The organism is Pseudomonas sp. NFACC05-1 (genome assembly GCF_900100135.1).
Classification (GTDB): Bacteria; Pseudomonadota; Gammaproteobacteria; order Pseudomonadales; family Pseudomonadaceae; genus Aquipseudomonas; species Aquipseudomonas fluorescens_Q.
Map to the genome: position 1 here is coordinate 1 of NZ_FMTR01000015.1, position 56,059 is coordinate 56,059.

Consider the following 56,059-nt stretch of genomic DNA (forward strand, 5'->3'; position numbering starts at 1 on the left):
GTTTCCGAGCGTTATCCCCCACTACCAGGCAGATTCCTAGGCATTACTCACCCGTCCGCCGCTCTCAAGAGAAGCAAGCTTCTCTCTACCGCTCGACTTGCATGTGTTAGGCCTGCCGCCAGCGTTCAATCTGAGCCATGATCAAACTCTTCAGTTCAAACATCTTTGGGTTTTGAGAAAACCCTAAACTTGGCTCAGCAATCGTTGGTTACATCTTTGATTTCTCGCGGAGTAACTTGTGATGCTGATAATCTGTTGACTAGCAGTCTGACTCCACAAGCACCCACACGAATTGCTTGATTCAGTTGTTAAAGAGCGGCTGGCTGAGTCTTTCGTCTCAACCGAGGCGCGCATTCTACAGCGTCCCGTGTATCTGTCAAGCGGTTATTTTAAGAAGTTTTCAAAGTTTCCTTTGCAACTTCAACCACTTGCGCTTCCGATCTCTCGTTAGCGGGAGGCGAATTCTACAGCGTTACTCGCTGCTGTCAACACCTCTTTTTCTCCGCTTTCGACCGAGACGATCGAACCGCTGACAAGGCCAAACAACACCGCCTTATCAACTCCTTCCTGGCTTCGATGAACTGAAGCCCGACACCTTCAAAACAATGGTAACTCATTGAATCTCAAGGAGTTTTCCGTTTCTACTGCGCCGGAAGTGGGGCGAATTATAGACTTCCAGAATCTGCCGTCAACCCTTAATTTCGCTTTTCTATCAATAAGTTGCGCAACACTGGCAAACCCACTGCTTTCGCCCTTATGAATCGTCCTCTATATAGAAGAGAAGACTCATAGAACCCCCGCCTCTCTGAACGCCGTCACCGCGACTTCGTCCAACCCCAACACTCGCTGCAAGACCTCCAGCGTATGCTCCCCTAATAAAGGGGGCGCATTGCGATATTCCACCGGCGTCTCGGAGAGTCGAATCGGACTGGCCACCTGCGGCACGCTCCCAGCCAATACGTGAGGCAATTCCATCGCCAATCCACGCGCCTGCACCTGAGGATCGGCAAACACCTGGGCCAGATCGTTGATTGGCCCACACGGCACACCCGCCTGCTCCAACTGAGCCACCCACTCGGCGGTAGTCTTGAACACCGTCGCCTGGCGAATCAACGGAATCAACACCGCCCGATTCGCCACCCGCAGCTTGTTTGTGGCAAAACGCGGATCGTCGGCCCACTGCGGCTGACCTGCAACCTCAGCGAATTTTCGGAACTGGCCGTCGTTACCCACCGTAAGGATGAAATCGCCATCGGCCGTAGGAAAATCCTGATAAGGCACGATGTTCGGATGAGCATTGCCCAACCGCTTCGGCGCATGACCTGTGGTCAGGTAATTCATCGCCTGATTGGCCAGGCAAGCCACTTGGACATCCAGCAAGGCCATATCGATGTGCTGGCCGCCGCCGGCATGATCCCGATGAGCCAGCGCCGCCAAAATAGCAGCAGTCGAATACAGCCCCGTGAGGATATCCGTCAGCGCGACTCCCACCTTCACCGGCCCCGCCCCCTCATCGCCCTCTGGGCGGCCGGTCAGGCTCATCAAGCCCCCCAACCCCTGAATCATGAAGTCATACCCGGCACGCTTGGCATAAGGGCCCGTCTGGCCAAACCCAGTGATCGAGCAATAGATCAATTGCGGATTGATCGCCTTTAGCGACTCGTAGTCCAGACCATAAGCCGCCAGCCCGCCAACTTTGAAGTTTTCGATCAGGATATCGGACTTAGCCGCCAGCTCTCGCACCAGCCGCTGCCCTTCTGGACGCGTGAAATCGATGGTCACCGACTGTTTGTTGCGATTGGCCGACAGATAATAAGCAGCCTCGGTCGTGTTCTCGCCTCGGGCATCCTTAAGGAAGGGCGGCCCCCAGGCGCGCGTATCGTCACCATTGCCGGGACGCTCGACCTTGATGACATCAGCCCCCAGGTCCGCCAGGATCTGTCCGGCCCACGGCCCGGCCAGGACTCTCGATAAATCCAATACCCGCAGATGTGAAAGCGCGCCCATGACCGTTCTCCTATTAATAGAACGCCTGGATACCGGTTTGCGCACGCCCCAGGATCAGCGCATGAACGTCGTGGGTACCTTCATAGGTGTTTACGACTTCCAGGTTCACGAGATGACGAGCAATGCCGAACTCATCGGAAATACCGTTGCCACCCAGCATGTCCCTCGCCATGCGAGCGATATCCAGGGACTTGCCGCAGGAGTTGCGCTTCATGATCGAGGTGATCTCGACCGCCGCCGTGCCTTCATCTTTCATACGCCCCAGGCGCAAGCATCCCTGCAAGGCCAGGGTGATTTCGGTCTGCATGTCGGCCAGTTTCTTCTGGATCAACTGATTGGCAGCCAGAGGACGCCCAAACTGCTGTCGGTCCAGCGTGTACTGGCGAGCGGTATGCCAGCAGAACTCAGCTGCCCCCAAAGCCCCCCAGGAGATGCCATAACGCGCCGAGTTCAGGCAGGTAAACGGGCCCTTCAGGCCGCGGACATCGGGAAAAATGTTCTCTTCCGGAACGAATACGTTGTCCATGACGATTTCGCCAGTGATGGAGGCGCGCAGGCCGACCTTGCCATGAATAGCCGGTGCACTTAGACCCTTCCAGCCCTTTTCGAGAACGAAGCCGCGGATATCGCCAGCGTCATCCTTACCCCAGACGACAAACACATCGGCGATCGGACTGTTGGTGATCCACATTTTGCTACCCGTCAGGCTGTAGCCGCCTTCCACTTTGCGCGCACGAGTAATCATCGCACCCGGGTCGGAACCATGGTTCGGCTCGGTCAGACCAAAGCAACCGATCCATTCACCAGACGCCAGCTTTGGCAGATACTTCTGTTTTTGCGCTTCGGTACCGAATTCATTGATCGGCACCATGACCAGCGAAGACTGCACGCTCATCATTGAGCGATAACCGGAATCGACGCGCTCGACTTCGCGAGCGATCAGGCCATAGCTGACGTAGTTCAGCCCACTGCCGCCGTACTGTTCAGGAATGGTTGCCCCCAGCAGGCCCACTTCACCCATCTCGCGGAAGATCGCCGGGTCGGTCTTCTCATGGCGGAACGCTTCCAGCACCCGCGGCGCGAGCTTTTGCTGGGCGAACTGCTCGGCAGTGTCGCGGATCATGCGTTCTTCTTCGGTGAGCTGCTGATCCAGCAACAATGGATCGATCCAGTTGAAGCTCGCTTTACCGGCCATGAAAGAGTCCTCGCCAATTAGATGAAAATCGTGGATTGATCCTAGGCGCGCTTTCCTACAAGGGCAAACGAGGATTGCGCACTATCTTGTGCTAATTTCTCACTCCGTAAACGCCATAAACCCCGTTTATGTCGATATTGAGTGAGGCTTGTGTACATGCGCCGTAAAATCCCCAGCACCACCGCCCTGATCAGTTTCGAGGCTGCCGCACGTCATGAGAGCTTCACCAAGGCGGCGCACGAGCTTTCTCTTACCCAAGGCGCTATCTGCCGACAAATCGCCAGCCTGGAAGACTTCCTCAGCGTGGAGCTTTTCCGACGCTCACGTCGAGGCGTCAAACTGACCGAAGCCGGCCTTTCCTACAGCCGTCGAGTTGCCACCCAACTGGATGCCGTCGAGCGCGACGCTCTTTCGGTGATGGGGCATACCGGTGCGAACGTGATCGAACTGGCCGTGGTGCCAACTTTCGGCACTCAATGGCTGCTACCACGCCTCAAGGATTTCCAGCAGCAGCATCCGGAAGTCACCGTCAACCTGACCAACCGCACACGGCCCTTTCTCTTTGCGGACACAGAGTTTGACGCCGCTATCTATTTTGGTGATGCGGACTGGTCCGGCACCGAATCCCACAAGCTGATGGGCGAAAATCCGATGCCGGTATGCAGCCCTACCTTACTGGGAGGCCGGACGAGCCTGACACCAGAGGCCATCGCCGAATTGCCCTTGCTCCAGCAGACGACTCGCCCGTATGCGTGGCGCCAGTGGTTCAACGCCCAGAACCTGAATATTGCGCGAGACCTGACAGGGCCGCGTTATGAACTATTCTCCATGCTCGCCCAAGCGGCTATGCACGACATGGGTATCGCGCTGATTCCGCCCTTTTTGATTCAACGCGAACTGGCAGAGAAACGACTGGTCGTGGCCAACCGTAACGCGCTGTCGAGCATCAAGGCCTATTACCTGATGATTCCGGAGCGAAAGGTTGAATCCGCCTCCCTTCGGGCTTTTCGTGACTGGCTCGTGAAACAAGCCAACGGCTATCTTATTGATTATTAATAAAAAAACGAAAACAGACTTAGGTAGTAAACTAACAGAGGTCGCTACAGATATAAGTTTATGTCGCATTCAGTCAATCTGTTACCGAACCCGTGCAGTAGTCTCCAAAGCGTCTAAATACATGGCCTGGAGCCATATCGCGCAATGCATCAGCGCTTATTCATCTGGCCGATGGGAAAAATTGTCAATTTGGACCTGAATCCTTGGAAAGCACGGCCCACAAGGGCTGCCGTTCGATAATTGCGACATTCGGTCACAGGGTGACTTGTAGTTAATTTTCCGTCACCCGTCATAATCCCTTGAAGGGCTGAATTTTCGCCTGCAAAATGCCGCGCCCCGCCTGGTTTGGCGGGATCGTGCTGATCGGCCGCCCCAGCCGCACCATCCGAAGTGCCTGGGTTTACTCAATAAGATCACGCAGGAGATTTGACGTGCACATTGGTGTTCCCCTCGAAACCCAAACGGGTGAAACACGGGTTGCTGCTACCCCGGAAACCATCAAGAAGTTGATCGGCCAAGGCCATAAAGTCACTGTCCAAAGCGGCGCCGGTATCAAGGCCAGCGTAATTGACAGTGCCTATGAGGCGGCGGGCGCAACCATTGGCAGCGCCAGTGATGCATTCGGGGCCGAACTGATCCTCAAGGTGGTGGCCCCCAGCGACAGCGAACTGACGCTGATCAAGAGCGGCACCGTTCTGGTGGGCATGCTCAATCCGTTCAACAACGAAACCATCGCCAAGCTGGCCGAACGCGGCATTACCGCTTTCGCCCTTGAGGCTGCGCCACGTACCTCCCGTGCCCAAAGCCTGGATGTGCTGTCGTCTCAAGCGAACATTGCCGGCTACAAGGCCGTGCTGCTCGCCGCTCATCACTATCCGCGCTTCATGCCGATGCTGATGACGGCAGCGGGCACCGTGAAAGCGGCGCGCGTGCTGATTCTCGGCGCGGGCGTGGCGGGGTTGCAGGCGATTGCCACCGCCAAGCGCCTGGGCGCAGTGATCGAGGCTTCGGATGTGCGTCCGGCGGTCAAGGAACAAATCGAATCCCTCGGCGCCAAATTCGTCGATGTGCCTTACGAAACCGACGAAGAGCGTGAATGCGCCGTCGGCGTCGGTGGTTACGCCCGGCCCATGCCGGCCAGCTGGATGCAGCGCCAGGCCCAAGCGGTGCACGAGCGCGCCAAGCAGGCGGATATCGTCATCACCACCGCACTGATTCCGGGCCGCAAGGCACCGACGCTGCTGAGTGCCGAAACCGTCGCGCAGATGAAACCTGGCTCGGTGGTCATCGACCTCGCGGCAGCCCAGGGCGGTAACTGCCCGCTGACCGTGGCCGACCAGGTCGTGATCGAGAATGGCGTGACCATTTGCGGCCCGACCAACCTGGCCGGTGAAGTCGCGGCCGACGCTTCGGCGCTGTACGCCCGTAACCTGCTGGACTTCCTGAAGCTGGTCTTCACCAAGGAAGGTCAGTTCGACGTGAACCTGGAAGACGACATTGTTGCCGCGTGCCTGATGTGCCGCGACGGCCAAGTCATCCGTAAAAACGCCTAAGCAGGGATTCAGACAATGGAAGAGCTTATCTCCCCCGGTATCTACAACCTGATCATCTTTGTGCTGGCGATTTATGTCGGTTACCACGTGGTCTGGAACGTGACACCTGCACTGCACACGCCGTTGATGGCGGTGACCAACGCCATTTCGGCGATCGTGATCGTCGGCGCCATGCTCGCTGCCGCACTGACCGTAACGCCTCTGGGCAAGACCATGGGCACCCTCGCCGTGGCCCTGGCCGCGGTGAACGTCTTCGGTGGCTTCCTCGTGACGCGCCGCATGCTCGAGATGTTCAAGAAAAAAGCCCCGAAAGCCGTAAAAGAAGAGGCGCCCAAGTAATGAGCATGAACCTGGTAACGACGCTCTACCTGATCGCGTCAATCTGCTTCATCCAGGCCCTCAAAGGCCTGTCCCACCCCACCACCTCTCGCCGTGGCAACCTGTTCGGCATGCTCGGCATGGCGCTGGCGGTGCTCACCACTGTGGGCCTTATCTATAAGCTCGGTGCTGAGCTGGCGACTGCCGGCATCGGCTACGTCATCGTCGGCCTGCTGATCGGCGGCACCGCGGGCTCGATCATGGCCAAGCGCGTCGAGATGACCAAGATGCCGGAGCTGGTGGCGTTCATGCACAGCATGATCGGCCTGGCGGCGGTGTTCATTGCCATCGCCGCCGTCGTCGAGCCGCAGTCCCTGGGTATCGTCAAGCAGCTGGGTGATTCGATCCCCGCCGGTAACCGTCTGGAGCTGTTCCTCGGCGCAGCCATTGGTGCAATCACCTTCTCCGGTTCGGTGATCGCGTTCGGCAAGCTCTCGGGCAAGTACAAGTTCCGCCTGTTCCAGGGCGCACCGGTACAGTTTGGTGGCCAGCACAAGCTCAACCTGATCCTGGGCCTGGCGACGCTGGGCCTGGGCCTGATGTTCATGTTCACCGGCAACCTCGGCGCGTTCGCCTTGATGCTGGCCCTGGCGTTTGTTCTGGGCGTGCTGATCATCATCCCGATCGGCGGTGCGGACATGCCGGTGGTGGTCTCGATGCTCAACAGTTATTCCGGTTGGGCCGCAGCGGGCATTGGCTTCTCACTGAACAACTCGATGCTGATCATCGCCGGTTCGCTGGTGGGTTCGAGCGGTGCGATCCTGTCGTACATCATGTGCAAGGCGATGAACCGTTCGTTCTTCAACGTGTTGCTCGGCGGTTTCGGCAACACCGCAGATGCTGCCGGCCCGGCAGGCTCCAAAGAAGCCCGTCCGGTGAAATCCGGCTCGGCTGACGACGCAACCTTCCTACTGACCAACGCCGACACGGTGATCATCGTCCCGGGCTACGGCCTGGCAGTGGCCCGGGCGCAGCACGCGTTGAAAGAACTGACCGAGAAGCTGACCCACCACGGCGTAACCGTCAAATACGCGATCCACCCGGTGGCTGGTCGCATGCCCGGGCACATGAACGTCCTGCTAGCCGAGGCCGAAGTGCCTTACGACCAGGTGTTCGAGATGGAAGACATCAACTCCGAGTTCGGCCAGGCCGACGTGGTGCTGGTGCTTGGCGCCAACGATGTGGTCAACCCGGCGGCGAAGAACGATCCGAAGTCGCCGATTGCCGGCATGCCGATCCTCGAAGCCTTCAAGGCCAAGACCATCATCGTCAACAAGCGCTCGATGGCCAGCGGCTATGCGGGCCTGGACAACGAGCTGTTCTATCTCGACAAGACCATGATGGTGTTCGGTGACGCCAAGAAGGTCATCGAAGACATGGTCAAAGCAGTGGAATAACGCTCACGGCTTCGCCATCAACGCCCCGACTCGTCGGGGCGTTTTGATTTGTATCAAGGCCGAACGTTACCGATCCGGTAATAATGTTTTGCCTGAAACGCCCGTAATAGAGGCCTTAAATGCGACCTTTGTAGCGGGTCGGGCACCGCGCGAATTCACTAGACTGCGCATCTTGCTTTCCAGCCCGAGATAACAACCTATGTACCGTGATCGCATCCGCTTGCCTTCGTTATTGAATAAAGTGATGAGTGCTGCCGAAGCAGCCTTGTTGATTCAGGACGGCATGACCGTCGGCATGAGCGGCTTTACCCGCGCCGGAGAAGCGAAAGCAGTGCCCCACGCCCTGGCTGAGCGCGCCAAGGTCACTCCGCTGAAAATCAGCCTGATGACGGGCGCGAGCCTGGGTAACGACCTCGACAAGGAACTCACCGAGGCCGGCGTGCTGGCGCGGCGCATGCCATTCCAGGTCGACAGCACGTTGCGCAAAGCGATCAACGCAGGCGAGGTGATGTTCATCGACCAGCATCTCTCGGAAACCGTTGAACAACTGCGCAACGGCCAGCTCAAGCTGCCCGACATTGCCGTGATCGAAGCGGTGGCCATCACCGAGCAAGGGCATATCGTACCGACCACATCGGTAGGTAATTCGGCCAGTTTCGCCATCTTCGCCCGGCAAGTGATCATCGAGATCAACATGGCCCACAACCCGAACCTGGAAGGGCTGCACGACATCTATATCCCGACTTATCGCCCGACCCGCACCCCCATCCCCCTGGTGAAGGTCGACGATCGCATTGGAAGCCCTGCCATCCCGATCCCGCCGGAAAAAATTGCCGCCATTGTCATCACCAACCAAGGGGACTCGCCTTCCACCGTCGCGTCACCGGACAGCGACACCCAGGCAATCGCCGATCATCTGATCGACTTCTTCAAGCAGGAAGTTGCGGCCGGGCGCATGACCAACAAGCTCGGGCCGTTGCAGGCCGGGATTGGCAACATCGCCAACGCCGTGATGTGCGGGCTGATCGATTCCCCGTTCGAAGACTTGACCATGTATTCCGAGGTCCTGCAGGACTCGACATTTGACTTGATCGACGCTGGCAAGCTGAGCTTCGCCTCCGGCAGCTCTATCACGCTGTCGAGTCGACGCAACGCCGATGTATTCGGAAATCTGGAAAGGTACAAGGACAAACTGGTCCTGCGCCCACAGGAGATCTCCAACCATCCCGAGGTCGTACGCCGCCTGGGCATCATCGGTATCAACACCGCGCTGGAGTTCGACCTGTACGGCAACGTCAACTCCACCCACATCTGCGGCACTCGGATGATGAACGGCATTGGCGGTTCGGGGGATTTCGCCCGCAACGCCCACTTAGCGATTTTCGTGACCAAGTCGATTGCCAAGGGCGGCGCCATTTCCAGTGTCGTGCCGATGGTCAGCCATGTGGACCATACCGAGCACGATGTCGACATCCTGGTGACCGAGATCGGCCTGGCCGACCTGCGTGGCCTGGCGCCAAGGGAGCGGGCACGAGTGGTCATCGACAATTGTGTGCACCCGTCCTACCGCCAAGCGTTGAATGATTATTTCGAAGCAGCGTGCGCCCTGGGTGGGCACACCCCGCATATCCTGCGCGATGCACTGAGTTGGCACGTCAACCTAGAAGAAACCGGGCGCATGTTGGCCGTCTGATACAGCTGGATCACCGCTATCGCAAATACAGTTTTGCTTGAAGGCCCTCACTCGAGCCTGATGCAACAAAAACTGTACTGCTGTACCGGTGTTTTCTTACAGTCTTTTCCCACAAAACATCAAACAATCACCTAAAACGCACCAATAACGTGCAGACAGGTACAGTTGCCTCAATATTGACCAGTACACCGCTCTTTAACAGTTAACTGGTCTCTCACAATACAGGTGAACTGTATCTAGAGAGACTGGCCAAACGAGAGGATCATGGGCACCAGTTAAACCACTACCTAATCCCGCCACAAGCGGAAGGATGTCAACCATGGAACGTACACTCAGTTCCGAGCTGTTTTTCGAAGACAAAGCTGAAAAAAACCAGGCTTCCCTGCCTCTTCGCGTTATCGCTAACCTGATGTTGTGGCAGCGCCGCATCGCCAGCCGCCATCAACTGGCTCGTCTGGATTCGCGCCTGCTGGCTGACGCCGGTATCAGCGAAGCACAACGTTACGAAGAGCTGAGCAAGCCGTTCTGGCGCTAACTCAGCGTCGCTGGCCCTGACCCACCGGGTCCACCGCCAGCACCGAATTGAACAAACAAGACCCGTCGCGGGAAACCGCGACGGGTCTTGTCGTTTCCGGGCCCGTTTTTTTTGGAAGACCTGAGAGACACAACAGTTTTGCACAATCAAAAAACATACCAGTACAGTTAAGCTTGAACCGTAGCGCCCAATGCGGGCATCATCCTGCCGGTGACCGTCGCAAAGGGCTGTCAGCCAACGCTTTCTGTCCTAATATCGATGCGAACGTGGCGAAGCGAGTCGAGCATGCGTCTCCTCTTCCAGCTACACGCACCGGTATCACCTCATCCTTCAAGGAGTTTCCTCATGATCCGTCTCCGCCTGCTCAGCGCAGTTGCCCTGCTGGCCGTAGCCGCCCACTCCAACGCCAGCAGCTTCATCGTCACCACCGACTCCATCGTCGGAGCACTCAAGGCCACCTCCGACGTGACCTCCGATGCAACCTCATCCCTGCGTGACAACAAGATCGTTCAAGCCGCCCGTGACGACGCTGCCAGCTTCGTGGCCAGCGAAGGCGCCATCCGTGGTGTGAAACTGGAAAGTGCCCTGGACTACATCCGCCAGCAGGCACCACAGCTCAACGCCACCGATGCACAGCTGGCCCAGGCGATCCTGGTGATCTGATGCAACATGAAACATCGGGCGCCAAATGGTGTTCCGATGTTTCAACGCTGGCTCTGGCCCGCAGGTTTGCGCTAGCCTTCAGGCTCGCCATCAACCGTCGAGCCCCATGCGTTTTTACTCAGATCTGTTCATCGCGTCTTTCTTCGTAGTTTTTTGCTGGTCTGTTCCGGCCCATGCTTTCGATGTGTCCACCCAGCAAGTGGTGGTCAGCGGCTATGCCACGAGCATGGTGACCTCTGCGCCCTTCGACCATAAACTGATCGTCGCCGCTCACGATGACGCCGCGGCATTCGTCGCCAGCGACGGGCAACTGCGAGGTGCACAACTGGAATCGGCCTTGGATTACCTGCGCCGGACCCAGCCAAAACTTCACGTCAGCGACCTTGAACTGGCACAGGCAATTCTCGTCCAATAGTTATCCTTATTTCTCCGGAGTCGTTCCATGCGTAGCCCGCTGATTGCTGCCGCCCTAGGCCTGCTGGTGTTGGCCGATGTGGCCCAGGCACATACCCTGGTAGCCACCAGTAACATCATCGTTCGCGCTTCCCAGCGCACGATCGATTTCACTTCCGACACCACCACCTCCATCCGTGATTCGAAAATCGTCCGCGAAGCCCACGACGATGCGGCCAGTTTTGTCGCCAGCAATGGTGAAATTCGTGGCGCTCATCTCGAGGCCGCCTTCGACACCTTGCGCACCCGCGTGCCGGAAGCCCGCGACGCCAGTGACCAGGTTCTCGCCGAAGCCATCCTCGCATTGTGAGGCGGTTCGCCGCCTGGCTGGCGGCCGGGGTCTTGCTGCTCACGAGCAGCCTGGCCCAGGCCGGCCTGCAACTGCACCTCAACGTCGAAGGCCTGAGCCCGGCGCAACAGCAGGCCAGCCAGGCGCTGCTCGATGAAGCCATGCAGGCGCTGCCGCCGCGCTTCATCGCGCGACTGGACCGACGCATCGATGTCGGCTGGACCGACCAGATGCCCGCCAACGCCTACGGCCAGGCATCGCTGGTGTCGCAACTGGACCTCAACAGCAACCTGCTCGACAGCCTTGTCGACGGCAGCGCCGCGAGGCAAAAGACCCATCGCCCCCACGGCACCGTGCGCCGGGAAATGCTCGCCACCGTCCTGCACGAACTGACCCACATTTATGACCGCTCGCGTCTATGGCCAGATGCCGAGCGTACGCTGATCCAGCGTTGCACTCGACGCAACAGCAGCGCCGGCTTGATCGGCCTTCCCGATGAATGCCGGGGCCAGAACGACCGCCGCTTCACCCTCAGCGATGATCCTCGCTTGCTGGACCTCGCCGGCTGGCCACAATACGTTGGCCGGCGCGGTGAGCGGGAACAGCACAACCGCCAGGTCGCCCGCAGCCCGGACCTCTATGAAACGAGCAGCCCCAAGGAGTTCGTCGCGGTCAACATGGAGTACTTCCTCCTCGACCCAAGCTACGCCTGCCGACGCCCCGCCCTGTATCGCTATTACCAGGCACACTTCGGCTGGGCACCTGCCGCCAAGGACACCTGCGCCCAATCGTTCGCGTTCCTCAACGCCGGCAATGACTTCGCCAAGACCCCACTGGGCAAAGTTGATCCAGAGCGGGTCTATGCCATCGATTACCTGCTGGCCGAAGCCAACCAGAACTGGGTGAGCCGCTGGGGCCACAGCATGCTCCGGCTGGTGATCTGTGCACCGGGTCGCCCACGTGGCCCGGACTGCCGACTGGATCTGGACCAACACCTGGTGCTGTCGTACCGCGCCTTCGTCGGCGATGTGCAGCTATCGAGTTGGGACGGGCTGGTTGGCAAATACCCGTCGCGCCTGTTCGTATTGCCGTTGGCACAGGTGATCGATGAATACACCAAGACCGAGCTGCGCAGCCTGGCGTCGGTGCCGCTGAACCTGTCGCGCACCGAGATCGAGGAGACGGTCGAGCACGCCGCCGAAATGCATTGGAGCTACGACGGCAACTATTACTTCCTGTCCAATAACTGCGCAGTGGAAAGCTTGAAGCTGCTGCGCAGCGGCAGCAACAACGCGCAGCTCAACGGCCTGGACAGCATCATGCCCAACGGCTTGTTGGAAGTCCTCAAGGGCCGGGGCCTGGCGGATACCAGTGTGCTGGATGATCCCAAGGAAGCCTTGCGCCTGGGCTACCGCTTCGACTCGTTCCGCGAGCGCTACCAGGCGATGTTCGATGTGCTGAAGAGGTATCTGCCGATCAAGCAGCAAACAGTGGAAGACTGGCTGGCCCTGGATGCCGCCGAACGCCGCGTCTGGTTCGAACAGGCCGACCTGCGCACCAGCGCGGCATTGTTACTGCTGGAACAAGCCAGTTATCGCCGGCAATTGTTGTTGGCGCAGGATGAAGTCAAACAGCGCTACCTCGGCGCCCGTGAATTGCAAAACGGCGGCATGGAAAGGGCTAACGCGACGCTGCAGCAGATCCTCGCCAACAGCGGCTTCCTGAGCCGTCCGGCCGAACTGCTGGGCAGCAGCGGCTACGGCTTGCCACAACCCAGCGAGTGGCAACGCCTGGAATCGGAAAGCAGCTTGCGTCAGAAACAGCTTCAAACGCTGACAGGCGACCTGGACAAGGAAGTCCGGGCATTGCTTGAGCCGAGTCGCGCCGCTGAAATTGCTGCCAGCGAGGCCAATGTGAAAGCGATCGGCGAGCATTTGCGCAAACTGCACAAGGCCGGGGGCGGGTTGGAATTGCCCTGACGAGCACTGCTTGAAGCGATAACAAAAAGGGGTTCAGAACCAAGCTCTGAACCCCTTTTTTCGTGCTGCGGGTCGAATCGACAATCAGCTGACACGTGCCTTGCGCACACCATCAGCCAGGGCGGCACACAAACTCAACACGCCATCAATCGCCTGTTCCGCCGTATCGGCATTGGCGATATGGTCGATCAGCGCCGAGCCAACCACCACCCCATCAGCCAATCGTGCGATAGCCGCAGCCTGCTCCGGCGTACGAATACCGAAACCAATGCTGATCGGCAAATCGGTGTGGCGACGCAAGCGCGCCACGGCTTTTTCCACGTGCTCCAACGTCGCGGCACCGGCACCAGTCACACCCGCCACCGACACGTAATATACAAAGCCGGAACTGCCGTTGAGCACCGTCGGCAAACGCACGTCGTCGGTGGTTGGCGTGGTCAGACGGATGAAATCCAAGCCAGCTGCCTGGGCCGGTTCGCACAGTTCGCTGTTGTGCTCGGGCGGCATGTCCACAACGATCAGGCCATCCACGCCGGATTCCAGCGCCTCGCCAATGAAACGCTGCACGCCATAACGGTGGATCGGGTTGAAGTACCCCATCAGCACCAGTGGTGTCTCGCTGTTGTCTTTGCGGAACTCACGAACCATCTGCAGGGTTTTCGCCAGGTTCTGCTGGGCGCCCAAGGCACGAATATTCGCCAACTGGATCGCCGGGCCGTCGGCCATCGGGTCGGTGAACGGCATGCCCAGCTCGATGACATCGGCACCGGCTGCTGGCAGGCCCTTGAGGATTGCCAGCGACGTGTCGTAGTCCGGGTCGCCAGCCGTGACGAACGTCACCAGGGCAGCACGGTTTTGTTCCTTGAGTTCGACAAAACGGGTTTGCAGGCGGCTCATCAGTGTTTCTCCTGCTGGGACTGTTCCATGTGATGCATCACGGTTTGCATGTCTTTGTCGCCACGGCCGGACAGGTTGACCACCATCAGGTGATCCTTCGGCAGGTTGGGTGCGCGCTTGAACACTTCTGCCAGGGCATGGGCGCTTTCCAATGCAGGAATGATCCCTTCCAGTCGGCAGCATTTGTGAAAGGCTTCCAGGGCTTCGGCATCGGTCACCGAGGTGTACTGGACGCGGCCAATGTCGTGCAACCAGGCGTGTTCCGGACCGATACCGGGGTAGTCGAGACCTGCGGAAATCGAATGGGCGTCGATGATCTGACCGTCGTCGTCCTGCAACAGGAAGGTGCGGTTGCCGTGCAGTACACCGGGGACGCCGCCGTTCAGGCTCGCCGCGTGCTTACCGGTCTCGATGCCATAACCGGCGGCTTCAACGCCGATGATCTCGACACTCTTGTCGTCCAGGAACGGGTGGAACAGGCCCATGGCGTTGGAGCCGCCGCCGATGCACGCCACCAGGCTGTCCGGCAGGCGACCTTCCTGGGCTTGCAGTTGATCGCGGGTTTCCTTGCCGATCACGGCCTGGAAGTCACGCACCATCGCCGGATACGGATGCGGGCCTGCCACGGTGCCGATCAGGTAGAACGTGCTGTCAACGTTGGTGACCCAGTCGCGCAGGGCCTCGTTCATGGCGTCTTTGAGGGTACCGGTACCCGCGACCACCGGGATCACTTCGGCGCCCAGCAGCTTCATGCGGAACACGTTGGCCTGCTGGCGCTCGATGTCGGTGGTGCCCATGTAGATCACGCAATCGAGGCCAAAACGCGCGGCCACGGTGGCGGTCGCCACGCCGTGCATGCCGGCGCCGGTCTCGGCGATGATGCGTTTCTTGCCCATGCGCCGCGCCAGCAGGATCTGGCCGATGCAGTTGTTGATCTTGTGCGCGCCGGTGTGGTTCAGCTCTTCACGCTTGAGATAGATCTTGGCGCCGCCGCAGTATTCGGTCAGGCGCTCGGCGAAGTAGAGCGGACTTGGACGACCGACGTAATCGCGCTGGAAGTAGGCCAATTCCTCAATGAAGGCAGGATCTTCCTTCGCCACTTCATATTCGCGGGCCAGATCAAGGATCAGCGGCATCAGGGTTTCGGCCACATAGCGGCCACCGAACGCACCGAACAGGCCGTTGGCATCGGGACCGCTGCGCAGGTTGAAAGAGGTCGTGGACTGGGTCATCGGGCGCTCCAAGCAAATGCGTTGAAAGACAATGAGGTTCACTCTACCCCTGACATCCGCCACTGAAAACCGATAAGATCGCCACAACCTGTCAGAAAAACTCACAGATCACATGAGCCACGACCTTCCCCCGCTCAATGCCTTGCGCGCCTTCGAGGCCACCGCCCGCCTGAACAGCGTAAGCCAGGCGGCCGAACAGCTGCACGTCACCCATGGCGCTGTAAGTCGACAGCTGAAGGTGTTGGAAGAACATTTGGGTGTCAGCCTGTTCATCAAGGATGGACGCGGCTTGAAACTCACAGATGCCGGCATGCGCCTGCGTGATGCCAGCACTGACGCGTTCGAGCGGTTACGCAGCGTGTGCGCGGAACTGACGCAAAGCACCGCCGATGCCCCGTTCGTCCTGGGCTGCTCGGGAAGCTTGCTGGCGCGCTGGTTTATTCCCCGCCTGGGCAGGCTCAATGCCGACCTGCCGGATTTGCGCCTGCACCTGTCCGCCGGCGAGGGCGACCTGGACCCCAGGCGACCGGGACTGGACGCCTTGCTGGTATTCGCCGAACCACCCTGGCCGGCCGACATGCAGGTGTATGAACTGGTGAGCGAGCGGATCGGCCCCGTGATGAGCCCGCACTACGCCGGATTTGCCCGCCTGCAGACCGCACCGGCCAGCGCGCTGCTGGACGAATCGTTGCTGCACACCACCTCCCGCCCACAGGCCTGGCCGACCTGGGCACAGCAAAACCACCTTGATCCCCGGGTATTGAAGTTCGGGCAAGGATTCGAGCATCTGTATTATTTGCTGGAGGCCGCCGTAGCGGGGCTCGGCGTGGCGATCGCGCCCGAGCCGCTGGTGGCTGAGGACGTGCGCGCCGGTCGCCTGGTCGCGCCGTGGGGTTTCGATGAAACGGCGGCGCGACTGGCGTTGTGGCTACCCAAGCGCGCCGCAGATGGACGCGCTCGGCAATTGGCCCAGTGGCTCAGGCATGAGCTGAGCCAACCGACTCAGTCTCCGCGTTTGCACAGCAAGTAAGCAGCCAGCAAACCAAGCGCACCGACCGCGACACCCGCTGTGGTCCATGGGTGTTCCTGCGCGTAGTCGCGTGTGGCGATCCCGGTTTCACGGGTTTTCACCTTGACCTCTTCATATGCGTCGCTGAGCAGATGGCGAGAATGTTTCAGGGCGTTCTCGGCATTGGCCTTGAGCGACTTGAGGGTCTTACGCGACTCGTCCGAAGCATCGTCCTTCAGGCTTTCCAACGACTTGAGCAGACTCTCGATCTCCGCTTCCATGCTTTGCAACGAGGCTTTGCGTAACGAATTGCTGGCCATGGTGGCTCTCTCCTGCAGTGGTTGAGTGGCGTGTGTGAATTGGGACTGCGGTCGTTTCTGAAAGTGCAGTAAATCTGAACTTCAGCGCGCAAACGGCGACACACGTATGACGAAAAATCGCTGCTAGGCTGTTAAAAACAACCAAGGAGAACCTCATGAGTGATCATCACACTTACAAAAAAGTCGAGCTGGTCGGCTCGTCTCCCACCAGCATTGAAGACGCCATCAATAACGCCCTGGCCGAGGCCAGCAAAAGCCTCAAGCACTTGGAGTGGTTCGAAGTCACGGAAACCCGCGGACACATCGAAAACGGCCGGGCCGCGCACTTTCAGGTCACCCTCAAAGTCGGGTTCCGGATTGTGAATAGCTGAGGAACGATGAACTTGCACGCTGGCGGAGTGCCATAGGGAATGGCGATGCGCTATGGTACGCGCATTCTGTTTTTCCCATTACCTGCCCTATTTGATCCGACCAAGGAGTGCGAGCGATGAAAAAATTGATGGTAGCCCTGGGTTTGCTGAGCCTTGCCGGTGGTGCGTTTGCGGCCGGCAAGCCCTGCGAAGCGCTGAAAAGCGAAATCGCGGCGAAGCTGGATGCCAGGGGCGTGTCAGGTTATTCGCTGGAAATCGTCGATAAAGGCGCAACGACCGACGGAAAAGTCGTAGGCACCTGTGAGGGCGGTACGAAAGAAATCGTCTATAAAAAGTGATTCTTTTCGAACGTCAAAGCCGACGCAGTGCGTCGGCTTTTTTATGCGCGTCATTAGCCTTTCATAACCTGCGCCAGCAACTCGTATGAGTGCAAACGATCGGCATGCTCGTACAGGTCGCTGGTGAAAATCAGCTCATCGGCCTGGGTTTGCTCGATCAGCACGTCGAGCTTGGCGCGAATCTTCTGCGGACCGCCGACCATGGCCAGTCCCAAGAAATCGCCAACCGCTTCTTTCTCATGGGGCAACCAGAGGCCGTTCATGGTTTCGACCGGCGGACGCTGCACCAGGCTCTGGCCGCGCATCAGCGCCAGGATCCGCTGATACACCGACGTCGCCAGGTAATCGGCCTGTTCATCCGTATCCGCCGCCACCAGCGGCACGCCGAGCATTACATAAGGCTTGTCGAGCACTGCCGACGGCTTGAAATGGTTGCGGTAGATGCGAATTGCCTCGTGCATGTAGCGCGGTGCGAAATGGGAGGCGAACGCGTAGGGCAAACCGCGTTCACCGGCCAGTTGCGCACTGAACAGGCTCGACCCCAGCAACCATACCGGCACGTTGGTGCCGGTGCCGGGCATGGCGATGATGCGTTGGTCCGGGGTGCGCGGGCCGAGGTAGCGCATCAGTTCGGCCACGTCTTCGGGGAAATCGTCCGCGCTGCCGGAGCGCTCGCGACGCAGCGCCCGAGCAGTCATCTGGTCGGAACCGGGCGCACGCCCCAACCCCAGGTCGATTCGACCCGGGTAGAGGCTTTCCAGCGTGCCAAACTGTTCGGCGATGATCAACGGCGCGTGATTGGGCAACATGACGCCGCCGGAGCCGACACGAATGGTCGAAGTCCCCCCCGCCAGATAACCCAGCAGCACCGCCGTCGCGGAGCTGGCGATACCGTCCATGTTGTGGTGTTCGGCCACCCAGAAGCGGGTATAACCGTATTTTTCCACGTGCTGCGCCAGGTCCAGCGAATTGCGCAAGGACTGGGCAGCATTGCCATCGGCGCGGACAGGCACCAGGTCGAGGGTTGAGAATTTCACGTCGGACAGCTGTTTCATGGGCCGGGATCTCCAACGGCGTTCCGGGCTTTTCCCGAGGGCAAAAGCCTGCCGTTTCTAAAGGTGTGTTCCATGCAATGTGGGCATATACCCGAGTTTCAATAGCTGCGAAGAATTTTCCTACTAAATTCGTCGGCTAATCGACAAGGTGAACTTTTCCGGGCGGTCTATCCTCACAACCCAGACAGCTAAAAAAATACCCAGGCGCGTCTCGCGCGCCGGATCTTCAGGAGGCAGACATGGCTATCATCAAGAAAGCATCGGCTCATTGGGAAGGTGACCTGAAAACCGGTATCGGCTCCATCTCCACGGAAACCGGTGTGCTGCGCGAAGCGCCCTACGGCTTCAAGGCGCGCTTCGAAGGCGGCAAGGGCACCAACCCAGAAGAATTGATCGGCGCGGCCCATGCCGGCTGCTTTTCCATGGCCTTTTCGATGATCCTCGGCGATGCCGGGCTCAAGGCCGACAGCATCGACACCAACGCAGAAGTGACCCTGGACCAGGTCGATGGCGGTTTCGCGATCACTGCAGTCAAGTTGGTGCTCAAGGCGAAAATCCCCGGCGCCAGCCAGGCGCAATTCGACGAACTGAGCAAGAAGGCCAAGGAAGGATGCCCGGTTTCCAAGGTGCTGAACGCCCAGATCACCCTGGATGCGACGCTGGTGAGCTGACGCATGAAAGGATCGCAGCCTTCGCAGGCGCTGCCGAGGGCTGCGATTTCTTGAATACGGTCGAGCTGTTTACCCTGGCGCAATTATGGTCGAATGAAACCTGCAGTTTCAGCGCACAGGCGGTGCGCGCTGCCATGAGGAATTCGAACATGAAACGATCAGCCCTGGTGGTCATCGGTTGCGCATTCGCTGCATCTGCGCTTGCCGAACCGAAATCCTGTGAAGAGCTGAAAGCGGAAATCGAAGCGAAGATCCAAGCCAATAACGTATCGTCCTACACGTTGGAAATCGTCACCAACGACGAAGTCCACGATCAGAACATGGTGGTGGGCACTTGCGAAAACGGCACGAAGAAAATCATCTACCAGAAGAACGACCGCTAGAACACGCTACGGAACGCAATTGATTTGTCGCTCTTCGGCCACGATTTGACGCTTGGCGTCATAGAGCCGGGCGCTGGGCGTGAACGCCAGGTTGCGAGCCTCCAGCCGATAGCGCTGGCCGGCCTCGAAATGGTCATAACGCACGAGCATGTAGCACAGCCGCTCTTGCGGTTCGGCTTGCATGCCCAGCCCACCACCGCTAAACACTTCGAAGTCGAAGCGCACTTTCAGTTCGTGGCTGCCCGGCGAAACCTGAAAGAACCGGCCGTCTCGCAATCGCTGGCCATCCAGGCTTTCAGCCATCAGCATTTTGCCGCCCGGCATGGGGGTAGCGAAATCGATCCACGCCATGTTCGGATCGACCGGGGGCAGTGGGCTCGTTGCACAACCGCTCATGGAGACCAGGACCAGTAACAGCAGAGGTAAGCGCATGGTGAATTTCCTGAAATCAGACCCTGAGCATAGCGCCAATCACGTTTGTTGGCAGCCCGCCGGCGTACCTTGCCCCACCACCTTGCGTTGCTGATCGTAAAGCTTGGCCCATGGCCGGAAACCAATGCTGCCGGCCTGCAGCTGGTAACGTTGGCCGGCGTTGAAGTCCTTGAATTTCACGTTCAACCGGCAATCGCGCCACAGCGGCTCGGCATCCGGGCCGATGTTGCCGGGCTCGACGGCAAATTGATAACGCACCGTCAGTTCATGGCTGCCGGGTTGCACTTCGAAATAGCGCCGGTCGATGGACGTCTTGTCATCGACTTTTAGCGCTTGCAGCGCGGTGTCCTGCTGGCTTCCCAGGTCGATCCACGCTTGGGATGGATCAGGATCAGGCAAACCGGCGCAACCGGTCAGCAGCAACAGGCCGCTCGTCAGCATCAACACGCGCATAGCGAAGCTCCAGGCAAGCGAGATAGTCTTGTGGGCAGACTTCCCAGGGTGATTCCAATTGATCAGGCCGCATTCAAGCCATCGGTTACTCGACCGTGCTTTCCGGATTTTGTTTCCAGGCCTCCTGCTTTTGTTACTGAACGGTTGCTCAAGCGTCGGTTATTACAGCCAGCTCGTCGGTGGGCAATTGCGGTTGTTGCAAGCCCGGGAGCCTATCGACCAGGTCATTGCCGACCCTGCTCGCGATGCTCAACTGAAGGCGCACCTGACCCAGGCGCGTGAGGCACGGACGTTCGCCAGTGATCACCTGCATTTGCCGGACAATAAAAGTTATCGCCTGTATGCAGACATTGGCCGGCCGTTCGTAGTCTGGAATGTCTTCACCACGCCAGAGTTTTCCCTGGCGCCGCAAAATCATTGCTTCCCCATTGCCGGTTGCGTGGCTTATCGCGGTTATTACAGCCAGGGAGCCGCCCGTGGCGAGGCCGCATTGCAGCGTTTGCAGGGCATGGACGTGTCGATCGGTGGTGTGGAGGCCTACTCGACATTGGGTTGGTTCAACGATCCGATCCTGAGTTCGATGATGCATTGGGGCGACGAACGCCTGGCGACGCTGATCTTTCATGAACTGGCGCACCAGCGGTTTTATGTCAAGGACGACACCGAATTCAATGAGTCCTTCGCCACCTTCGTCGAGCAGGAAGGCAGCCGGCAATGGCGCGCCAGTCGTGGGCTGGCGCCGGATAACGGCAAGCACGCGCGCCAGCGCGACCAATTCATCCAATTGATTCTCGACACCCGCCAGCGCCTGGAAGCGCTCTACACCCACCCCCTGCCGACCGAACAGATGCGACAACGCAAGGCACAGGCATTCGAACGCCTGCGCACCGACTATGAGCAGTTGCGGGACACTCAATGGGCCGGTGACAAACGCTACGATGCCTGGGTCTATGCCCCACTGAACAATGCACGGCTGCTGCCGTTCGGGCTGTATGACCAGTGGGTGCCGGCGTTTGCGGCGCTGTTCAGGCGGGAGGGCGGGGACTGGATCAGGTTTTACGCAGCGGTGGCAAAGCTCGGCAAATTGCCGATAGAGGAACGCAAGGCGGCCTTGAAGGCGTTGGCAGCGCCGAAGACTTCTGCAGATTAGGCAGACGTCATCGCGAGCAAGCTCGCACAGGGGCATCCCCAAATCCCGTGGCGAGGGAGCTTGCTCCCGCTCGGCTGCGCAGCAGTCGTCGCTTTATAGGGCCGCTTCGCGACCCAGCGGGAGCAAGCTCCCTCGCCACCCCCCCAGCACAAAAAAGGGCATACCGATTCATCGGTATGCCCTTTTGATTGCCGCTTTCTTCCCCCTGGCTGAGGTACTTGCAGCAATTACGGGTTGACGCTTTCTTTCAGGAACTTGCCTGGTTTAAAGGCAACGGTGTTGCTGGCCTTGATCTTCACCGGCTCACCGGTCTGTGGGTTTTTGCCAGTGCGGGCGCCGCGGTGGCGTTGCAGGAAAGTGCCGAAGCCCACCAGGGTGACGCTATCCTTGCGGTGCAGGGCGCCGGTGATTTCCTCGAGGACGGCGTTGAGGACGCGGTTGGCTTGTTCTTTGGTGAGGTCTGCTTTTTCCGCGATGGCGGCGGCGAGTTCTGGTTTACGCATGAATGAAGCCCCTTTGACGGTTTTTTTGTTGTTATGTCCGTGCCGTTCTCTTTGGAACGGCCCCTAAGGCGCCGCAGGCTCTACTCTGCGGCAGACGGGAGTGAGGATGGCACGGTGCCGAAAACGGCGCCAGTGGCCGGGCGACCTTTGTGGGACCAAAAGTAGGGTTTTTGCGACAGAACGACCAGTATTTACGCCAGCAGGGGTGGAAGTTTCTTGTTCAGTGCCAGTTTCTCCATCACCGCCGTGCCTGTCAGGGCGTACCCCAACAGATTGCCTTGAGCGTCGCGGCATAGCGCCTTGATGTCCGCGCCCTGCCCTTCGACACTCCACACGCCCTCGCTACCTCGCGGTGGTGGCGACACCACCAGTGGGCACACCGGGGTTTTCACGGTAATCGGCATGGCGCCGTAGCTGACGGCCGTCGGGTTGCCGGCCAGGGTCTGGGCCAGGGCCCGGGCGCAGCTCATCAGCGGCATGACATATAGCAGGTTCAAGCCATCGACCTCGGCGCAGTCACCCAGGGCGTAGATGTTGGCGTGAGAGGTTTTCAGGTGGCGGTCGACCACGACACCGCGGTTGACCACCAGGCCGGCGGCCGCCGCCAAGTCGATGCGTGGGCGCAAGCCGATGGCCGAGACCACCAGGTCACAGGCAATCACCTGGCCGTCGGACAAGTGGGCTTCCAACCCATCGGCGACCCGTTGCAGGCGATTGAGTACCGGCCCCAGGTGGAAGCGCGCGCCGAGGCTTTCTAGCCCGGCCTGTACAGCCGCAGCGGCGGCCGGGTGCAGCAGGGTCGGCATGACTTGCTCGCACGGCGCCACCAATTGCACTTCATAGCCACCCAGGATCAGGTCGTTGGCGAACTCGCAGCCAATCAGCCCGGCGCCGAGCAGCAGCACGCGACGTTTGCCAGCCGCCGCTGCGCGAAAGCGTGCGTAGTCTTCCAGGTCGTTGATGGGGAAGATCAGGTCCGCGGCATCGCCCTGCACCGGCACGCGCACGGTTTCGGCGCCCCAGGCCAGGATCAGGTCGCGGTAGCTCACCGCTTCTTCGCCGATCCACAGCCGTTTGTGGCCCGGGTCGATGCCGCTGATGCGGGTATGGGTGCGCACTTCGGCCTTCAGTTGCTCGGCCATGGTCCCGGGCTCGGCCATGCTCAGGCCGTCGGCGTCTTTGTTTTTGCCAAAGCCCGTGGAAAGCATGGGCTTGGAGTACGAGCGACCGTCATCGGCGCTGATCAGCAGCAATGGGGTTTCGCTGTCGAGTTTGCGAAATTCCCGGGCCAGGTTGTAACCGGCCAGCCCCGTACCGACGATGACGACAGGTGCGCTCATGCTGCTCTCCATGTGATGCTTTCCATGCCAGTTGAGAAACGATCAGTTGATTTCGATCATTTCGAAATCCATCTTGCCGACGCCGCAGTCCGGGCACAGCCAGTCTGCCGGTACGTCTTCCCAACGGGTGCCAGGTGCGATGCCATCATCCGGCCAACCGTCGGCTTCGTTGTAGATCAGGCCGCAGACGATACATTGCCACTTTTTCATTCAGGTACTTCCTCAGGTGTCAGGCGTTTGCCGGTATAGGGTCGCTCGAGGCTGTTTTCCGGCTCAGGGCGTTTTGTACTGATCGGTCGTCGCAGATGCAAGCACGATCGGCAGTGCAGCAGGCCGGAGCCGTCAAAATCGGCGACCGTCATGGTAAGCTCGCGGCCTCATTTGTTGCCTATCAAGACCCTCGTGCCGCATACAAATTCGATATTTCCAACACTCCAATGGCTGCCCCAACCCCTGCTGTCGCCCCGGCCCGATGCGGGTGTCCTCGACTGGCTGTTCGACGAAGGCTCCCTGACCCGGCGCCTGACGCGCCTGTCGGACGGCCATTTCAGCGTGACGCCGTTGTTCGAAGGCTGGCAGCCACTGCGCGCCGACGAATGCGCCGCCCTGGACCTGGCCGAGGGTAGCGAAGGCTGGGTACGCGAGGTGTATCTGCGCGGCCATGACCAGCCGTGGGTGTTCGCCCGCAGTGTGGCGGCGCGCAGCGCCTTGCAGGGTGACGGCTTGCAGATGGACGAACTGGGCAGCCGTTCCCTGGGGGAGTTGCTATTTTGTGACCAGGCGTTCCAGCGCCGAGCCATCGAAGTTTGCCATTACCCCGACGCCGGGTTGCCCGAAGAAGTGCGCGCCAGCGGGCTGTGGGGTCGCCGCTCACGTTTCGACCGCGGTGCATTGAGCGTGCTGGTGGCGGAAATTTTCCTGCCGCGCCTGTGGACCGTCGCCCGTGCCTATTCGGAGAATTGCTGATGTACGTGCAACTGCTCAAATCCTTGAACCGCCTGAACCCGCGGGCCTGGGACTTCGTGCAACTGACCCGCATGGACAAGCCCATTGGCATCTACCTGCTGCTGTGGCCGACGTTGTGGGCGCTATGGATTGCCGGTGAAGGCTCACCGTCCATCGTCAACCTGGTGATTTTCGTCCTCGGCGTGGTGCTGACCCGCGCCGGCGGCTGTGTGATCAATGACTGGGCCGACCGCAAGGTGGACGGTCACGTCAAGCGCACCGAGCAGCGCCCGCTGGTGAGCGGCAAGATCAGTTCGAAAGAGGCGCTGGTGTTCTTCGCCGTGCTGATGAGCGTGAGTTTCCTGCTAGTGCTGTGCACCAACGCCCCGACTATCCTGCTCTCCCTCGGTGGCTTGGCGCTGGCGTTCAGTTACCCGTTCATGAAGCGCTATACCTACTACCCGCAAGTGGTGCTGGGCGCGGCGTTCTCCTGGGGCATGCCGATGGCGTTCACCGCCGAAACCGGCCATTTGCCAGCGGCCGCCTGGTTGCTGTACATCGCCAACCTGCTGTGGACGGTGGGCTACGACACCTATTACGCAATGACCGACCGGGACGATGACTTGCGAATCGGGGTGAAGTCCACGGCGATCCTGTTTGGCGATGCCGACCGGGTGATCATCCTGACGTTGCAAGGCCTGGCACTGGGCTGCCTGTTGCTGGCCGGGTCGAAGTTCCAACTGGGCGGCTGGTTCCACCTGGGGCTGGTGGCCGCTGCCGCGTGCTTCGCCTGGGAGTTCTGGTACACCCGTGGCAGGGACCGGATGCGCTGCTTCCAGGCGTTTTTGCACAACCATTGGGCCGGGTTGGCGATTTTCGTGGGGATTGTGCTGGATTATGCGTTGCGCTGAGGCCTATGACCCAGCGGTGAACCTTGGGTCATGAAAGCCTTTGTGGCGAGGGAGCTTGCTCCCGCTCGGTTGCGCAGCAACCGCAAAATCTTGGGGCCGCTACGCAGCCCAGCGGGAGCAAGCTCCCTCGCCACAAGAGCATCCGCTCGGCGCCGTGCCCGTCAGTGGGGCTTGGCGACCTTCCAGGCGCCGTCCATCAAGCCGTCACCGGTCATGTCACCGGCCTTTGTATCCTTCACAAAGGTGTACAGCGGCTTGCCATCGTAGGCCCACTGCTTCTTTCGGTCATCGCGGGTGATCACGGTCCATTTGCCCATGGACTTGTCGCTTTCTTCGGCCATGAGCGGCGGCCAGTTGGCGGCGCACTTGTCGTTGCACATCGACTTGCCGCCCGAGTCTTTGGCAAACGTATACAACGTCATGTTTTGGTGGTCCGTCAGTATGCCCTTCTCTTTATCGACCATCGCCGGCTCAGCCGCGAATGCCCATGTCGGCAGCGCCAGGGCAGCCGTTACCGCCAGTGCCCGGATGGATTGGGTAAGGTAAGTCATGGAAACCTTCTTGTGTGGTTGTCAGGATTCGGACTGAAAAGCGTAGCCCAGGATCCCTTTCACCGCCCGCCCACGAAATAACTGTCACACGACTGCAATAATTCCGTTATCTAATGCGGCGCAAGACAGTTAAATGACAAGAGGATTACCCCATGGTTGGCAGGAGCATTCTGATCGTCGACGACGAGGCGCCCATCCGCGAGATGATCGCCGTTGCGTTGGAGATGGCCGGCTATGACTGCATGGAAGCAGAAAACTCTCAACAGGCCCACGCCATCATCGTCGACCGCAAGCCCGATCTGATTCTGTTGGACTGGATGCTGCCCGGCACTTCGGGCATCGAACTGGCGCGACGCCTCAAGCGCGACGAGCTGACCGGTGATATTCCGATCATCATGCTCACCGCCAAGGGCGAAGAGGACAACAAGATCCAGGGCCTGGAAGTGGGCGCCGACGACTACATCACCAAGCCGTTTTCCCCACGGGAGCTGGTGGCGCGCCTGAAGGCCGTGCTGCGCCGCGCTGGCCCCACCGACGGCGAAGCACCGATCGAAGTCGGCGGCCTGCTGCTGGACCCCATCAGTCACCGCGTGACCATCGACGGCAAGCCCGCCGAGATGGGCCCCACGGAGTACCGCCTGCTGCAATTCTTCATGACCCACCAGGAGCGTGCCTACACCCGTGGCCAACTGCTGGACCAGGTCTGGGGCGGTAACGTCTACGTGGAAGAGCGCACCGTGGATGTGCACATCCGACGCCTGCGCAAGGCCCTCGGCGACGCCTACGAAAATCTGGTACAAACCGTGCGCGGCACCGGTTATCGTTTTTCTACCAAGGCCTGATCCGAGCCCTTACCGCCCGACAAGCTGACAAGGACGCGCGTCACGTGAATCAAAACTGGCATGGCACCCTGATTCGCCACATGTTGTTGCTGGTGACCGGCTGTCTGGTGATCGGCTTGGTCAGCGGCTACTACGGCTGGAGCCTGGCCGCGGGCCTGGGGCTTTACCTGGCCTGGACCCTCAAGCAACTGCTGCGCCTGCATGAATGGCTACGCCTGCACCAACCCGACGAAGCCCCGCCCGACGGCTATGGCCTGTGGGGTGAGGTGTTCGACAGCATTTACCACCTGCAACGGCGCGACCAGCGCGTGCGCGGGCGCCTGCAAGCGGTGATCGACCGTGTCCAGGAGTCCACCGCGGCACTCAAAGACGCCGTGATCATGCTCGACAGCGATGGCAACCTGGAATGGTGGAACCGCGCCGCCGAAACCCTGTTGGGCCTCAAGACGCCACAGGACAGCGGCCAGCCGGTGACCAACCTGGTACGTCATCCGCGCTTCAAGGAATATTTCGAGCAGGCCAATTACGCCGAGCCCCTGGAAATTCCTTCGCCCACCAATGATCGGCTACGTATCCAGCTGTACATCACGCGCTATGGCAACAATGAGCATTTGATGCTGGTACGCGATGTCACGCGCATCCATCAGTTGGAACAGATGCGCAAGGACTTCATCGCCAACGTCTCCCACGAACTGCGCACGCCATTGACGGTGATCTGTGGTTATCTGGAAACCCTGCTCGACAACGTCGAGGAAGTGAACCCGCGCTGGAGCCGGGCCTTGCAGCAGATGCACCAGCAAAGCGGGCGCATGCAGACCCTGCTCAACGACTTGCTGCTGCTGGCGAAGCTGGAAGCCACCGATTACCCGTCGGACAACCAGCCAGTGCCCATCGACGATCTGCTGCAAACCATTGTCGAAGACGCGCAGGAACTGTCCGGCTCCAAGCAGCAGACCATCACCCTGGAAGCCGATGCGGCCGTGCAGCTCAAAGGCAGCGAGGCGGAACTGCGCAGTGCGTTTTCCAACCTGGTGTTCAACGCGGTCAAATACACGCCGGAGCAAGGCCGGATCCATGTGCGCTGGTGGGGCGATGAGCAAGGCGCGCACCTGAGCGTGCGTGATTCGGGCATTGGCATCGACAGCAAACACCTGCCGCGCCTGACCGAACGCTTCTACCGTGTCGACTCCAGCCGCAACTCCAATACCGGCGGCACCGGGCTGGGCCTGGCCATCGTCAAACACGTCCTGCTGCGCCATCGCGCCCGCATGGAAATCAGCAGCGTACCCGGCCATGGCAGCACCTTTACCTGCCATTTCGCTCCGACCCAGGTGGTTCGCGCACGCCTCGCCCGCCCCGCTGATTGAGCACGCCCCCTAGGCAATCACCGAGTCAGCCGCTACATTGACTGACTTGTGCCTGCCTTTTCAGGCGCTCATTTTCAATTCCTACGACTATACGGAACCCGCAAAACTCCATCATGGACCCTTCCCCTGGCTTGTCCCTCGTCACACTCTTCGCCGAATTCGGCATGATTCTTTTTGCTCTGATCCTGGTTTTGCTCAACGGTTTTTTCGTTGCGGCCGAATTCGCCATGGTCAAGCTGCGCTCGACCCGGGTCGAAGCCATTGCCGAGCAGAACGGCTGGCGCGGGCACATCCTGCGCACCGTTCATAGCCAGCTCGACGCTTACCTGTCGGCGTGCCAGTTGGGTATCACCCTGGCCTCCCTGGGCCTGGGCTGGGTCGGTGAGCCGGCGTTCGCCCATATCCTCGAGCCGTTGCTGGGCGCGGTCGGCGTAGAGTCGCCGGAAGTGATCAAGGGCGTGTCGTTCTTCACCGCGTTCTTCATCATTTCGTACCTGCACATCGTGGTCGGTGAACTGGCGCCCAAATCCTGGGCCATTCGCAAACCCGAGCTGCTGTCGCTGTGGACCGCCGTGCCGCTGTACCTGTTCTACTGGGCGATGTACCCGGCGATCTACCTGCTCAACGCCAGCGCCAACGCCATCTTGCGCATCGCCGGCCAAGGCGAACCCGGCCCGCATCACGAGCACCATTACAGCCGCGAAGAACTGAAACTGATCCTGCACTCCAGCCGTGGCCAGGACCCGAGCGACCAGGGCATGCGCGTGCTGGCCTCGGCCGTGGAAATGGGCGAGCTGGAAGTGGTGGACTGGGCCAACTCCCGGGAAGACCTGGTGACGCTGGAATTCAACGCGCCGCTCAAGGAAATCCTGGCGATGTTCCGGCGCCACAAGTTCAGCCGTTATCCGGTGTATGACAGCGAGCGCCAGGAGTTCGTCGGCCTGCTGCACATCAAGGACCTGCTGCTGGAACTGGCGGCCCTGGATCACATTCCCGAGTCGTTCAACCTGGCCGAACTGACCCGGCCGCTGGAGCGGGTGTCGCGGCACATGCCGCTATCGCAATTGCTGGAGCAGTTCCGCAAGGGCGGTTCGCACTTCGCCTTGGTCGAGGAAGCCGACGGCAACATCATCGGTTACCTGACCATGGAAGACGTGCTGGAAGTGTTGGTGGGTGACATCCAGGACGAACACCGCAAAGCCGAACGCGGCATCCTGGCCTACCAGCCGGGCAAGCTGTTGGTACGGGGTGATACGCCGCTGTTCAAGGTCGAGCGCCTGCTGGGGATCGACCTGGACCACATCGAAGCCGAAACCTTGGCTGGGTTGGTCTATGAAACCCTCAAGCGCGTGCCGGAAGAGGAAGAAGTGCTGGAAGTCGAAGGCCTGCGGATCATCATCAAGAAGATGAAAGGACCCAAGATCATCCTGGCGAAGGTGTTGATGCTCGATTGAGTATCGACCGGCCCCCAAGCCTCTAACACGATCCCTGTGGCGAGGGAGCTTGCTCCCGCTGGGCAGCGAAGCGGCCCCAAAAGCGACGACTGCTTCGCAGCCGAGCGGGAGCAAGCTCCCTCGCCACAGGGGATCGGCGTGACCTGGATTATTGCTTGCCCAACGCAAAGTTGGGCAGGTCGCCCACCGGTTGATTGAACTGGTAGGGGATCGACACCAGCCCCAGGCCGGTATTGCGCTGCACCACGAAATGCAGGTGCGGGCCTGAGCTGTTGCCGGTATTGCCCGACAACGCCAACGGCGTGCCCACCCCGACCCGCTGCCCTTCCCGTACGCTCACCGAACCTTTCTGCAAGTGCAGGTAGACGCCCATGGTCCCGTCATCGTGCAGCACCCGCACGAAGTTGCCCGAAGGATCGTCCCCGCGGCCGGTCTGCTCGTTTTCGGTCTTGATGACCACGCCGCCCCGCGCCGCGATGATCGGCGTGCCCACGGGCATGGCAATGTCCATGGCGTAGCGGTTCTTCGGGCCGTAATGGCTGTACTGGCCGTTGGCACCCTGGCTCAGCCGGAACGGCCCGCCACGCCACGGTAACGGGTACTGATAAGCCTGTGCCGCGCCGGCGGGGTCGCCCAGGGAATATTCGAACCTTGGGGTGTAGACCAGCGGCCTCCCGGGCTGAGTGGCCGTGAGCAGCGCCAGGCGCAGGTTGCTGCGCGCCGGCAGCACCCGACGAATCGGCCTGCTCGGTGCCCCGCTGACGTTGCGCAGCCCGGCGAAACTCAACTCGATCTCCACCGGCGCATACAAATCGTTGCGCACGAACACCGCGTCCGCGCCATTCTGCTTCTTGATATCCAGGAACACCTGTCGCTCCAGGCGCTCGACCATGCGGTCGCGGAACACGAACACCTGGGCGCCCTTGCTGGGGCGGTCGCTATAGGACACCACGCCATTGGCATCGGTGGATTTGTAGATCGTCATGGCCACGGCCGAGGTGGAGGCCAGGACAAGACCACAGGCAAACAGCAGGGGAGCGAGCATGGGTAAAGTTCTGTCGAAAAATGAAGGCCTGCACAGCAGCCTAGCAGCTGGGATGGACCAGCGTAGTCGACGGATGTTTCAAAATTGGATCAGCGATCGGTGTTGGTGATCGTTCCTACGCTCTGCGTGGCAATGCAGCCCGGGACGCTCCGCGTCCCCTCAAGCGCCGAACGCAGAGCGTCCGTAGAGGCATCCCACGCGGAGCATGGGAACGATCTGCGGCTGTATCAGGCGCCCGGCACGAAGTGCTTCTGCGCGGTGCCGCGGGCGATCAGGCGGGAGATGTAGTCGAGTTTCTGCGGGTCTTTGTCGACGAAGCGGAACGTCAACTGCAGCCATTCGCTATCGGGCGTCTGTTCATGGGCGACAATGGCGTGCAGGTAGCCGTTGAGACGAGCGGTTTCAGCGTTGTCGCCCTGCTCCATGTCCAGCACCGCACCTTCGAGGACTTGCGGCAGGGAGTCGGAGCGCTTGACCACCAGCAGCGCTTCCTTGAGGCTCAGGGCCTTGATCACGCATTGCTGGGTACCGCTGGACAGGCGCAACTGGCCTTGGCCGCGGTTGGCCGACGAAGCGGTGGCGGCGGCCGGCGCCTTGACCGGCGGGCTGTTTAGCAAGCCACGCGCCGGAGCGGCTGCAGCAGGGGCGGCGGGGGCGGGGGCCGAAGCCACAGCGGCAACCGGAGCCTTGCCGCCCGTCAGGGCGCTTAAGGAGTCATTGCCGAACGCCGAGTTCATCTTGGTCGGGGCACTGTTCATCAGCGTGTCGAGCTTGCCGACCTTATGCAGGGCCTGCTTGACCTTGGTCAGTAGCTGCTCGTTGGTGAACGGCTTGCTGACGTAGCCGGAAACGCCGGCCTGGATGGCTTGGACCACGTTTTCCTTGTCGCCGCGGCTGGTGACCATCACGAACGGCATGCCCTTGAGGTTGTCCTGCTGGCGACACCAGGTCAGCAGTTCCAGCCCGGACATTTCCGGCATTTCCCAATCGCACAACACCAGGTCGAACGCTTCGCGAGCCAGCAGGGCTTGGGCTTTCTTGCCGTTCACCGCGTCTTCGATGCGCACGCCCGGGAAGTAGTTGCGCAGGCACTTCTTCACCAGGTCACGAATGAACGAAGCATCGTCCACGACCAACACACTGACCTTACTCATCCAGATACACCTCTAAAAAATCCCGGCAAGCATACCGCTTTTACTGATGGCACATCGCCAAAAACCTTCAGTCACGCCGGGACCTTTCGTTCGCGGGGTGCTGCTTTCGATAAAAAAAAACCCAAAAAAAAGCCCGACCAGAAGGCCGGGCACTTTTCCTGGCAATCTTACTTATCGTCAGCTCCGTCCGGAACATTAGCAGTTTCGGACGGGGTGCCCTCAACTTCTTCCTTCATGCGCTTGAGCCCCAGATGCCGGACATCGGTGCCGCGCACCAGGTAGATGACAAGTTCCGAGATGTTGCGCGCATGATCGCCGATGCGCTCCAGAGAACGCAGCACCCAGATGATGCTCAATACCCGGGAGATGGAGCGCGGGTCTTCCATCATGTAAGTCGCCAGCTCCCGCAGGGCGGTCTTGTACTCGCGGTCGATGATCTTGTCGTACTGGGCCACCGACAACGCCAGGTCGGCGTCGAAGCGGGCAAAGGCGTCCAGTGCATCGCGGACCATGTTGCGCACCTGGTCGCCAATATGGCGCACCTCGACGTAACCGCGCGGCGCTTCGCCTTCTTCGCACAACTGGATGGCTCGACGGGCAATCTTGGTGGCTTCGTCGCCGATCCGCTCCAGGTCGATCACCGACTTGGAAATGCTGATGATCAAGCGCAGGTCGGAAGCCGCCGGCTGACGACGGGCGAGGATGCGCAGGCACTCCTCGTCGATGTTGCGCTCCATCTGGTTGATCTGGTCGTCGATCTCGCGCACTTGCTGGGCCAGGCCCGAATCGGCCTCGATCAGCGCGGTCACCGCGTCGTTGACCTGCTTTTCCACCAGCCCGCCCATGGCCAGCAGGTGGCTGCGCACCTCCTCCAGCTCGGCGTTGAACTGTGCGGAAATATGGTGAGTAAGGCCTTCCTTCGAAATCATCTTGTTCGCTCCGCGAAAGTTGCAAGCTTCAAGCTGCAAGCTTCAAGCAGTTAAATGTTGAGTCCTGTTATCGCATGCGGCCATGCAGCGACCTCGACTAGCCATAACGACCGGTAATGTAGTCCTCGGTCTGCTTCTTGGCCGGATTGGTGAACAGCGTATCGGTGTCGCCGAACTCCACCAGTTTGCCCATGTACATGAACGCGGTGTAATCGGAAACCCGCGCCGCCTGTTGCATGTTGTGGGTCACGATGACGATGGTGAACTTGGACTTGAGCTCGTAGATCAGTTCTTCGACTTTCAGCGTCGAGATCGGGTCCAGGGCCGAGCAGGGTTCGTCGAGCAGCAGCACTTCCGGCTCCACGGCGATGGTGCGGGCGATCACCAGGCGCTGCTGTTGACCGCCGGACAGGCCCAGGGCCGACTCATGCAGGCGGTCCTTGACCTCATCCCACAACGCCGCGCCCTTGAGGGCCCATTCCACGGCTTCGTCGAGGATGCGCTTCTTGTTGATGCCTTGGATGCGCAAGCCGTAGACCACGTTCTCGTAAATGGTTTTCGGGAACGGGTTGGGCTTCTGGAACACCATGCCCACGCGACGACGCAGCTCGGCCACATCTTCGCCCTTGCGATAGATGTTGTTGCCGTAGAGGTTGATTTCCCCTTCGACGCGGCAGCCGTCCACCAGGTCGTTCATGCGGTTGAAGGTGCGCAGCAAGGTGGACTTGCCGCAGCCCGACGGACCGATGAATGCGGTGACGCGCTGCTTCGGGATATTCAGGCTGACGTCGTACAGTGCCTGCTTCTGGCCGTAGAACAGGTTCAGGCCTGGCACTTCGATGGCGACGGTTTCTTCGGCCAGGTTCAGGCTCTGCTTGTCGCGGCCCAGGGCCGACATGTTGATGCCGTGTGTATGTGCTTCGTGTTGCATGGTCTCACTCCGTTCGTAGCTGCAAGCTTCTAGCTGCAAGCTGCAAGTTTGAGCAAAAGCGGCCTGTAGCTTGCCGCTTGTGGCTAATGACTTTTAGCTATCCAACGCTTTGTATTTCTCGCGCAGGTGGTTACGGATCCACACTGCCGACAGGTTGAGCGTGGCGATCACCAGCACCAGCAGCAGCGCCGTGGCGTACACCAGCGGTCGCGCCGCTTCGACGTTCGGGCTCTGGAAGCCCACGTCATAGATATGGAAGCCCAGGTGCATGATCTTCTGGTCCAGGTGCAGATACGGGTAGTTGCCGTCCAGCGGCAGCGACGGGGCCAGTTTCACCACGCCTACCAGCATCAACGGTGCCACTTCACCGGCAGCACGGGCCACGGCGAGGATCATCCCGGTCATCATCGCCGGGCTCGCCATGGGCAGGACAATTTTCCACAGGGTCTCGGCCTTGGTCGCACCAAGGGCCAGGGAGCCTTCGCGCACGGTACGCGGGATCCGCGCCAGGCCTTCCTCGGTGGCCACGATCACCACCGGCACCGCCAGCAGCGCCAGGGTCAGGGACGCCCAGAGCAGGCCCGGGGTGCCGAAGGTCGGCGCCGGCAAGGCCTCGGGGAAGAACAAGCGGTCGACCGAACCACCCAGCACGTAGACGAAGAAGCCCAGGCCAAACACACCGTAGACGATGGCCGGAACGCCGGCCAGGTTGTTCACCGCGATGCGGATCAGGCGGGTCATCGGGCCTTGACGGGCGTATTCACGCAGGTAGACCGCCGCCAGCACGCCGAACGGCGTCACGATCATCGCCATGATCAGGGTCATCATCACAGTGCCGAAAATCGCCGGGAAAATGCCACCTTCGGTGTTGGCTTCACGCGGGTCGTCGCTGAGGAATTCCCAGACCTTGCTGACGTAGAAACCCATCTTGGTGAACGTGCCCATGCCGTTTGGCTGGTAGGCGTGCACCACTTTGCCGATTTCGATTTCCACTTCCTTGCCGTTGGCATCGCGGGCGGTCAGGCTGTCGCGATTGAACTGTGCATGCAGGTCGGCCAGGCGCGCTTCGATGTCCTTGTAGCGGGCATTGAGCTCGGCGCGCTCGCTTTCCAGGTCCGCCTGGGCAGAAGCGTCGAGCTTGCCGTCCAGCTCCAGTTTGCGACCGTGCAGACGGATGCGTTCCAGGCCGGCGTTGATTGCACCGATGTCGACTTTTTCCAGGGTCTTGAGCTCGGAGGCCAACTGGTTGACGCGCTCTACGCGAGCCTGCAGTTGCGGCCAGGCGGCCTCGCCTTCGGCGATGACCTTGCCGTTTTCCTTGACGTTGACCAGGTAGCCGTAGAAGTTGCCCCACTCACGACGCTCGATGGCCATCAGCTCCGGCGGCGTAGTCTGGTTGGTCAGCCAGTCGCCGACGATCCAGGTGAAGTCGGTGCCGTTCAGATCCCGGTTGCCCACCTTGATCAGTTCGCGGGTCATGAACTCGGGGCCTTCGTCCGGCACCGGCAGGCCAGCGCTTTTCAGGCGCTCACGAGGCACTTCTTCCTTCTGCACGACTTCGCCGACCACCAGGTGCGCAGGCATGCCCGGCACGTTGTAGCTGGCGTGGACCAGGTCCGCCGGCCAGAAGTGGCCCAGGCCGCGCACGGCGATCACCGCCAGCAGGCCAATGGTCATGATGACCGCGATGGACACCGCGCCACCGCTGATCCAGACGCCGGGGGCGCCGCTCTTGAACCATCCTTTCAGGGAGTTCTGTTTCACAGACTTCTACCTTTCTTAAAGCGACGAATATTTCTTGCGCAGACGCTGACGGATCAGCTCGGCGAGGGTGTTCATGACGAAGGTGAACAACAGCAGCACCAGGGCCGACAGGAACAGCACGCGATAATGGCTGCCGCCGACTTCCGACTCAGGCATCTCCACCGCCACGTTGGCCGCCAGGGTGCGCAGGCCTTCGAACAGGTTCATTTCCATGACCGGCGTGTTACCGGTGGCCATCAGCACGATCATGGTCTCGCCCACCGCACGGCCCATGCCGATCATCAGCGCCGAGAAGATGCCGGGGCTGGCGGTGAGGATCACCACGCGGGTCATGGTCTGCCACGGCGTGGCACCGAGGGCCAGGGAGCCCAGGGTCAGGCCACGCGGCACGCTGAACACGGCGTCTTCGGCGATGGAATAGATGTTCGGGATCACCGCGAAGCCCATCGCCAGGCCGACCACCAGGGCGTTGCGCTGGTCGTAGGTGATGCCCAGGTCATGGGAGATCCACATGCGCATGTCGCCGCCGAAGAACCACGCTTCCATGTACGGGCTCATGTACAGCGAGAGCCAGCCCACGAACAGGATCACCGGGATCAGCAGGGCGCTTTCCCAGCCGTCCGGCACTCTCAGGCGAATGGATTCCGGCAGCCGGCTGAAGACGAAACCGGCGACCAGGATGCCAATTGGCAGCAACATCAGCAGGCTGAAAATACCCGGCAGGTGCCCTTCGACGTACGGCGCCAGGAACAGGCCGGCGAAGAACCCGAGGATCACCGTCGGCATCGCTTCCATCAGCTCGATCACCGGCTTGACCTTGCGGCGCATGCCCGGGGCCATGAAGTAAGCGGTGTAGATCGCGGCGGCAATGGCCAGCGGCGCAGCCAGCAACATCGCGTAGAACGCCGCTTTCAGGGTGCCGAAGGTCAGCGGCGAAAGGCTCATCTTGGGTTCGAAGTCGGTGTTGGCGGCAGTCGATTGCCAGACGTACTTGGGTTCGTCGTAGTTTTCGTACCAGACCTTGCTCCACAACGCGCTCCACGACACTTCCGGGTGCGGATTGTCCAGCGTCAACGGTTGCAGCTTGCCGCCCTGTTCAACGATCAGGCGGTTGGCCCGTGGCGACATGCCGAACAGGCCCTGGCCGTCGACCACCTGGTCCACCAGCAGAGTACGGTGGGCGGTGCTGTGGAACACGCCAAGCTTGCCGGCGGCGTCGAGCGCAACAAAGCCTTTGCGACGTTCTTCGGCGCTGATCTCGACGATGGGCGTGCTGCCCATCTGGAAGGTACGAATCTGTTTGAAGCGCAACTCGCCGTCCGGATCACGGGCCATGAACCACTGGGCCAGGCCGCCCTTGGAGTCGCCGATGATCAGCGAGATCCCGCCCACCAGCTGGGTGGCGGCGGTGACTTGGGCGTCGGCGTTCTCGAGCAGCTTGTAGCGGCCATTGAGGCTCTTGTCCCGCAGGCTGAACACGTCGGCCTGGGCACGTCCGTTGACCACATACAGCCATTGCTGACGCGGGTCGACGAAGATGTTCTTCACCGGCTCGGTCATCTGCGGCAGGTCGATGCGGGTCTGCTCGCTGGTGACCTCACCGGTCATCATGTTTTCTTCGCTGGTGAGCGACAGCACTTGCAGTTGGGCACCGCTGGAACCGGCCAGCAGCAGGGTCGAGTCGGTGGCGTTGAGGCTGACATGTTCCAGGGCCGCGCCCTGTTCGTTCAATGCAATCGGCGTCTCGCCGTAAGGGTATTCGACGGCAGGCGAGATGGTTTTCTTGCCGTCCGGGTAGCTGACCTTATAGGTGTGACGAAATACCAGGGCTTGGCCGTTGGACAGACCGATTGCCACCAGCGGGCTGCCGGGCTGGTCTTCGCCAATGGCGGTCACGCTGGCGCCGGCCGGAATCGGCAGGTCGAAGCGGCGCAGTTCGGCGCCACTGCTGATGTCGAAGAACAGCGCCTGGCCCTTGTCGGAAACCCGCATGGCGACTTGGTTCTGTTCTTCGATGGAGATCATCAAGGGTTTGCCGGCGTCTTGCATCCAGGCCGGGGTGATCGTGTCCTTGGCGGTCAGGTCCGCGCCCTGGAACAGGGGCAGCACCACATAGGCCAGGAAAAAGAAGATCAACGTAATGGCAGCAAGGACAGCGAGGCCACCGACCAGCACGTACCAGCGGGTCAGGCGATCCTTGAGCGCGCGAATACGGCGCTTGCGTTGCAGCTCAGGCGTATTGAAGTCAATGCGCTTGGGAGGGGAAGTCGTAGTCATTGTGGAGTTGGCCAGATCATTCATGCGCACACCCTAGCGATCCTGTATGACAGAAAGATGACAATGCAGTGACGCAACAAATCCGCCGCCGGCAGAAAGCGGCAGCGGACAGGAATTTGGGTTGTGGGAGCAACCTTCACTCCCACAGGAGTCCGGGCGTTGGCCCGGGCTCAGGTATTACTTCTTGGCGACGCTGCCGCCTTCCGACAGACCCAGGTCAGCCAGTGCCTTGGCGGCCACTTTGGCTGGCAACGGGATGTAGCCGTCCTTGACCACGACTTCCTGGCCTTGCTTGGACAGGATCAGCTTCACGAACTCGGCTTCCAGCGGGGCCAGAGGCTTGTTCGGTGCCTTGTTGACGTAAACGTAGAGGAAGCGCGACAGCGGGTACTTGCCGTTCAGGGCGTTTTCCTCGGTGTCTTCGATGAACTCGCCGCCTTCTTTCTTGGCCAGGGCAACAGTTTTCACGCTGGCGGTCTTGTAGCCGATACCCGAGTAGCCAACGCCGTTGAGCGAGCTGCTGATCGACTGTACAACCGAGGCCGAGCCAGGCTGTTCATTGACGTTGGACTTGTAGTCACCTTTGCACAGGGCTTCTTCTTTGAAGTAGCCGTAGGTGCCGGATACCGAGTTACGACCGAACAACTGGACTGGCTTGTTGGCCAGGTCACCGGTCACGCCCAGGTCGCCCCAGGTCTTGACGTCGGCCTTGGCGCCGCACAGACGAGTAGAGGAGAAAATCGCATCAACCTGAGCCATGGTCAGGCCTTTGATCGGGTTGTCCTTGTGTACGAATACCGCCAAGGCGTCCACGGCAACCGGGATGGCGGTAGGCTTGTAACCGTATTTGGTTTCGAAAGCCTGCAGCTCGTTGTCCTTCATCTTGCGGCTCATCGGGCCCAGGTTGGAGGTGCCTTCGGTGAGCGCGGGTGGCGCGGTGGAAGAACCGGCGGCCTGAATCTGGATGTTTACGTTCGGGTATTCCTTCTTGTAGTTCTCGGCCCACAAGGTCATCAGGTTGGCCAGGGTATCGGAGCCGACGCTGGACAGGTTGCCCGATACACCAGTGGTCTTGGTGTAGCTCGGGATCGCAGGATCAACAGCGGCAACCGCGTTGGCAGTCGCAACGCCAGCAGCGACAAAAGTCATTGCCGCCATCAAACGCTTCAGTTTCATGCCTTACTCCTAGCAGATAGGGTGTGTTAAGTCGGCCAAGTATCGGTAAGCCGTGTGAACACTCTATGGCTGAAATATGACAATTGGATGAAAGGCCAGTATCGAGTTTTACAAGATGTTGTGGCGAGGGGATTTATCCCCGTTGGGGTGCGAAGCGGCCCTCAAGCCAGCGCCTCGGTGCTTCAGGCTGATTGCATCCAGCCATGGGGGCTGCTACGCAGCCCAACGGGGATAAATCCCCTCGCCACAGAAGCCTGTTCAGAGCCATCTAGCGCCCTTTCTTCCAAAGGTAGCCGCCTACCACGATCCCGATCCCACAGATGGCCGCCACGTAATACGCCGGCCCCATCGGGCTCTCTTTCAACAGCAGGGTCACGATCATCGGCGTCAATCCGCCGAAGATTGCATAGGCCAGGTTGTAGGAGAACGACAAGCCGCTGAAACGCACCACGGCCGGGAAAGCATTGACCATGACATAAGGCACCGCGCCGATGGTACCCACCAGCAAGCCACTCAAGGCATACAGCGGGAACAGCCATTCGGGGTGATCGAACAGGCAGTGGTAGAAGGTCCAGAATGTGATCAACAGCAAACCGCTACCGAAGACAAATACCCGACCGGCACCAAAACGATCGGCCAGCACACCCGCACCGATGCAACCGAAACTCAGGCACACGATCGCCAGGCTATTGGCCTGCAACGCGGTGGTCGGACTGAAGTGGTACACCGTCTGCAGCACGGTCGGTGTCATCAGGATCACCACAATGACGCCGGCCGACAATAGCCAGGTCAACAGCATGGAAATGGCGATGGCGCCGCGGTGATCACGCAGCACGGCCCGCAGCGGCACTTCCTCGGCCAGGGCCTTGCGCAGTTGCAGCTCGGCGAACACCGGGGTTTCGTGCAACCAGCGGCGCAGATACACCGAAAACAGCCCGAATACGCCACCCAGCAAGAACGGGATCCGCCAGGCGTAATCGGCCACTTCCACCGGTGTATAAAGGCTGTTGATCGCCGTGGCGACCAGCGAACCCAACAAAATCCCCGCCGTCAGGCCGCAGGTCAGCGTGCCGCAGGCATAGCCGATGTGGCGCACCGGAACGTGTTCGGAAACGAAGACCCAGGCGCCTGGCACTTCCCCGCCGATGGCCGCGCCCTGGATCACCCGCATCAGCAACAGCAGGATGGGCGCCCACATGCCGATCTGTGCATAAGTGGGCAGCAGGCCCATGATCAGGGTCGGCACGGCCATCATGAAAATGCTCAGGGTGAACATCTTCTTGCGCCCCAGCAGATCGCCAAAGTGGGCCATGACGATCCCGCCTAGCGGCCGGGCCAGGTAACCGGCGGCAAAAATGCCGAACGTCTGCATCAAGCGCAGCCACTCAGGCATTTCGGCAGGGAAGAACAATTTGCCGACCACGGTGGCAAAGAACACGAAAATGATGAAATCGTAGAACTCCAGCGCACCACCCAAGGCAGAAAGCGACAGGGTCTTGTAATCGTTGCGGGTCAATGGACGCGCGGGTTGTGCGGGCGTCGCCGTGCTCGAAGGCGCAGTGGTCATGGCAAGGGCTTCTCTTATAGTCGGTTCTGCAACCCTGGCAATACGGGTTGGGGGGCCTGGGCAGGTCCGGCACGATAGCAAATTGTTCGAAAAAGCACATAGAGGTGCGTATTTGATAGTCAAAATCAGAACCGAGTGGTCGTCTCGACGTCTATCGCCCGATATACTCGCAACCTTGCAGTACTCTGTAAGGGGTTGCTGTGCGAAAACGTCGTTGGTGGCGTAGTACCAGAACCAGCCGGTTTCGCAGAGTTTCCCTTTGGCACGCCTTTACGAAAAACGTGACGAACGCAGTATGTTCGGGCTGAATCGTTTTTTACAAAGACGGCTATTCACCTGAAGTACAAGACAGCGTTACGGGTCAGAGGCACCCCCTGCATGATAGAGCTCGAACAAGAAGATCCAATCCCGCAAGGCGACCTGGCCCTGCAAATCACCGCGCTCCCTCGCGAGACCAACGGCTTCGGCGATATTTTCGGCGGCTGGCTGGTGTCCCAGATGGACCTGGCCGGCACCGCCATGGCCAGCAAAGTGGCCGGCGGACGCGTGGCCACCGTGGCGATCGATCGCATGGCGTTCCTCGTGCCGGTGGCAGTGGGCGCGCAGCTTTCCTTTTATACCCAGGCGCTGGAAATCGGCCGCAGCTCGATCCAGATGATGGTCGAGGTCTGGAGCGACGATCCGTTGTCCAGTGAATGGCGCAAGGTGACCGAGGCGGTGTTTGTCTTCGTCGCCATCGACGGTAGTGGTCGGACCCGTTCGGTTCCACCGCGCGCCCGTTAAACACGGCGGCCGTTTTGCGGTCCATTGCAGTTCCTGTTCCCCGAGCGAGATTTGCAACATGCCTACGCCCAACGTCGAAGCCGTCAAACTGGATGAACTGAACGCCTGGCGCATCCGCCACGGTCAGGCCGAGTTGCTGGTGGCCCAACAAGGCGCGCATATCCTCAGCTATCAAGTGGACGGCCAGCCGCCGCTGATCTGGCTCAACGACGAGGCCACGTTCAAGGCCGGCAAGAGCATTCGCGCGGGCGTGCCGGTGTGCTGGCCGTGGTTCGGCAACCTGACGCGCAACCCCGACAGCGTACAGGCCATGCGCGTGACCAACGACCCGGCCACGGCCCACGGCCTGGTACGGGCGATGGATTGGGAATTGAAGGGCATCGAAGCCGAAGGCGAAAGCCTCAAGGTGGAATTCGTGCTGCCCTACCCCGAAAACGGCCTCTCGGGCTGGCCTCACCAGGTGGACCTGACGCTGACCATCGTGATGGACGAGCAACTGCACATCCGCCTCACCAGTCATAACCGTGGCAGCGAAACCGTCAGCCTCAGCCAGGCGCTGCACAGCTACTTCGCCGTGAGCGACGTGCGCAACGTGCAGGTCGAAGGGGTCGATGGCCTGAGCTACATCGAGACCCTGGACGACTGGAAAACCGTCACCCAGGCCGGCAACCTGCACTTTGCTGGCGAGACCGACCGCATCTATCTCGATACCCCACCAAAGCTGAGCATCATCGACCCGCAGTGGGAACGCCGGATCGAGCTGGCCAGCAGCGGTTCGCGCTCGGCGGTGATCTGGAACCCCTGGACCGAACGCGCCAAGGCCTTCAGCGACATGGCCGACGACGGCTGGCAGCACATGCTATGCATCGAGACGGCGAATGTGATGGACGATGTGGTGACGCTGTTGCCCGACGCCAGCCATACCCTTGGCGTGAGCATCTGCGGCAAGCCGCTCTAAACCACACCACAAAAACCAATGTGGGAGCTTGCTCGCTCCCACATTGGATCTTGGGTCGCGCCAACCAGCCGGTTACAAATCCGCCTCCTGCACCACCCTCACCTTCTCCGCATCCAGCGCATACGCCGCGCTGGCCAGGTCGTTGTCGACCTTTTCGATCTTCAGCGTGCCGGTCACCCACAACGGCGTATAGATGTCATCCAGCTTCAGGCCCTTGGGGTAGCGCACCAGCACCAGTTGATTCGGCGGTGGTGGCGGGACGTGAATGCAAGCGCCGGGGTAAGGCACCAGGAAAAACAGCGTGCTACGGCCCTTGGCGTCGGTTTCCAATGGCACGGGGTAACCGCCGATACGAATGTGCTTGTCGTTCATCGACGCCACGGTCTTGGTCGAATACATCACCGCCGGCAAGCCTTTACTTTGCTTCAGGCCACCTTTTTCGGTGAAGGTGCCGCTGGCTTCGGGGGAGTCGTGGTCGATCTCGGGCATGGCCTCGAGGGCTTTCTGGTCCGACTTGGGCATCAGTTCGAGCCAGTCGGTTTCCGGCAGCTCGGCAGCATGGGCCAGGCCACTGCCCAGTAGAAGAAGGGTCAACACTAGACGGCGCATGAAAGGGCTCGGCAATGAGTGGAAAGTGAAACGCCGAGCATTCTAGCCCCCTCTGCGCGCCAGGCAGAGAGGGCTTTATCGCATTTGAATCAGTTTCTTTTGATCAGGCCGTAGATCACCAGCAGCACCACCGCGCCCACCAGGGCACCGATGAAGCCAGCGCCTTGGCCAGCCTGGTAGATGCCCAAGGCCTGGCCGCCGTAAGTGGCTGCCAACGAACCGCCAATACCGAGCAGAATGGTCATGATCCAGCCCATGCTGTCATCGCCCGGTTTCAGGAACCGCGCCAGCAGGCCAACGATCAAGCCGATAAAGATGGTTCCGATGATTCCCATGGCATTGCCCTCTGATTGGATAGCTATGCCAAAGCCCGATCAGGCTTTGGCACTTAGCCATGAGAGAGGTTAGCCGACGAATGGTTCCACCGATGGTGCGGATTATTGCTCGGCGATCAGCGTCTCGACCTTGATGATCTGCTGGGCCAGCGTCGCCCGGTCCGCGCAGCGCAGGTTGGCGTGACCGACCTTGCGCCCGGCCTTGAATGCCTTGCCATAGTGATGCAAATGGCAGTCAGCGATCGACAGGACTTTCTCGCTGTCCGGCACTTTGCCGATGAAGTTGAGCATCGCGCTCTCACCGACCTTGGCGGTCGACCCCAGTGGCAGCCCGGCCACCGCCCGTAGGTGGTTTTCGAACTGACTGCACTCGGCGCCTTCGGTGGTCCAGTGCCCGGAGTTGTGTACCCGAGGGGCGATTTCGTTGGCCTTGAGGCCGCCATCCACTTCAAAGAACTCGAATGCCATCACGCCGACATAATCGAGCTGCTTGAGCACCCGACTGGAATAGTCCTCGGCCAGGGCCTGCAACGGATGGTCGGTGCTGGCGACGGACAGCTTGAGGATGCCGTCCTTGTGAGTGTTGTGCACCAGCGGATAGAAACGGATCTCACCGTCACGGGCACGCACGGCGATCAGCGAGACTTCCCCGGTGAACGGCACGAAGCCTTCCAGCAGGCAGGCCACGCTGCCGAGTTCGGCGAACGTACCGACCACGTCTTCAGGCTTGCGCAGGACTTTCTGACCCTTGCCGTCGTAACCCAGGGTACGGGTCTTGAGCACGGCGGGCAGGCCGATGGCAGCGACGGCGGCGTCCAGGTCGGCCTGGGACTGAATGTCGGCAAAAGCCGGCGTGGGGATGCCCAGGTCCTTGAACATGTTCTTTTCGAACCAGCGGTCACGGGCGATCCGCAAGGCTTCGGCGCTCGGGTAGACCGGGACGAACTGGGACAGGAAGGCCACGGTCTCGGCCGGGACACTTTCGAACTCGAAGGTCACCAGGTCGACTTCATCGGCCAGTTGGCGCAGGTGATCCTGGTCGCCGTAGTCGGCCCGCAGGTGCTCACCCAACGCGCTAGCACAGGCGTCCGGCGCCGGGTCCAGGAAAGCGAAGTTCATTCCCAGCGGCGTACCTGCCAGGGCCAACATGCGACCCAACTGGCCGCCACCGATTACACCGATCTTCATTCGTCAACAACCTCAGGCAATGCGTGGGTCTGGATTGTCCAGGACGCTGTCTGTCTGCTCAGCGCGGAATTTTTTCAGCACGGTATGAAATTGTGGATGCTTGGCGCCCAAAATGCTCGCCGACAGCAGGGCCGCGTTGATCGCACCAGCCTTGCCGATGGCCAGGGTCGCGACCGGGATGCCGGCTGGCATCTGCACGATCGACAGCAACGAATCGACGCCCGAAAGCATCGAAGACTGGACCGGCACGCCCAACACCGGCAGGTGGGTCTTGGCCGCACACATGCCTGGCAAATGGGCGGCGCCACCGGCACCGGCGATGATCACCTCGATGCCACGCGCCTCGGCCTCTTCGGCGTACTGGAACAGCAGGTCCGGGGTACGGTGGGCGGAGACCACTTTCACCTCGTAAGGGATGCCGAGCTTTTCCAGCATATCGGCGGTGTGGCTAAGGGTGGACCAATCGGACTTGGAGCCCATGATCACGCCAACCAGTGCACTCATCGTCGTGCCTCTTCTCTCTGGGCGCCCGCAGGCGCGTCAAAAAACAACAAGCCACGCAGGAAACCGGCGTGGCTTGTTGTACGAATTATGGCCGGGCGAACCGACCGAAGGCCGGGCAGTATACCGAAAATGGTGCGTTAAACGCACTTTCGCCGACCATCTGTCATTTGCGGTGAAGGGGCGGTTTTATTGACTCTCAGGTCAGCAGAGCAACGACGCAAATCCCCTGTGGGAGCGAGCAAGCCCACAGTTTGTTTTGGGTGTTCTCAAGATTTGCATACGCCACAGATCCCTTGTGGCGAGGGAGCTTGCTCCCGCTGGCGTGCGAAGCAGGCCCCGGCGGTCCTTCAGGCCGACCGTATCAGCCGGTTCTGCGACTGCTGCGCAGCCGAGCGGGAGCAAGCTCCCTCGCCACAGGGTAGTTGTCTGGCTTGATTGCGCTGTTGGTTACGGTGGCAAGGGTGGGCCCAAGTGCTGTTGAGTTGAGGTAGCCTCAAGCCCGCACCACAGGGGATCCGCGTTGTCTTCAGGATCCGGCCACACCCTGCGCCACGCCACCTTCGAGCTTGCGCCACAACAACCGCACATTGGCCTTGCGCACCAGGGCGCAGCGGTACAGGCGGATCTCCAGCGGCACGTGCCATTGTGTCCCACCGCAGATCACCAGTTCGCCCCGGGCCAGTTCGGCGCGTACGCTCAGGTGCGGCACCCAGGCGATGCCCAGGCCTTCCAGGGCCATGCTTTTGAGGCTGTCGGCCATGGCCGTCTCGTAGATGGTGGTGAACCGCAACGCCCGCTGGCGCAACAACTGGTTGACCGAGCGCCCGAGGAAGGCCCCGGCGCTGTAGGCCAGCAGCGGCACGCTGGCCTCGCCTTCAAGGTCGAACAGCGGCTTGCCATCGGCACCGGCGGCGCACACCGGCAGCATCTCGGTCTGGCCCAGGTGCAGCGACGGGAAGATTTCCGGGTCCATTTGCATGGCCGAATCCGGATCGTAGAAGGCCAGCATCAGGTCGCAGCCCCCTTCACGCAAGGCATGGACGGCATCGCCGACGTTGGTCGCCACCAGCCGCGTGGCGATGTTCATCCCTTCGTTGCGCAGTTGGGCGATCCAACGCGGGAAGAAGCCCAGCGCCAGGGAGTGGGCGGCGGCCACTTGTATGACTTCGCCCTGCCCGCCCTCCAGGTGATGCAAATGGCGCAACACTTCACCCAGTTGCTCGACCACCGTACGCGCCGTCACCAGGAACAACTGCCCCGCCGCCGTCAGCTCGACGGGCGTGCGCGAACGGTTGACCAGGGTCAGCCCCAGCGCCGCCTCGAGGCTGCGGATTCGCCGGCTGAAGGCCGGTTGCGTCACGAAACGCCGCTCGGCCGCCTGGGAGAAACTGCGGGTGGCGGCCAGGGCACTGAAGTCCTCAAGCCATTTGCTTTCAAGATTCATCACGCCTCCCTTAAACGCACCAAAACAGGTCACACGTTCGTCGCACCGCCGACGTCACACCGACATTATGCCGAATATGCATAGGCCAGTGCTTAACAGCATTGGCCCTATTTTTTTCGAGAGCCTAGGATTCGCAGCGTTCCGGCTCAGACCGGGTCCTTATCGAGATGATTTCCATCATGTCCTCCGCTGCATCATTCCGCACAGAAAAAGACCTGCTTGGCGTACTCGAAGTACCAGCGCAAGCGTATTACGGCATCCAGACCCTGCGAGCGGTAAACAACTTCCGTCTCTCTGGCGTCCCGATCTCGCATTACCCTAAGCTGGTGGTCGGCCTGGCCATGGTCAAACAGGCCGCCGCTGACGCCAACCGCGAACTGGGCCAGCTCAGCGAAGCCAAGCACGCAGCCATCAGTGAAGCCTGTGCACGATTGATCCGCGGCGATTTCCACGAAGAATTCGTGGTGGACATGATCCAGGGCGGCGCCGGCACGTCGACCAACATGAATGCCAACGAAGTCATCGCCAACATCGCACTGGAGGCCATGGGCCACCAGAAAGGCGAGTACCAGTACCTGCACCCCAACAACGACGTGAACATGGCGCAGTCCACCAACGACGCCTACCCGACCGCGATCCGCCTGGGTCTGCTGCTGGGCCACGACGCGTTGCTGGCCAGCCTCGACAGCCTGATCCAGGCGTTCGCGGCCAAAGGTGAAGAATTCAGCCACGTCCTGAAAATGGGCCGCACCCAGCTGCAAGACGCCGTGCCGATGACCCTCGGCCAGGAATTCCGCGCCTTCGCCACCACCCTGAGCGAAGACCTGGCACGCCTGAAAACCCTGGCGCCTGAACTGCTCACCGAAGTGAACCTGGGCGGCACCGCCATCGGCACCGGCATCAACGCCGACCCGCGCTACCAGGCCCTGGCCGTGCAGCGCCTGGCAACCATCAGCGGCCAGCCGCTGGTTCCGGCTGCCGACCTGATCGAAGCAACTTCCGACATGGGCGCCTTCGTGCTGTTCTCCGGCATGCTCAAGCGCACCGCGGTCAAGCTGTCGAAGATCTGCAACGACCTGCGCCTGCTGTCCAGCGGCCCGCGCACCGGCATCAACGAAATCAACCTGCCGGCCCGCCAGCCAGGCAGCTCGATCATGCCCGGCAAGGTCAACCCGGTGATCCCGGAAGCGGTCAACCAGGTGGCATTCCAGATCATCGGCAACGACCTGGCCCTGACCATCGCGGCCGAAGGCGGCCAACTGCAACTGAACGTGATGGAGCCGCTGATCGCCTTCAAGATCTTCGACTCGATCCGCCTGCTGCAACGGGCCATGGACATGCTGCGCGAGCACTGCATCGTCGGCATCACCGCCAACGAAGCGCGCTGCCGTGAACTGGTCGAGCATTCGATCGGCCTGGTCACCGCCCTGAACCCGTACATCGGCTATGAAAACGCCACCCGCATCGCCCGTGTTGCCCTGGAAAGTGGCCGCGGCGTGCTGGAACTGGTGCGCGAAGAAGGCTTGCTCGACGACGCCATGCTCGACGACATCCTGCGCCCGGAAAACATGATTGCTCCGCGTCTGGTCCCGCTCAAAGCGTGATCGACACGACCACCGCTCACCAGGTCGAGGGACTAGACACCTCTCACCTTTTGAGGGCTTGGGGATCTTCCCCAAGCCCTTTTTTTAATTGATAGCAGCAAAGGATGACTGAACCTGTGGGAAGGAACCTACTCGCGATAAACGACGACGCGCTGCCCGTTGTAAACCGCGTCGCCAGCCAACGCGAGCAGGCTCGTTCCCACAAGAACCTGACCGAAAGGCCAGGTGTTTCAAAGGGTTCGTTTCGTCGGACGCACCACAACTGTGCAGACGGGCACCGCACTGATAGGTATAGTGCCGCCCCTCTTCGCATGAGCGGTCGTCTGCAGCGAGATCCTTAAACATGCGAAAACCGAACTAATAACAAACCCGCGAAAATGGACCGGGACGAAACATCGCCTCACCTGTTGTGCCGCGCGCCGACCGATGTAACGCGATATTTCCAAATGGCCAGCATTTGCTTAAACAAAAAACAGCGAGGAATACTCATGCTTGAAGTCATCAACGACTTCCTCTCAGGGAAAGTGCTGATCGTGCTCATTGTCGGGCTCGGAAGCTACTTCACGATCCGCTCGCGTTTCGTCCAGTTCCGTCATTTCTTTCATATGTTCACGGTGTTCCGTGACAGCCTGAAAAGCAGCACTGACCAGCTCAGTTCCTTCCAGGCCCTGATGCTCAGCCTGGCCGGTCGTGTCGGCGCGGGCAACATCGCCGGTGTCGGTATCGCCGTAACCCTCGGCGGTCCTGGTGCGGTGTTCTGGATGTGGGTGACCGCGCTGGTCGGCATGTCCAGCAGCTTCTTCGAATGCTCCCTCGGCCAGCTCTACAAGCGCTGCGACTCCGAAGGCCAGTTCCGCGGCGGCCCGTCCTACTACATCCAGCACGGCCTGCAGAAGCGCTGGTTGGGCATGATCATGGCGTTCCTGCTGCTGGTTACCTTCGGCTTCGCCTTCAACGGCCTGCAAGCCCATGCCGTCACCCATTCGCTGAACAACGCCTTCGGCTTCGACACCACCTACACCGGCCTGGGCCTGGCGGTGCTGCTGGGCCTGGTGTTCATTGGCGGGATCAAGCGTATCGCCAAGGTCGCCGACCTGCTGGTACCGGTCAAGACCCTGGCGTACATCGCCGTGACCATCTACGTGATCGTGCTGCAATTCGACCACGTACCGGCCATGCTGGCGACTATCGTCAAGAGCGCCTTCGGCCTGGACCAGGCCTTTGGCGGCCTGATCGGCAGTGCCATCGTCATGGGCGTCAAGCGTGGCGTGTTCGCCAACGAAGCCGGCCTGGGCAGTGCGCCTAACGTCGCTGCTGTCGCGTCGGTCGAACACCCGGTTGCCCAGGGTGTGGTACAGGCGTTCAGCGTGTTCCTGGACACCTTCGTGATCTGCACCTGCACCGCGCTGCTGATCCTGCTGTCGGGCTTCTACACCCCAGGTTTCGAAGGCGATGGCATTGCCCTGACCCAGAACTCCCTGGCGGCCGTCGTGGGTGACTGGGGCCGGATGTTCATCTCTGTAGCCCTGGCGCTGTTCGTCTTCACCTCGATCCTCTACAACTACTATCTGGGCGAGAACAACCTGCGCTTCATGCTGGGTGAAAACCGCAAGGCCCTGATCGCCTACCGCGCACTGGTCCTGGTCCTGATTTTCTGGGGCGCCATCGAAAACCTCAGCACCGTGTTCGCCTTCGCCGACATCACCATGACCCTGCTGGCGTTCGTGAACCTGATCGCGCTGTTCCTGCTGTTCAAGGTCGGCATGCGCATCCTGCGTGACTACGATGACCAGCGTTCGGCCGGCATCAAGACTCCTGTGTTCGATTCCAGCAAGTTCCCGGACCTGGATCTGGACCGCAAGGCTTGGCCTGCCAGCCCCTCGGCGCCGGTTGCCAAACCTGACGCCGCTGTTGCTGGCGCGACCGCAGCGCAACGCTGATCGGTAAAAGCTGTTTGTAAAAACCGGACGCATCCCCTGCGTCCGGCGTGACACAGCCTAAGGTCGGCGTCATGCTCGACCTTATGTTGTGGCAGCTAACCCACGCTGCCGTTTTCGTCCTCGGAGAACAACCCCATGAATGGCTCGACCTACCCTGCCGCCCAGCACGTCATGGTGCTCTACACCGGCGGCACCATCGGCATGCAAGCCAGCGCCCACGGCCTGGCCCCGGCATCCGGTTTCGAAGCGCGGATGCGCGATTACCTGCACAGCCAACCTGAACTCGTCGTCCCGCAATGGCGCTTCCGGGAAATGTCGCCGCTGATCGATAGCGCCAACATGACACCGGCCTACTGGCAGCAACTGCGCGAAGCGGTGGTCGATGCCGTGGATGTGCAGGGCTGCGACAGCGTACTGATCCTGCATGGCACCGACACCCTGGCCTACAGCGCCGCGGCGATGAGTTTCCAACTGCTGGGCCTGCATGCGCGGGTCTGCTTCACCGGCTCCATGCTGCCTGCCGGCGTGACCGACAGTGACGCCTGGGAAAACCTCAGCGGTGCGCTGGTCGCTCTCGGCCAAGGCCTGGCGCCGGGTGTGCATCTGTACTTCCATGGTGAACTGCTGGCGCCAACCCGTTGCGCGAAAGTGCGCAGCTTTGGTCGTCACCCGTTCAAGCGCCTCGAACGCCAGGGCGGCGGCCTCAAAGCCTCCTCGCTGCCGGCGCAGCTGAATTACAACCAGCCCAAGCAACTGGCGAACATCGCGGCGCTACCGCTGTTTCCCGGCATCAGCGCCGAGATCCTGGACGGCCTGCTGGGCAGCGGCATCCAGGGCCTGGTGCTGGAATGCTACGGCAGCGGCACCGGGCCGAGCGACAACCCGGCCTTCCTCGCCAGCCTCGAGCGGGCGCGGGACAGCGGTGTGGTCATCGTGGCGGTGACCCAATGCCATGAAGGGGGCGTCGAGCTGGACGTTTACGAGGCTGGCAGTCGCTTGCGTGGCGTTGGCGTACTGTCCGGCGGCGGCATGACCCGTGAAGCCGCGTTCGGCAAGTTGCAGGCATTGATTGGCGCCGGTCTGCCCGTGGAAGAGGTGCGACGGTTGGTTGAGCTGGACCTGTGTGGCGAACTCGCCTGACCCAGGCTGCGCATTAACCTGTGGCGAGGGAGCTTGCTCCCGCTGGAGCGCGAATGCTCCCAATGATCAGCGGTCGCTGCGCGCCCGAGCGGGAGCAAGCTACCTCGCCACAACTGCAGTGTCATAGCACAAAGCGTCCGGCACATAACTTGCTCCGTTTCCAGCTTCCCCAGGCTGGAAACGGACATGCTTCATTCCCACCTCACCACCCTCAACGCCGTCTCACTGGTACTGAGCACCTTTAAAAGCGAAGGCTTGCCCAGTGATGCCTTGCTGGCCGGCAGCGGCATCAGCGCGGCGGACCTGAGCCGGGCCGATACGCGCATCACCACCAACCAGGAGATGCAGGTCTGCGCCAACGCCGTGGCCCTCAAGCGCGACATCGGCCTGGAGCTGGGCCTGCGCATGCACGTTTCGTCGTACGGCATGCTCGGCTATGCGCTGCTGACCAGTGCCACCTTAGGTGACGCCTTGCGCCTGGCACTGCGCTATCCGGCGCTATTGGGAACACTCTTCGAACTGAACCTGGACGATGACGGCCAGTACGTCTGGTTCAGCGCCAGCGATTATCGGGAGAATCCGGCCCTGGCGGTGTTCAATGCCGAGTTCTGCATGGTTTCGCTGAGGGTCATCTGTAACGACCTCCTTGGTCATGCACTGCCCTTGCGTGCGGCACGCTTCGAACATCCGGCGCCCGATTACCAGGCGCGCTACGCCGAGCTCTTCATGTGCCCGGTGCGCTTCGACAGCGTCGATAACGCGTTCGCCTTCGAGCGTCACTGGCTCGACCAACCCTTGCCCCTGGCCGACTCCGTCACCCATCACGCCATGGCCGAACGTTGCCGCCGGCAGAACACCGAATTCACCGGACGCCAGGCCTGGCTGGGACGGATCCGCCAGTTGCTCGACGCCCAACTGAACGCCGCCCCCGGGCTGGAAGGCCTGGCCGAACAAATGAACTGCTCGGCACGCACCTTGCGACGCCACCTCAAGGTCCTGGGCTGCAGCTACCAGGAACTGCTGGACGAACTGCGCTTCGAACGGGCCAAGCAGATGCTCTGCGAGGATCAATTGCCGATCTATCGAATCGCCGAACGACTGGGCTTCAGCGAAACCGCCAGCTTCCGCCACGCCTTCGTGCGCTGGAGCGGCGTGGCGCCCAGCCAGTTCAGGCCTTGAACCGTTGCTTTCCAATACTTGGGGGGACCGGGATATGGCTAGTACCTGTGGCGAGGGAGCTTGCTCCCGCTGGACGGCGAAGCCGTCCCAAAGATGGTCAGCGCAGTCCCACAGACAAACCGCATCAGCCGAATTACGACGGCTGTGCCGCCGAGCGGGAGCAAGCTCCCTCGCCACATAGGGTGTGCGCCTTGAGGCCCAGTCAGCCCCGCAAAAACGCCTGATGCAACGCATCCACCGTATCGAAGTGATACGCCGGGCCCTCGGCGCTAAGTTCTGCATGGCTGCCAAACCCATACCCCACCGCCGCTGCATCCAGGCCATTGCTGCGGGCGCCGATCAGGTCGTGTTTGCGGTCGCCGATCATCAGGGTGCTGGCCGGGTCGAGGCCTTCTTCGGCCAGCAGGTGGGCGATCAGCTCGATTTTGTCGGTGCGGGTGCCGTCCAGTTCACTGCCGTAGATCACCTTGAAGTGCCGGGCGAAGTCGAAGTGGCGGGCGATTTCCCGGGCGAAGACCCAGGGTTTGGAGGTGGCGATGTACAACTGGCGCCCTTGGTCGCCCAGGGTTTCCAGCAGTGGCATCACGCCGTCGAAGACGCGATTTTCGTATAGGCCAGTGACCTTGAAGCGCTCGCGATAGAAATTCACCGCCTCCCAGGCCTTCGCTTCGTCGAAGTCGTAAAACTGCATGAAGGCCTGCAACAGCGGTGGGCCGATGAAATGCTCGAGGCGGCTCAGGTCGGGCTCGTCGATGCCCAGCTTGCTCAAGGCGAACTGGATCGAACGGGTGATGCCTTCGCGGGGGTCGGTGAGGGTGCCGTCAAGGTCGAAGAGTACAGTCTGGTAATGCATGTCAGTTCCAGAGTAATGGACGGGCTCGAATGCTTTTGTGGCGAGGGGATTTATCCCCGCTGGGGTGAGAAGCAGCCCCGATCAGGCTGAAAACTATCCAACCTGACACACCTCAGAGGGCTGCTGCGCAGCCCAGCGGGGATAAATCCCCTCGCCACAGGGTCCCGGGCAGGTCGGTCAGGACTGTGGCTGGTCGTAGCCTTCAGCCAGATGCAGGTCCTTGAGCTTCACGTAGTTCGCCGCACTGTAGGTGAAGAACGCGCGCTCCTTGTCCGTCAGCGGCCTGGCCTGCTTCACTGGGCTGCCCACATATAAAAAGCCGCTTTCCAGACGTTTGCCCGGCGGCACCAGGCTGCCAGCACCGATGATCACATCATCTTCGACCACCGCGCCGTCCATGACGATGCTGCCCATGCCGATCAGGATCCGGCTGCCCACGGAGCAGCCATGGAGCATGACTTTGTGGGCGATGGTCACGTCGTCGCCGATCAGCAATGGGAAGCCCTCGGGATTGAACGGCCCGGCATGGGTGATGTGCAGCACGCAGCCGTCCTGGACACTGGTGCGGGCGCCGATGCGGATGCGGTGCATGTCGCCGCGAATGACCGTCAGCGGCCAGACGGAACTGTCTTCGCCGATTTCGACGTCGCCGATCACCACCGCGGTGCTGTCGACAAAAGCGCCACGGGCTAACTGCGGGCTGTGATTCTGGTACGTGCGAAGGGTCACGATAGGCTCTCTCTTTGTTACTGATAGGTGCTGCTAGCTGCGGTGAACGTCGATTGTAATTAAGATGGGCCCATGTTTCTTCCAGCCAAGGTGTCAACCGTGAGCGTGAACAACCCTCTTTTGCAATCCTATGACCTGCCGCCATTCTCGGCGATCCGTGCCGAGCACGTGCAACCGGCCATCGAGCAGATCCTGGCTGACAACCGTGCCGCCATCGCTGAAATTCTCAAGACCCAGGGCAGCCAGCCTACCTGGGCCGGCCTGGTATTGGCGATGGACGAACTCAATGATCGCCTGGGCGCCGCCTGGAGCCCGGTCAGTCATTTGAACGCCGTGCGCAACAGCCCGGAACTGCGCGAAGCCTACGAGGCCTGCCTGCCGGCACTGAGTGCCTACTCCACCGAGCTGGGCCAGAACCGCGAGCTGTTCCAGGCCTTCGAAGCCCTGGCGAGCAGCCCTGAAGCCGCCGGTTTCGACGTAGCGCAGAAAACCATCCTGGAACATTCCCTGCGTGACTTCCGCCTGTCGGGTATCGACCTGCCACCGGAGCAGCAGAAGCGTTACGCCGAGGTGCAGAGCAAACTGTCCGAGCTGGGCAGCCGCTTCTCCAATCAACTGCTGGACGCGACCCAGGCCTGGACCAAGCACGTCACTGACGAAGCCGCCCTCGCTGGCCTGACCGATTCGGCCAAGGCGCAAATGGCCGCCGCTGCCCAGGCCAAGGAGCTGGACGGCTGGCTGATCAACCTGGAATTCCCCAGCTACTACGCAGTGATGACCTACGCCGAAGACCGCGCCCTGCGCGAAGAAGTCTACGCCGCCTATTGCACCCGCGCCTCCGACCAGGGCCCGAACGCCGGCCAGAACGACAACGGCCCGGTGATGGAACAGATCCTCGACCTGCGCCAGGAACTGGCCCAATTGCTCGGTTTCGCCAACTTCGCCGAGTTGAGCCTGGCGACCAAGATGGCCGAGTCCAGCGACCAGGTCCTCAGTTTCCTGCGCGACCTGGCCAAGCGCAGCAAGCCGTTCGCGGCCCTGGACCTGGAACAGCTCAAGGCTTTTGCCGCCGAACAGGGCTGCCCCGACCTGCAAAGCTGGGACAGCGGCTTCTACGGTGAAAAACTGCGCCAGCAGCGTTACAGCGTGGCCCAGGAAGCCCTGCGCGCCTACTTCCCGATCGACAAGGTCCTGAGCGGTCTGTTCGCCATCGTCCAGCGTCTGTACGGCATCGAGATCGCCGAACTGAAAGGCTTCGACAGCTGGCACCCGGACGTGCGCCTGTTCGAAATCAAGGAGAACGGCCAGCACGTCGGCCGCTTCTTCTTCGACCTCTACGCCCGCGCCAACAAGCGTGGCGGTGCCTGGATGGATGGCGCCCGCGACCGTCGCCGTACGATCGATGGCGTCCTGCAAAGCCCGGTCGCCAACCTGGTGTGCAACTTCACCCCGGCCGACAGCGGCAAGCCGGCGCTGTTGACCCACGACGAAGTCACCACCCTGTTCCACGAGTTCGGCCATGGCCTGCACCACTTGCTGACCCGCGTCGAACATGCCGGCGTGTCCGGCATCAACGGCGTGGCCTGGGATGCGGTGGAGCTGCCGAGCCAGTTCATGGAAAACTGGTGCTGGGAACCCGAAGGCCTGGCGCTGATTTCCGGCCACTACGAAACCGGCGAACCGTTGCCCCAGGACCTGCTGGAGAAAATGCTCGCGGCGAAAAACTTCCAGTCCGGCCTGATGATGGTTCGCCAACTGGAGTTCTCGCTGTTCGACTTCGAGCTGCACGCCACTCACGGTGACGGCCGCAGCGTGGCGCAAGTGCTCGAAGGCGTGCGCGACGAGGTGTCGGTCATGCGTCCGCCGGCCTACAACCGTTTCCCCAACAGCTTCGCCCACATCTTCGCTGGCGGTTACGCGGCGGGCTATTACAGCTACAAGTGGGCGGAAGTGCTATCAGCCGACGCGTTCTCCAAGTTCGAAGAGGACGGCGTGCTCAACGCCGACACCGGTCGCGCCTTCCGCGAGGCGATCCTGGCCCGTGGCGGTTCCCAGGAGCCGATGGTGCTGTTCGTCGACTTCCGTGGCCGTGAACCGTCGATTGACGCACTCTTGCGCCACAGCGGCCTGACCGAGGACGCGGCAGCATGAGTGAGGGACCTGTGATTACCAAGCGACGCTTTATCGCCGGGGCGGTCTGCCCGGCCTGCAGCGAGCCGGACAAATTGATGATGTGGAACGAAGACGGCGTACCGCACCGTGAATGTGTGGCCTGCGGTTATTCCGACACACTCAACGAGCAAGGCCTGTCGGTGCCCAAGGAGTTGGGCACCCGCGTGAACACGTCGGCGCTTAAAGCGCCGGACGCCAAGGTCCAGGCGGTGCAGTTTTTCCCCAACCCCAAGTTGAAGAAAAAAACCGACTGACATCTGCGGCATCACCTTCCGGGCCGCCCGGCCCGGAAGCGGTACATATATACCGCAGGGCTAACGGCCTTCCTGCCCAGACTTGTTCATCAAGTCCACTGA

General features: G+C 60.8%; 57 protein-coding genes and 1 rRNA gene. 29 read left to right on the top strand and 29 right to left on the bottom strand.

Going from position 1 to position 56,059, the window contains the following annotated elements; translation table 11 throughout:
• The 3 genes from BLO97_RS20335 to BLO97_RS20350 form a co-directional block, all read right to left on the bottom strand.
• Positions 1-157 (bottom strand): 16S ribosomal RNA (locus BLO97_RS20335); the annotation flags it as partial.
• A 629-nt stretch (positions 158-786) separates the two neighbouring features.
• A complete protein-coding gene (locus BLO97_RS20345) occupies positions 787-2,007 on the bottom strand; it encodes a CaiB/BaiF CoA transferase family protein (RefSeq protein ID WP_092150697.1) in 1,221 nt (406 codons plus the stop codon).
• Positions 2,008-2,020: 13 nt separating this feature from the next.
• Entirely contained in the window at positions 2,021-3,202 is a 1,182-nt protein-coding gene (locus BLO97_RS20350) for an acyl-CoA dehydrogenase (RefSeq protein WP_014335919.1), read from the bottom strand.
• Positions 3,203-3,358: 156 nt separating this feature from the next.
• Here BLO97_RS20350 and BLO97_RS20355 point away from each other — a divergent pair, with 156 nt between their 5' ends.
• The 10 genes from BLO97_RS20355 (at position 3,359) to BLO97_RS20400 (ending at position 13,198) form a co-directional block, all read left to right on the top strand.
• On the top strand, positions 3,359-4,258 hold the full coding sequence (locus BLO97_RS20355) for a LysR family transcriptional regulator (protein ID WP_063323528.1): 900 nt from the start codon (positions 3,359-3,361) through the stop codon (positions 4,256-4,258).
• A gap of 431 nt (positions 4,259-4,689) precedes the next feature.
• A complete protein-coding gene (locus BLO97_RS20360) occupies positions 4,690-5,811 on the top strand; it encodes a Re/Si-specific NAD(P)(+) transhydrogenase subunit alpha (protein WP_047230082.1) in 1,122 nt (373 codons plus the stop codon).
• A 15-nt stretch (positions 5,812-5,826) separates the two neighbouring features.
• Positions 5,827-6,150 (top strand): NAD(P) transhydrogenase subunit alpha part 2, encoded by a 324-nt coding sequence (locus BLO97_RS20365; protein ID WP_003187010.1) that lies wholly within the window; start codon positions 5,827-5,829, stop codon positions 6,148-6,150.
• Positions 6,150-7,586 (top strand): NAD(P)(+) transhydrogenase (Re/Si-specific) subunit beta, encoded by a 1,437-nt coding sequence (locus BLO97_RS20370; RefSeq protein WP_063323529.1) that lies wholly within the window; start codon positions 6,150-6,152, stop codon positions 7,584-7,586. The genes BLO97_RS20365 and BLO97_RS20370 overlap by 1 nt, the downstream gene beginning before the upstream one ends.
• 199 nt (positions 7,587-7,785) lie before the next feature.
• Entirely contained in the window at positions 7,786-9,279 is a 1,494-nt protein-coding gene (locus BLO97_RS20375; protein ID WP_003196443.1) for an acetyl-CoA hydrolase/transferase family protein, read from the top strand.
• A 319-nt stretch (positions 9,280-9,598) separates the two neighbouring features.
• Complete coding sequence (locus tag BLO97_RS20380) at positions 9,599-9,814, top strand: DUF1127 domain-containing protein (RefSeq protein WP_003187014.1); 216 nt, start codon at positions 9,599-9,601, stop codon at positions 9,812-9,814.
• A gap of 345 nt (positions 9,815-10,159) precedes the next feature.
• Positions 10,160-10,477 (top strand): DUF2388 domain-containing protein, encoded by a 318-nt coding sequence (locus BLO97_RS20385; RefSeq protein ID WP_003196441.1) that lies wholly within the window; start codon positions 10,160-10,162, stop codon positions 10,475-10,477.
• A gap of 106 nt (positions 10,478-10,583) precedes the next feature.
• Entirely contained in the window at positions 10,584-10,892 is a 309-nt protein-coding gene (locus BLO97_RS20390; RefSeq protein WP_063323531.1) for a DUF2388 domain-containing protein, read from the top strand.
• A 27-nt stretch (positions 10,893-10,919) separates the two neighbouring features.
• Positions 10,920-11,240, top strand: coding sequence for a DUF2388 domain-containing protein (locus tag BLO97_RS20395; protein WP_003187020.1), 321 nt, complete (start codon positions 10,920-10,922; stop codon positions 11,238-11,240).
• Positions 11,237-13,198, top strand: a complete 1,962-nt coding sequence (locus tag BLO97_RS20400) for a DUF7844 domain-containing protein (RefSeq protein ID WP_092347692.1) — start codon at positions 11,237-11,239, stop codon at positions 13,196-13,198. The genes BLO97_RS20395 and BLO97_RS20400 overlap by 4 nt, the downstream gene beginning before the upstream one ends.
• An 84-nt stretch (positions 13,199-13,282) precedes the next feature.
• On the opposite strand, the gene trpA is transcribed toward BLO97_RS20400, so the two are convergent.
• Positions 13,283-14,095: a tryptophan synthase subunit alpha gene (gene trpA / locus BLO97_RS20405; RefSeq protein ID WP_092347695.1), complete on the bottom strand. Its 813-nt coding sequence runs from the start codon at positions 14,093-14,095 to the stop codon at positions 13,283-13,285.
• Complete coding sequence (trpB, locus tag BLO97_RS20410) at positions 14,095-15,327, bottom strand: tryptophan synthase subunit beta (protein WP_092225704.1); 1,233 nt, start codon at positions 15,325-15,327, stop codon at positions 14,095-14,097. Before trpB ends, trpA begins: the two co-directional genes overlap by 1 nt.
• 112 nt (positions 15,328-15,439) lie before the next feature.
• Here trpB and BLO97_RS20415 point away from each other — a divergent pair, with 112 nt between their 5' ends.
• Complete coding sequence (locus BLO97_RS20415) at positions 15,440-16,357, top strand: LysR family transcriptional regulator (protein WP_063323535.1); 918 nt, start codon at positions 15,440-15,442, stop codon at positions 16,355-16,357.
• Here BLO97_RS20415 and BLO97_RS20420 read toward each other — a convergent pair.
• Positions 16,330-16,656: an ElaB/YgaM/YqjD family protein gene (locus BLO97_RS20420; protein ID WP_003196426.1), complete on the bottom strand. Its 327-nt coding sequence runs from the start codon at positions 16,654-16,656 to the stop codon at positions 16,330-16,332. The genes BLO97_RS20415 and BLO97_RS20420 overlap by 28 nt on opposite strands.
• Positions 16,657-16,811: 155 nt before the next feature.
• Here BLO97_RS20420 and BLO97_RS20425 point away from each other — a divergent pair, with 155 nt between their 5' ends.
• Together BLO97_RS20425 and BLO97_RS20430 are read left to right on the top strand one after the other, a co-directional pair.
• Entirely contained in the window at positions 16,812-17,027 is a 216-nt protein-coding gene (locus tag BLO97_RS20425) for a dodecin (protein WP_003196424.1), read from the top strand.
• A 116-nt stretch (positions 17,028-17,143) separates the two neighbouring features.
• Positions 17,144-17,365 carry a DUF1161 domain-containing protein gene (locus tag BLO97_RS20430; RefSeq protein ID WP_092150688.1) on the top strand — a complete coding sequence of 74 codons (222 nt, stop codon included), beginning with the start codon at positions 17,144-17,146 and terminating at the stop codon, positions 17,363-17,365.
• 53 nt (positions 17,366-17,418) lie between these two features.
• Here the strand turns inward: BLO97_RS20430 and BLO97_RS20435 are convergent, their stop codons facing one another.
• Positions 17,419-18,420 (bottom strand): LLM class flavin-dependent oxidoreductase, encoded by a 1,002-nt coding sequence (locus tag BLO97_RS20435; protein ID WP_063323537.1) that lies wholly within the window; start codon positions 18,418-18,420, stop codon positions 17,419-17,421.
• Positions 18,421-18,659: 239 nt separating this feature from the next.
• Here BLO97_RS20435 and BLO97_RS20440 point away from each other — a divergent pair, with 239 nt between their 5' ends.
• Together BLO97_RS20440 and BLO97_RS20445 are read left to right on the top strand one after the other, a co-directional pair.
• Entirely contained in the window at positions 18,660-19,091 is a 432-nt protein-coding gene (locus BLO97_RS20440; protein WP_092150685.1) for an OsmC family protein, read from the top strand.
• Positions 19,092-19,240: 149 nt separating this feature from the next.
• Entirely contained in the window at positions 19,241-19,474 is a 234-nt protein-coding gene (locus tag BLO97_RS20445) for a DUF1161 domain-containing protein (RefSeq protein WP_092150682.1), read from the top strand.
• A 6-nt stretch (positions 19,475-19,480) separates the two neighbouring features.
• On the opposite strand, the gene BLO97_RS20450 is transcribed toward BLO97_RS20445, so the two are convergent.
• Entirely contained in the window at positions 19,481-19,906 is a 426-nt protein-coding gene (locus tag BLO97_RS20450; RefSeq protein ID WP_063323539.1) for a PA0061/PA0062 family lipoprotein, read from the bottom strand.
• A gap of 39 nt (positions 19,907-19,945) precedes the next feature.
• Entirely contained in the window at positions 19,946-20,359 is a 414-nt protein-coding gene (locus tag BLO97_RS20455) for a PA0061/PA0062 family lipoprotein (RefSeq protein ID WP_092150679.1), read from the bottom strand.
• Between the two features lie 58 nt (positions 20,360-20,417).
• On the opposite strand from BLO97_RS20455, the gene BLO97_RS20460 reads away from it, so the two are divergent.
• Entirely contained in the window at positions 20,418-21,509 is a 1,092-nt protein-coding gene (locus tag BLO97_RS20460; RefSeq protein WP_092347698.1) for an aminopeptidase, read from the top strand.
• A 227-nt stretch (positions 21,510-21,736) separates the two neighbouring features.
• On the opposite strand, the gene BLO97_RS20465 is transcribed toward BLO97_RS20460, so the two are convergent.
• The 4 genes from BLO97_RS20465 to BLO97_RS31695 all read right to left on the bottom strand — a co-directional run bounded on the left by BLO97_RS20465 (position 21,737) and on the right by BLO97_RS31695 (position 23,714).
• Positions 21,737-22,012, bottom strand: coding sequence for an HU family DNA-binding protein (locus BLO97_RS20465; protein WP_063323541.1), 276 nt, complete (start codon positions 22,010-22,012; stop codon positions 21,737-21,739).
• Positions 22,013-22,203: 191 nt separating this feature from the next.
• Positions 22,204-23,352: an NAD(P)/FAD-dependent oxidoreductase gene (locus tag BLO97_RS20470; protein ID WP_092347789.1), complete on the bottom strand. Its 1,149-nt coding sequence runs from the start codon at positions 23,350-23,352 to the stop codon at positions 22,204-22,206.
• Positions 23,353-23,394: 42 nt separating this feature from the next.
• The gene (locus BLO97_RS20475; protein ID WP_003177199.1) at positions 23,395-23,562 is read right to left on the bottom strand and encodes a rubredoxin; all 168 of its coding nucleotides are present in this window, start codon (positions 23,560-23,562) and stop codon (positions 23,395-23,397) included.
• A complete protein-coding gene (locus BLO97_RS31695; protein ID WP_158265817.1) occupies positions 23,559-23,714 on the bottom strand; it encodes a hypothetical protein in 156 nt (51 codons plus the stop codon). The genes BLO97_RS20475 and BLO97_RS31695 overlap by 4 nt, the downstream gene beginning before the upstream one ends.
• A gap of 40 nt (positions 23,715-23,754) precedes the next feature.
• Here BLO97_RS31695 and BLO97_RS20480 point away from each other — a divergent pair, with 40 nt between their 5' ends.
• A complete protein-coding gene (locus tag BLO97_RS20480; protein WP_092150700.1) occupies positions 23,755-24,318 on the top strand; it encodes a chorismate--pyruvate lyase family protein in 564 nt (187 codons plus the stop codon).
• Entirely contained in the window at positions 24,318-25,208 is an 891-nt protein-coding gene (gene ubiA / locus BLO97_RS20485) for a 4-hydroxybenzoate octaprenyltransferase (protein WP_092347701.1), read from the top strand. The genes BLO97_RS20480 and ubiA overlap by 1 nt, the downstream gene beginning before the upstream one ends.
• Positions 25,209-25,369: 161 nt before the next feature.
• Here ubiA and BLO97_RS20490 read toward each other — a convergent pair whose 3' ends face one another.
• The gene (locus tag BLO97_RS20490) at positions 25,370-25,759 is read right to left on the bottom strand and encodes a COG4315 family predicted lipoprotein (protein ID WP_092150670.1); all 390 of its coding nucleotides are present in this window, start codon (positions 25,757-25,759) and stop codon (positions 25,370-25,372) included.
• 152 nt (positions 25,760-25,911) lie between these two features.
• On the opposite strand from BLO97_RS20490, the gene phoB reads away from it, so the two are divergent.
• The 3 genes from phoB (at position 25,912) to BLO97_RS20505 (ending at position 29,422) form a co-directional block, all read left to right on the top strand.
• Complete coding sequence (gene phoB, locus BLO97_RS20495) at positions 25,912-26,601, top strand: phosphate regulon transcriptional regulator PhoB (RefSeq protein WP_003177195.1); 690 nt, start codon at positions 25,912-25,914, stop codon at positions 26,599-26,601.
• Positions 26,602-26,681: 80 nt separating this feature from the next.
• Complete coding sequence (gene phoR, locus BLO97_RS20500; RefSeq protein WP_256572162.1) at positions 26,682-27,968, top strand: phosphate regulon sensor histidine kinase PhoR; 1,287 nt, start codon at positions 26,682-26,684, stop codon at positions 27,966-27,968.
• Between the two features lie 113 nt (positions 27,969-28,081).
• Complete coding sequence (locus BLO97_RS20505; protein WP_092150664.1) at positions 28,082-29,422, top strand: hemolysin family protein; 1,341 nt, start codon at positions 28,082-28,084, stop codon at positions 29,420-29,422.
• A gap of 148 nt (positions 29,423-29,570) precedes the next feature.
• Here the strand turns inward: BLO97_RS20505 and BLO97_RS20510 are convergent, their stop codons facing one another.
• The 8 genes from BLO97_RS20510 to BLO97_RS20545 all read right to left on the bottom strand — a co-directional run bounded on the left by BLO97_RS20510 (position 29,571) and on the right by BLO97_RS20545 (position 40,265).
• The gene (locus BLO97_RS20510; RefSeq protein WP_003196393.1) at positions 29,571-30,467 is read right to left on the bottom strand and encodes a peptidoglycan DD-metalloendopeptidase family protein; all 897 of its coding nucleotides are present in this window, start codon (positions 30,465-30,467) and stop codon (positions 29,571-29,573) included.
• A gap of 227 nt (positions 30,468-30,694) precedes the next feature.
• A complete protein-coding gene (locus BLO97_RS20515) occupies positions 30,695-31,621 on the bottom strand; it encodes a response regulator (RefSeq protein WP_092347704.1) in 927 nt (308 codons plus the stop codon).
• A gap of 167 nt (positions 31,622-31,788) precedes the next feature.
• On the bottom strand, positions 31,789-32,550 hold the full coding sequence (gene phoU / locus BLO97_RS20520) for a phosphate signaling complex protein PhoU (protein ID WP_063323546.1): 762 nt from the start codon (positions 32,548-32,550) through the stop codon (positions 31,789-31,791).
• Positions 32,551-32,647: 97 nt separating this feature from the next.
• On the bottom strand, positions 32,648-33,481 hold the full coding sequence (pstB, locus tag BLO97_RS20525; RefSeq protein ID WP_063323547.1) for a phosphate ABC transporter ATP-binding protein PstB: 834 nt from the start codon (positions 33,479-33,481) through the stop codon (positions 32,648-32,650).
• 93 nt (positions 33,482-33,574) lie between these two features.
• Positions 33,575-35,245 carry a phosphate ABC transporter permease PstA gene (gene pstA, locus BLO97_RS20530; protein WP_063323548.1) on the bottom strand — a complete coding sequence of 557 codons (1,671 nt, stop codon included), beginning with the start codon at positions 35,243-35,245 and terminating at the stop codon, positions 33,575-33,577.
• A 15-nt stretch (positions 35,246-35,260) separates the two neighbouring features.
• Complete coding sequence (locus BLO97_RS20535) at positions 35,261-37,294, bottom strand: ABC transporter permease subunit (RefSeq protein ID WP_175489857.1); 2,034 nt, start codon at positions 37,292-37,294, stop codon at positions 35,261-35,263.
• A 405-nt stretch (positions 37,295-37,699) separates the two neighbouring features.
• The gene (locus BLO97_RS20540) at positions 37,700-38,698 is read right to left on the bottom strand and encodes a phosphate ABC transporter substrate-binding protein PstS family protein (RefSeq protein ID WP_063323550.1); all 999 of its coding nucleotides are present in this window, start codon (positions 38,696-38,698) and stop codon (positions 37,700-37,702) included.
• Positions 38,699-38,966: 268 nt separating this feature from the next.
• A complete protein-coding gene (locus BLO97_RS20545) occupies positions 38,967-40,265 on the bottom strand; it encodes an MFS transporter (protein WP_092150652.1) in 1,299 nt (432 codons plus the stop codon).
• A 378-nt stretch (positions 40,266-40,643) separates the two neighbouring features.
• Between BLO97_RS20545 and BLO97_RS20550 the strand changes: the two genes are divergently transcribed.
• Together BLO97_RS20550 and BLO97_RS20555 are read left to right on the top strand one after the other, a co-directional pair.
• The gene (locus tag BLO97_RS20550) at positions 40,644-41,048 is read left to right on the top strand and encodes an acyl-CoA thioesterase (RefSeq protein ID WP_003177184.1); all 405 of its coding nucleotides are present in this window, start codon (positions 40,644-40,646) and stop codon (positions 41,046-41,048) included.
• 58 nt (positions 41,049-41,106) lie between these two features.
• Positions 41,107-42,006, top strand: coding sequence for a D-hexose-6-phosphate mutarotase (locus BLO97_RS20555; protein ID WP_092150649.1), 900 nt, complete (start codon positions 41,107-41,109; stop codon positions 42,004-42,006).
• A gap of 72 nt (positions 42,007-42,078) precedes the next feature.
• Here the strand turns inward: BLO97_RS20555 and BLO97_RS20560 are convergent, their stop codons facing one another.
• The 5 genes from BLO97_RS20560 to BLO97_RS20580 form a co-directional block, all read right to left on the bottom strand.
• Entirely contained in the window at positions 42,079-42,615 is a 537-nt protein-coding gene (locus tag BLO97_RS20560) for a DUF3299 domain-containing protein (protein ID WP_063323553.1), read from the bottom strand.
• A gap of 89 nt (positions 42,616-42,704) precedes the next feature.
• Positions 42,705-42,950, bottom strand: coding sequence for a GlsB/YeaQ/YmgE family stress response membrane protein (locus BLO97_RS20565; RefSeq protein WP_003196372.1), 246 nt, complete (start codon positions 42,948-42,950; stop codon positions 42,705-42,707).
• Between the two features lie 102 nt (positions 42,951-43,052).
• Complete coding sequence (locus tag BLO97_RS20570; RefSeq protein ID WP_063323554.1) at positions 43,053-44,138, bottom strand: 5-(carboxyamino)imidazole ribonucleotide synthase; 1,086 nt, start codon at positions 44,136-44,138, stop codon at positions 43,053-43,055.
• A gap of 12 nt (positions 44,139-44,150) precedes the next feature.
• Entirely contained in the window at positions 44,151-44,642 is a 492-nt protein-coding gene (gene purE / locus BLO97_RS20575; protein ID WP_003196369.1) for a 5-(carboxyamino)imidazole ribonucleotide mutase, read from the bottom strand.
• A gap of 526 nt (positions 44,643-45,168) precedes the next feature.
• A complete protein-coding gene (locus BLO97_RS20580; protein WP_072347566.1) occupies positions 45,169-46,086 on the bottom strand; it encodes a LysR substrate-binding domain-containing protein in 918 nt (305 codons plus the stop codon).
• A 179-nt stretch (positions 46,087-46,265) separates the two neighbouring features.
• On the opposite strand from BLO97_RS20580, the gene aspA reads away from it, so the two are divergent.
• The 4 genes from aspA (at position 46,266) to BLO97_RS20600 (ending at position 51,949) form a co-directional block, all read left to right on the top strand.
• On the top strand, positions 46,266-47,690 hold the full coding sequence (gene aspA / locus BLO97_RS20585; protein ID WP_003196363.1) for an aspartate ammonia-lyase: 1,425 nt from the start codon (positions 46,266-46,268) through the stop codon (positions 47,688-47,690).
• A gap of 488 nt (positions 47,691-48,178) precedes the next feature.
• Entirely contained in the window at positions 48,179-49,630 is a 1,452-nt protein-coding gene (locus tag BLO97_RS20590; RefSeq protein ID WP_063323556.1) for an alanine/glycine:cation symporter family protein, read from the top strand.
• 135 nt (positions 49,631-49,765) lie between these two features.
• Positions 49,766-50,770 carry an asparaginase gene (locus BLO97_RS20595; protein WP_092148750.1) on the top strand — a complete coding sequence of 335 codons (1,005 nt, stop codon included), beginning with the start codon at positions 49,766-49,768 and terminating at the stop codon, positions 50,768-50,770.
• Between the two features lie 186 nt (positions 50,771-50,956).
• Positions 50,957-51,949 (top strand): AraC family transcriptional regulator, encoded by a 993-nt coding sequence (locus tag BLO97_RS20600; protein WP_092347709.1) that lies wholly within the window; start codon positions 50,957-50,959, stop codon positions 51,947-51,949.
• A 202-nt stretch (positions 51,950-52,151) separates the two neighbouring features.
• On the opposite strand, the gene BLO97_RS20605 is transcribed toward BLO97_RS20600, so the two are convergent.
• Positions 52,152-52,802 carry an HAD family hydrolase gene (locus BLO97_RS20605; RefSeq protein ID WP_092347712.1) on the bottom strand — a complete coding sequence of 217 codons (651 nt, stop codon included), beginning with the start codon at positions 52,800-52,802 and terminating at the stop codon, positions 52,152-52,154.
• Positions 52,803-52,979: 177 nt separating this feature from the next.
• Positions 52,980-53,531: a gamma carbonic anhydrase family protein gene (locus tag BLO97_RS20610; RefSeq protein WP_063323560.1), complete on the bottom strand. Its 552-nt coding sequence runs from the start codon at positions 53,529-53,531 to the stop codon at positions 52,980-52,982.
• Positions 53,532-53,603: 72 nt separating this feature from the next.
• Here BLO97_RS20610 and prlC point away from each other — a divergent pair, with 72 nt between their 5' ends.
• Both prlC and BLO97_RS20620 read left to right on the top strand, forming a co-directional pair.
• A complete protein-coding gene (gene prlC, locus BLO97_RS20615) occupies positions 53,604-55,682 on the top strand; it encodes an oligopeptidase A (protein WP_170862086.1) in 2,079 nt (692 codons plus the stop codon).
• On the top strand, positions 55,679-55,957 hold the full coding sequence (locus BLO97_RS20620) for a YheV family putative zinc ribbon protein (protein WP_018600854.1): 279 nt from the start codon (positions 55,679-55,681) through the stop codon (positions 55,955-55,957). The genes prlC and BLO97_RS20620 overlap by 4 nt, the downstream gene beginning before the upstream one ends.
• Positions 55,958-56,059 lie beyond the last annotated feature (102 nt).

Coding starts and splice junctions, on each gene's coding strand:
- BLO97_RS20345 (WP_092150697.1), bottom strand. CDS start 2,007: ATGGGCGCGCTTTCACATCTGCGGGTATTGGATTTATCGAGAGTCCTG.
- BLO97_RS20350 (WP_014335919.1), bottom strand. CDS start 3,202: ATGGCCGGTAAAGCGAGCTTCAACTGGATCGATCCATTGTTGCTGGAT.
- BLO97_RS20355 (WP_063323528.1), top strand. CDS start 3,359: ATGCGCCGTAAAATCCCCAGCACCACCGCCCTGATCAGTTTCGAGGCT.
- BLO97_RS20365 (WP_003187010.1), top strand. CDS start 5,827: ATGGAAGAGCTTATCTCCCCCGGTATCTACAACCTGATCATCTTTGTG.
- BLO97_RS20370 (WP_063323529.1), top strand. CDS start 6,150: ATGAGCATGAACCTGGTAACGACGCTCTACCTGATCGCGTCAATCTGC.
- BLO97_RS20375 (WP_003196443.1), top strand. CDS start 7,786: ATGTACCGTGATCGCATCCGCTTGCCTTCGTTATTGAATAAAGTGATG.
- BLO97_RS20380 (WP_003187014.1), top strand. CDS start 9,599: ATGGAACGTACACTCAGTTCCGAGCTGTTTTTCGAAGACAAAGCTGAA.
- BLO97_RS20385 (WP_003196441.1), top strand. CDS start 10,160: ATGATCCGTCTCCGCCTGCTCAGCGCAGTTGCCCTGCTGGCCGTAGCC.
- BLO97_RS20390 (WP_063323531.1), top strand. CDS start 10,584: ATGCGTTTTTACTCAGATCTGTTCATCGCGTCTTTCTTCGTAGTTTTT.
- BLO97_RS20395 (WP_003187020.1), top strand. CDS start 10,920: ATGCGTAGCCCGCTGATTGCTGCCGCCCTAGGCCTGCTGGTGTTGGCC.
- trpA (WP_092347695.1), bottom strand. CDS start 14,095: ATGAGCCGCCTGCAAACCCGTTTTGTCGAACTCAAGGAACAAAACCGT.
- trpB (WP_092225704.1), bottom strand. CDS start 15,327: ATGACCCAGTCCACGACCTCTTTCAACCTGCGCAGCGGTCCCGATGCC.
- BLO97_RS20415 (WP_063323535.1), top strand. CDS start 15,440: ATGAGCCACGACCTTCCCCCGCTCAATGCCTTGCGCGCCTTCGAGGCC.
- BLO97_RS20420 (WP_003196426.1), bottom strand. CDS start 16,656: ATGGCCAGCAATTCGTTACGCAAAGCCTCGTTGCAAAGCATGGAAGCG.
- BLO97_RS20425 (WP_003196424.1), top strand. CDS start 16,812: ATGAGTGATCATCACACTTACAAAAAAGTCGAGCTGGTCGGCTCGTCT.
- BLO97_RS20430 (WP_092150688.1), top strand. CDS start 17,144: ATGAAAAAATTGATGGTAGCCCTGGGTTTGCTGAGCCTTGCCGGTGGT.
- BLO97_RS20435 (WP_063323537.1), bottom strand. CDS start 18,420: ATGAAACAGCTGTCCGACGTGAAATTCTCAACCCTCGACCTGGTGCCT.
- BLO97_RS20440 (WP_092150685.1), top strand. CDS start 18,660: ATGGCTATCATCAAGAAAGCATCGGCTCATTGGGAAGGTGACCTGAAA.
- BLO97_RS20445 (WP_092150682.1), top strand. CDS start 19,241: ATGAAACGATCAGCCCTGGTGGTCATCGGTTGCGCATTCGCTGCATCT.
- BLO97_RS20450 (WP_063323539.1), bottom strand. CDS start 19,906: ATGCGCTTACCTCTGCTGTTACTGGTCCTGGTCTCCATGAGCGGTTGT.
- BLO97_RS20455 (WP_092150679.1), bottom strand. CDS start 20,359: ATGCGCGTGTTGATGCTGACGAGCGGCCTGTTGCTGCTGACCGGTTGC.
- BLO97_RS20465 (WP_063323541.1), bottom strand. CDS start 22,012: ATGCGTAAACCAGAACTCGCCGCCGCCATCGCGGAAAAAGCAGACCTC.
- BLO97_RS20470 (WP_092347789.1), bottom strand. CDS start 23,352: ATGAGCGCACCTGTCGTCATCGTCGGTACGGGGCTGGCCGGTTACAAC.
- BLO97_RS20475 (WP_003177199.1), bottom strand. CDS start 23,562: ATGAAAAAGTGGCAATGTATCGTCTGCGGCCTGATCTACAACGAAGCC.
- BLO97_RS31695 (WP_158265817.1), bottom strand. CDS start 23,714: ATGACGGTCGCCGATTTTGACGGCTCCGGCCTGCTGCACTGCCGATCG.
- ubiA (WP_092347701.1), top strand. CDS start 24,318: ATGTACGTGCAACTGCTCAAATCCTTGAACCGCCTGAACCCGCGGGCC.
- BLO97_RS20490 (WP_092150670.1), bottom strand. CDS start 25,759: ATGACTTACCTTACCCAATCCATCCGGGCACTGGCGGTAACGGCTGCC.
- phoB (WP_003177195.1), top strand. CDS start 25,912: ATGGTTGGCAGGAGCATTCTGATCGTCGACGACGAGGCGCCCATCCGC.
- phoR (WP_256572162.1), top strand. CDS start 26,682: ATGTTGTTGCTGGTGACCGGCTGTCTGGTGATCGGCTTGGTCAGCGGC.
- BLO97_RS20505 (WP_092150664.1), top strand. CDS start 28,082: ATGGACCCTTCCCCTGGCTTGTCCCTCGTCACACTCTTCGCCGAATTC.
- BLO97_RS20510 (WP_003196393.1), bottom strand. CDS start 30,467: ATGCTCGCTCCCCTGCTGTTTGCCTGTGGTCTTGTCCTGGCCTCCACC.
- BLO97_RS20515 (WP_092347704.1), bottom strand. CDS start 31,621: ATGAGTAAGGTCAGTGTGTTGGTCGTGGACGATGCTTCGTTCATTCGT.
- phoU (WP_063323546.1), bottom strand. CDS start 32,550: ATGATTTCGAAGGAAGGCCTTACTCACCATATTTCCGCACAGTTCAAC.
- pstB (WP_063323547.1), bottom strand. CDS start 33,481: ATGCAACACGAAGCACATACACACGGCATCAACATGTCGGCCCTGGGC.
- BLO97_RS20535 (WP_175489857.1), bottom strand. CDS start 37,294: ATGCAAGACGCCGGCAAACCCTTGATGATCTCCATCGAAGAACAGAAC.
- BLO97_RS20540 (WP_063323550.1), bottom strand. CDS start 38,698: ATGAAACTGAAGCGTTTGATGGCGGCAATGACTTTTGTCGCTGCTGGC.
- BLO97_RS20545 (WP_092150652.1), bottom strand. CDS start 40,265: ATGACCACTGCGCCTTCGAGCACGGCGACGCCCGCACAACCCGCGCGT.
- BLO97_RS20550 (WP_003177184.1), top strand. CDS start 40,644: ATGATAGAGCTCGAACAAGAAGATCCAATCCCGCAAGGCGACCTGGCC.
- BLO97_RS20555 (WP_092150649.1), top strand. CDS start 41,107: ATGCCTACGCCCAACGTCGAAGCCGTCAAACTGGATGAACTGAACGCC.
- BLO97_RS20560 (WP_063323553.1), bottom strand. CDS start 42,615: ATGCGCCGTCTAGTGTTGACCCTTCTTCTACTGGGCAGTGGCCTGGCC.
- BLO97_RS20565 (WP_003196372.1), bottom strand. CDS start 42,950: ATGGGAATCATCGGAACCATCTTTATCGGCTTGATCGTTGGCCTGCTG.
- BLO97_RS20570 (WP_063323554.1), bottom strand. CDS start 44,138: ATGAAGATCGGTGTAATCGGTGGCGGCCAGTTGGGTCGCATGTTGGCC.
- purE (WP_003196369.1), bottom strand. CDS start 44,642: ATGAGTGCACTGGTTGGCGTGATCATGGGCTCCAAGTCCGATTGGTCC.
- BLO97_RS20580 (WP_072347566.1), bottom strand. CDS start 46,086: ATGAATCTTGAAAGCAAATGGCTTGAGGACTTCAGTGCCCTGGCCGCC.
- aspA (WP_003196363.1), top strand. CDS start 46,266: ATGTCCTCCGCTGCATCATTCCGCACAGAAAAAGACCTGCTTGGCGTA.
- BLO97_RS20590 (WP_063323556.1), top strand. CDS start 48,179: ATGCTTGAAGTCATCAACGACTTCCTCTCAGGGAAAGTGCTGATCGTG.
- BLO97_RS20595 (WP_092148750.1), top strand. CDS start 49,766: ATGAATGGCTCGACCTACCCTGCCGCCCAGCACGTCATGGTGCTCTAC.
- BLO97_RS20600 (WP_092347709.1), top strand. CDS start 50,957: ATGCTTCATTCCCACCTCACCACCCTCAACGCCGTCTCACTGGTACTG.
- BLO97_RS20605 (WP_092347712.1), bottom strand. CDS start 52,802: ATGCATTACCAGACTGTACTCTTCGACCTTGACGGCACCCTCACCGAC.
- prlC (WP_170862086.1), top strand. CDS start 53,604: ATGTTTCTTCCAGCCAAGGTGTCAACCGTGAGCGTGAACAACCCTCTT.
- BLO97_RS20620 (WP_018600854.1), top strand. CDS start 55,679: ATGAGTGAGGGACCTGTGATTACCAAGCGACGCTTTATCGCCGGGGCG.